This window comes from Pseudomonas sp. (genome assembly GCF_017744435.1).
Classification (GTDB): domain Bacteria; phylum Pseudomonadota; class Gammaproteobacteria; order Pseudomonadales; family Pseudomonadaceae; genus Aquipseudomonas.
This window is the reverse complement of record NZ_JAGIBG010000013.1, coordinates 56,969-109,266: the sequence shown is the minus strand read 5'-3', so window position 1 is coordinate 109,266 and position 52,298 is coordinate 56,969. Positions and strand designations below refer to the sequence as shown.

The following is a 52,298-nucleotide window of genomic DNA, read 5'->3' as shown; positions in this document are numbered from 1 at the left end:
GGATTGGGGCGGATCAGCTTGTGATTTGACCTGTACCGGCCCCTTCGCGGGCACGCCCGCTCCCACAGGATCACCACAATCCTAAAGACTTGTGGTGATCCTGTGGGAGCGGGCGTGCCCGCGAAGGGGCCGGTACAGGTCAAATCACAAGCTGATCCGCCCCAATCCACCCGCCATCGAACTCATCCATGGCATCCAGCAAAGCCTCCTGGAAATACGCCAGCGACGCCCGGTCTAACAGCAGCTGCAACGCCGGCAACTCATCGCGTCCGACATTCACCACGATCACATTGATCCGCGCCGCCGACGTCTGCGCCACGGCACCGTGCGGAAACGCTTGCGCCCGCAGATCGACCCCGCACAACTTGGCCATCACCGCACTGCAATGCTCCCCCGACAATTGCAGCCAGGCATGGCTGTCCTGACGCGGCAGCAGATAGTTGCGCCGGGCATCCTGCACCCACGCTGCCTCTTCAGCGGCTACCCGTGCACCCTGGTCGGCAACGCTGCCCAGCAACAGGTACTCGCTGGCCGACAGGCGCGCGACCCAGCCCCCGTCATCCTGGCGCAAGGCCTGGTTGGGCAGCGCTGGCAAACGGTAGCCACGTTCCTCCAGATACGCCGCACTGTCACTGCCGCGAAACCCGACCCGCGCCAGTCCGGTCAGGTCGGTCAACCCACAGCTGTGCAACAGTTCGGCCCGCGGGCTGCATGGAATGAAGGCTTCAGCTTTGGTCATGGTTCAGAGTTCCTGGCGCAGGTTGTCGGGATCGTGGAAGGGCAGTTGCACCACCTTGGCATTGACCGTCACGCCGCCCTCCACGCGGATCGGGATGTGCATGCCAGGCGTCGCCTGATGGGCGCCGGCGTAGGCCAGGCCGATGATCTGCCCCAGGGTCTGCGAATACTCGCAGGAGGTGACGTTGCCGCTGATGTCCGGGCCGTCCAGCACCAGGTGGCCTTCCAACGGCTGCGGGCTGCCCTTGGGCAGGGTGAAACCGACCAGCTTGCGCTTGAGCGGCTGCGCTTCGAGGATCTCGATCGAGCGCTTGCCGATGAAGAACGGCTTCTTGCGGCCAATCGCCCATTGCATGTCGATCTCCGCCGGGTGGGTCATGCCGTCGGTGTCCTGGCTGATGATCACGTGGCCCTTTTCCAGGCGCAGCAGGCGCTGGGTCTCGACGCCGAACGGGCGGATGCCCAGCCCGGCACCGGCCTGCATCAGCGCGTCCCACAGGCGCTCGGCATGGCGCGCCGGCACGTGCATTTCATAACCCAGCTCGCCGACGAAGCCGACCCGCAGGATGCGCGCCGGAATGCCAGCCACCGTGCCCAGGCGCACACCCAGATAAGGGAAGGCGTCGGCCGACAGCTCGACATCGTCACACACCTTGGCCAGCACCTGGCGCGACAGCGGCCCGGCCAGGTTGACCGCGGCCAGGGCGGCGGTGACATTGGTGATGTCCACGTCCAGCCGCCACTGCGCGTTCCACTTGAGCATCTGCTGGTAGATGCGGTCGACGCCGCTGGTGGTGGCGGTGACGTAGAAGTGCTGCTCGGCCAGGCGCGCGCAGACACCGTCGTCGATCACCACGCCGTGCTCGTTGGTCATCAGCGCATAGCGGGTGCGGCCGATGGCCAGCTTGGCGAAACCGAAGGTGTACAGGCGCTCCAGCAGTTCGGCGGCGTCGGGGCCGCGCACGTCCAGGCCACCCAGGGTGGAAACGTCGATCAGGCCGACTTTCTCGCGCACATGGCGGGCTTCTTCCTGCATGCAGCGTTCGCGTTGTTCCGGCTTGCCGTAAAAGGCCGGGCGCTGCCAGATGCCAGCCGGCATCATCTTCGCGCCGGCTTGCAGGTGGCGGCGGTGCATCGGCGTCTGCCGGTACGGGTCGAAGGCACGGCCGGCGACATGGGCCAACTTCTCCGCCTGGAACGGCGGGCGGGCGGTGGTCACGCCGGTTTCGCTGATGCTGCGACCAGTGGCCTGGGCCACCAGGCGTGCAGTGGGCAGTGCCGAGTGGCGGCCCTGGGACGGGCCCATGCCGACCGTGGAGAAGCGCTTGACCAACTGCACGTCGCGGTAGCCGCTGCGGGTGGCGTTGACGATATCGCGTACCTGCAGGTCTTCGTCGAAGTCGACGAAGTCCTTGCCCTTGGGGTGCGGGAAGATCGGCCAGGGGAAGTTGACCTTGGCTTCGGCAACGTAGGCTGCCGGCGTTGCTGCTGGCAGGCCCAGTGCCGCGAGGGCTTCGGCGGCGCCGCGGCTGGCGTCGGTGAGCACGTTGTCCAGGCGGTGCCGGCCATTCACCGAACCGGCGATGTCCAGGCCGGCGGGCAGGTGGCTGATGGCGAACTCGTCACGGTTGACGTCATAGGCCAGCTTGCCACCGGCCTGGCACAGCAACTGATACACCGGCATGTAACCGGCGGACATGCACAGCAGGTCGCAGGCCACGCGCAGGCCGTGGTCACCCACCTTGCCCTGGCCGGTGATCGGGCGAATGTCCACGCCTGAGACGTGGCGCATGCCCGCTGCGTGCAGGGCTTCATAGACGGTACTGCCCAGGTGCAGGGGAATGGCGCGACGCTTCAGCTCGCTGGCCAGCGCAGCATCGGCGGGCGCGGCGCGCATGTCGACCAGGGCGGCGACAGCCACGCCTTGCTCCTGCAGGTCGAGCGCGGCCAGGTAGCCGTCATCGTGGCCGGTGAGAATCACTGCGCGTTGCCCCGGCTTGACCGCATACAGCTTCATCAGCCGCTGTGCGGCGCTGGTCAGCATCACCCCGGGCAGGTCGTTGTTGCGGAACACCACTGGCTGGTCGAACGACCCGGCCGCCACCAGGCAGCGGGTGGCGCGTACCTTGTACAGGCGCTTGTGCCGGATCACCGGCAGGTAGTTGTCGGTGAACCAGCCGTTGCAGGTGGCCTCGCACAGCACCTGGATGTTCGGGTGGCCTTCGACAGCGGCCAGCAGTTCCTGGCGCAGGCTGGCGGCGCGGATGCCGGCGATGTCGAAGCGGGCGTAGGTCAGCGAGCCGCCGAGCACCGGCTGTTGCTCGATCAGCAGCACCTTGGCCCCGGCATTGGCGGCGTCCAGCGCGGCGCGCAGGCCGGCCGGGCCGGCACCGATCACGGCCAGGTCGACAAACAGATAGGCCTTGTCGTAGTACTGCGGCCTGAAGCCGAGGTCGAGCACGCCGAGGCCGGCCTTCTTGCGGATCAACGGCTCCCACACCTTCCACATGCCCTTGGGCTTGTAGAACGAGCGGTAGTAGAAGCCCACCGGCATGAAGCGTGAGAACTTGCCCAGGTAGGCGTCGCGGTCGTGTTCCAGGCTGCCGTTGAAGTTCTGCCCGGCGACCACCTGGCCGTCACGGGCGGCCTCCAGGTCGGCCAGCACGTTGGGCTCTTCGGGTAATTGCACCAAGGTGTTGGCATCCTGCCCGGCCATGCTCAGCGGGCCACGCGGGCGGTGGTACTTGAACGAGCGCGACAGCAGCCAGCGGCCGTTGCCAAGCAGGGCGCTGGCAATGGTGTCACCGGCAAAGCCCGGGCAGGCCTGGCCGTCGAATTCGAAACGCAGGGGCCGCTCGCGGTCGATCAACAGGCCCATGGGTGCGGGGAGGCGAGTGAGGCTGTTCATCCGGCGATCTCCGGGGTGGCGGCGGGGGTGAAGTCGACGCGGCGGTCGAACAACTCTTTCGGGTCGAAGGTGCGCAGCACCTGGTCGCTGACGGTGTGGCGCTCGGCCAAGAACCAGTAGCTCGAGGCGTTGTGCAGCCACCACTCGATGACCACGCCGGCCAGGTTGTCGCTGTTGAACACGTAGTCGGCCCACTCGGCGTCAGTGCAGCTGGCCGGGTCGGGCATGGGCTTGAACTCGCCGCCGTAGGTGAACTCGCTGATGTTGCACGGGCCGTTCAAGGGGCAGGTCAGGATCTTCATCGTCGTGTGCTCCTAGTGGCTGGCCGCGGTGGCGCCCATTTCGTTGACTTGCTGGAAGCGGCTGAAGCGCTCCAGGGCGAAGGGCGCGATCAGCTCCGGGACCTTGCCGCCGCTGGCCACCAGCTCGGCCATGGTCTTGCCGCAGATGGGCGTGGCCTTGAAACCCCAGGTGCCCCAGCCGGCGTCGAGGTAGTAGTTGCCGACCGGCGACAGGCCCATGATCGGGCTGTAGTCCGGGGTCATGTCGGTGATCCCGGCCCACTGGCGCATCAGCTTGGCGTTGGCCATGAACGGGAACATCTCGATGGCGTGGGCCAGCAGGCTTTCCTTGAGGTCGAGGGTGGAGCGGGTGTTGTACAGCGGGTATGGGTCTGAACCGCCACCGAAGACGATCTCGCCACGGCTGGTCTGCTGCACGTAGCAGTGCAGCGCCGAAGAACTCACCAGTGGGTCGAGGAACGGCTTGAACGGCTGGGTGACCATGGCCTGCAGCGGGTAAGTGTGGATCGGCGCACGGATCCCGGCCTTGGCCAACAGCTGCGAACTGGCCCCGGCCACCGCCTGCACCACGCAGCCGCATTGCACGGTGCCGCGGTTGGTCTTGACCGCTTCGATGCGGCCATTGCGGATCAGCAGGTCCTGCACTTCGGTGAGCTGATGGATTTCCACGCCGCGCTTGGCGGCCTGCTTGGCGTAGCCCCAGGCCACCGCGTCGTGGCGTGCGGTGGCACCGTCGATGTGCCAGAGGCCCGCCAGCACCGGCAGATGGCCGGGGTCGAGGTTCAGGCTCGGCACCAGCTCGCGGATCTGCCGGCGGTCGATCATTTCGCTGCGCCCGCCGAAGTGCGTGTTGACCTCGGCGCGCTGGCGGAAGGCGCGCACGGTGGCGTCGGTGTGCGCCAGGGTCAGCTGGCCACGCTCGGAATACATGATGTTGAAGTCGAACTCGTTGGACAGGTTCTGGAACATCCGCACCGATTCTGCGTAGAAGCGCACACCCTCGGAGGTGAGGTAGTTGGAGCGGATCACGGCGGTGTTGCGCGCGGTGTTGCCACCGCCCAGGTAGGCCTTTTCCAGCACGGCGACATTGGTCACGCCGTGGTACTTGGCCAGGTAGTAGGCGATGGCCAGGCCGTGGCCGCCGCCGCCGATGATCACCACGTCATAGCGCGGCTTGAGTTCGCACGGTGGCGGCAGGTCGACCTCCACCGGGTAGTCGGCGCTCAGGCCGTATTTCAGCAGGGCGAAAGGCATGGGGTGCGCTCCGGGTGGGCGGCCTGTTGCTGCAGGTCGAGGGCGAGCAGGGTGTTCTTCAGCAGGTAGGCGATGGTCATCGGGCCGACGCCGCCAGGCACCGGGGTGATGGCGGCGACCTGGGGCAGGGCGGCAGCGAAGTCGACATCGCCGACCAGGCGGCTGTGGCCGCCTTCCTCGATGCGGTTGATGCCGACATCGATCACCACCGCGCCGGGCTTGAGCCACTCGGCGCCGATCAGCTTCGGCTTGCCGACCGCCGCGACGACGATGTCGGCCTGGCGGCACAGCGCCGGCAAGTCGCGACTTTGTGAATGCACCATGGTTACCGTGCAGTCAGCCTGCAGCAGCAGCGCGGCCATGGGTTTGCCGACGATGTTCGAGCGGCCGACCACCACCGCATGCTTGCCGCGCAGCTCGCCGCAGGCATCGCGCAGCAGGCGCATGCAGCCGCTGGGGGTGCAGGGCGTGAGCACGTCGCGCCCCTGGGCCAGGCCGCCGACGTTTTCGCTGTGGAAACCGTCCACGTCCTTCAGCGGGCTGATCGCCTGGAGAATGCAGTGCTCGTCGACATGCTGGGGCAGCGGCAACTGCACGAGGATGCCGTTGACCTCGCTGTCTCGGTTGAGCCGGTCGATCAGGGTCAGCAGCTGCGCCTGGGTGGTGTCGGCCGGCAGGCGATGTTCCAGCGAGCGAATGCCCACTTCCTCGGCGCGCAGTACCTTGTTGCGCACATACACCTGGCTGGCCGCATCGGCCCCGACCAATACCACCGCCAGGCCCGGCTGCACGCCGCCTTGGCGCAAGGTCTGTACCTGCTCGCGAACCTCGGCCAGCACCCGCGCCGCGGTGGCCTTGCCGTCGATCAGCTTGAGGCTGGGGAAGGCGTTCATTTGAAGATCACCGTGCGGTCGTGGTTGAGGAACACCCGGTGTTCGAGGTGGTATTTGACGGCGCGGGAGAGGGCGATGGTCTCGGTGTCGCGGCCGATCGCCACCAGGTCGTCGGGGGCGTAGGCGTGGTCCACGCGCTGCACTTCCTGTTCGATGATCGGGCCTTCGTCGAGGTCGCGGGTGACGTAGTGGGCAGTGGCGCCGATCAGCTTGACCCCGCGCTGGTAGGCCTGGTGATAAGGCTTGGCCCCCTTGAAGCCGGGCAGGAACGAATGGTGGATGTTGATCGCCCGGCCCGACAGCTGGCGGCACAGGTCGTCGGAGAGGATCTGCATGTAGCGCGCCAGCACCACCAGCTCGGTGCCGGTGTCCTCGACGATGCGCATCAGTGCGGCTTCCTGCTCGGCCTTGGTCTCCTTGGTCACCGGCAGGTAGACGAAGCGGATGCCCTGGCGCTCGGCCATTGGCCGCAGGTCGAGGTGGTTGGAGACCACTGCGGTGATCTGCATGTCCAGTTCGCCCTTGGCGTGGCGGTAGAGCAGGTCGGCCAGGCAGTGGTCGAACTTGCTGACCATCAGCAGCACGCGCAGTGGCCGGGCGCTGCTGTGCAGGCTCCAGTCCATGTCGAAACGCTGGGCGACATCGGCGAAGCCTGCTTCCAGCTGCGGCGTGTCACCATTCACGCCGGTGTTGTAGCGGAATACCGCACGCATGAAGAAGCGGCCATTGTCCTCGTCGTCGAACTGCGCCATCTCGCTGATGTAGCAACCGTGCTCGGCCAGGTAGGTGGTCACCGCCGCGACGATGCCGGACACGGCCGGGCAACTGACGCGCAGGATGAAGTGATCGGGAGCGGGGTGCATGTCGGATAGGCCTCGTGATGGAGTGGGGCAGGTCTGGCACAAGGGCAAAAGAGGTTTCGCGGCGGGCGAAGTGATGTTTCTTGATGGGAATATAAATTTCCCTTGGGCGATTTATAGGCGAAGCGAGGGCACGTGGTCCAGTGGTTTGTGAAATTTTTTATCCTGTCAGGAAAGTTTTTCTGAAGCGTTTACTGAGAGCGGGCCGGTGAAGCTATGCTTGCTCCATGAGCACCCCACCCCCTCTTCGCCAACCGTGCCCCCCTGGTGCCTGTGACTGCGGCCGCGAACACCTGGCCGAGCACCCGCCAGCGGCCCAGCGCATCCTCCTGCTCACCCGCCAGGAAGAAAAGCGCCTGCTCGAACGCCTGGAAAACCTCAAGGACCTGGAAGACCTGCAGCGCCTGCAGCTGAGGCTGTACGAAAACCTCGGCATCCGCGTGCACATCAGCCCCGGCTTCAACGAAGTGCGCACCATGCGCGGCATCGTCATCGAACTCGACGACCAGCCCGGCCTGTGCCGCAAGACCCGCCAGTCGATCCCGGCCGCGATCCGCCGGGGCCTGGAGCGTAATCCGCAGGTGGCGTTCCGCTTGCTGGATACGCATGACCTCTTGCGTGACACCTGAGGAACATGCCGGCGCGTTTTTTGTAGGAGCGGCCTTGTGTCGCGAAAGGGCTGCGAAGCAGCCCCCAGCAATATCTGCGGCGAAGCTGAAATCTGGGGCCGCTTCGCGACCCTTTCGCGACACGAGGCCGCTCCTACAGGGATTCTCGGCAGAGCCGTTAATTTTTCCGCAGCGCCCTACGTCTACCTGAGAACTTCCCTGCGCCAGGCGCGCAGTGGCATCCATCACTCAAGGAGACAGGCAATGACTTCCGTATTCGACCGCGACGATATCCAGTTCCAGGTAGTGGTCAACCACGAAGAGCAATATTCCATCTGGCCAGACTACAAGGCCATTCCCGAAGGCTGGCGCGCCGTGGGCAAGAGCGGCCTGAAGAAGGACTGCCTGGCCTACATCGACGATGTCTGGACCGACATGCGCCCCTTGAGCCTGCGCCAGCAGATGGCCGCAGCTGCCGCCCAGTGACCGCAATCAACCTGCTGTGCCTGCCGTATTCCGGGGCCAGTGCCATGGTCTACAGCCGCTGGCGGCGCAAGCTGCCGGCCTGGCTGCAGGTGCGCCCGGTCGAATTGCCCGGGCGCGGCGCGCGCATGGGCGAGCCGCTGCAGACCGACATGCAGGCACTGGCCCGGCAACTGGCCAACGAGCAACGCCTGGCCGCCAACGCGCCTTATGCCTTGCTCGGCCATAGCCTGGGCGCACTGCTGGCCTTCGAACTGGCCCACGAACTGCGCGCGCTGGGCTGCCCGCCGCCGCTGGCGCTGTTCGCCTGCGGCACGGCAGCGCCCACCCGGCGCGAGGATTACGACGGCAACAACTGGCGCGACCCCAAGACCGATGAGCAGCTCAAGTCCGAGCTGCGCGAGCTCAATGGCACGCCGGAGGAGGTGCTGGCCAATGCCGAGCTGATGAGCCTGACCTTGCCGACCTTGCGCGCCGACTTCCTGCTCTGTGGCCGTTACCTTTACCGTCAACGGCCGGCCTTGCAGTGCCCGCTGTACGTGCTCGGTGGCGAAGCGGACCGGGCCAGCGCAGAGCAACTGCAGGCCTGGCGCCAGGAAACCCTCGGTGATTTCTCGCTGCAGATGTTCCCCGGCGGCCACTTCTTCATCCACGAGCATGAGGACCGGGTGCTCGGTACGCTGACGCAGGCCCTTGAAGCGCATCGGCTTTCTGCCTGATTGACGGCGCCGCCTGCCTGGGGGAGGCTAGGCCTTTTCCCAGGCAAGGGGCAGACAATGCTGATCGAACATCACAAGGCCACGCTGCTGGTCGTCGACATCCAGGAAAAACTCATCGGTGCCATGAGCGACCCACAGGGTACCCGCGCCCGAGCGCGCTGGTTGCTTGCGGCCTGCAATGACCTGGAACTGCCGATCGTGATCTCCGAGCAATATCCCAAAGGCCTGGGCCACACCTTGGCGGAGCTTACAGCAGTCGCCCCGGCAGCCGAGGTGGTGGAAAAGACCCATTTCTCCTGTGTGGCCGCCAAGTGCCTGCCGGCCAGCCTGATGGCCCGTGAGCAGGTGATCGTCTGCGGCATGGAAACCCACATCTGCGTGCTGCAGACCGTGCTCGGCCTGCTGGGCCTGGGCAAGCAGGTGTTCGTGGTCGAGGATGCCTGCGACAGCCGCACCCCGGCCAACAAAGCCGCAGGCCTTGCGCGCATGCGCCAGGCCGGGGCGCAGGTGGTGACCCGGGAAATGGTGCTATTCGAGCTCATGGGCAGCGCCAGCCACCCGCAATTCCGCCATATCAGCAAAACCTACATGGTCGGTGAGCAGCCCTGAACGGCCGGCTGTTGGCGGCAGGACTGATGGCCCTGGCGCTGCTGCAAGGGTGCGCGGGGCGCCGCGAGGAAGAACCCGAGGCCGACCCGGCCAAGGTGCGCGCCCAGCTGCTGCGCCTGCTGCCGGCCCAGGCCAAGGACCGCGAAGGCTGGGCCAAGGATATCCAGGTGGCGTTCGAGGCCCAGCGCATCGCACCGAGCAAGCGCAACCTGTGCGCGGTGCTGGCGGTGACCGAGCAGGAGTCGACCTTCAACGCCGACCCGCAGGTGCCCAACCTGGGGCGTATCGCCCGTGAGGAAATCGACCGCCGAGCGGCGCGCCTGCACATTCCCGGGCTGCTGGTCGACGGCGCCCTGAAGACCCCGTCCGGCAATGGCCAGAGTTATCAGCAGCGCCTGCTGGCGGTACGCAGCGAGAAGCAGCTCAGCGCGCTGTACGACGAGTTCATCGCGCGCCTGCCGTTGGGCAAGACGTTGCTCGGCGGGTTGAACCCGGTGCACACCGGTGGGCCGATGCAGGTCAGTATCGAGTTCGCGGAAAAGCACGCCAAGGATTATCCCTACACCTATGACGGCACCATTCGCCAGGAAGTCTTCAGCCGCCGTGGGGGCATGTACTTCGGTATTGCCCATTTGCTCGGCTACCCCGCGCATTACGAGCGCCAGCTGTACCGCTTCGCCGATTTCAACGCGGGTTGGTACGCCAGCCGCAATGCTGCGTTCCAGGCGGCGTTGAGCAAGGTCACGGGGGCGGACCTGGCGCTGGATGGCGACTTGATCGCCCCAGGTTCGATCATGCCCGGCAGCACCGAGCAGGCGGCGCGCAAGCTCGGGGCCAAGCTGGGGCTGCGTAACCCACAGATCCGCAGCCAGCTGGAGCTGGGCGACAGCCTGGCGTTCGAGGACAGCAAGCTGTACAGCGGGGTGTTTGCCCTGGCCGATGCGGCAGCAGGCAAGCCACTGCCGCGGGCGGTACTGCCGGGGATCGAGCTCAAAAGCCCGAAGATTACCCGCAAGCTGACCACCGCGTGGTTTGCCGGGCGGGTGGATGAGCGCTATGAGCGGTGCATGAACCGGTAGACCTCACTGGCTTCTTCGCGGGCATGCCCGCTCCCACAGGATCTCCACAGGCCTGAGGCTTGCACAAGACCTGTGGGAGCGGGTTTACCCGCGAAGAGGCCGGTACAGGCGACATCACCCTTCGCTGAGTGCCCCGACCACCTGCTCGACACTGACCTTGAGCCCAGCCACCGCATCCTCCGGATCACTCTCCACCACCAGCAACTTCGCCCCGGCCGCCTCGATCACCTTGGCCACTGCCGGCTCCGGCTGCCGATGGTCCAGCACCAGCGCCACATCCTGCCCCTTGAGGTTCTCAACCAGGGCCTTCAGCGCCGCCTCATCCCACTTGCCATCCGCCGGCAACGGCTGCTCCACCACATCCAGGTTCAAGCCGCTGGCCAGATACCCCAGGCGTTCGGACAGGCTGACCACACTCAGGTTGTCGACCTTGGCCAGCTGCGTCTGGCTGCTGGCGGTCAGCTCCAGCAGCTGGCGCTTGAGCCCCGCCAGGTTGCCCTGGATCCGGGCCTTGTCGGCGGGTGCCAGGCGCTCAAGGTCATTGGCCAGCACATCGGCCATGCGCCCCAGGTTGGTCGGGTTCAGCCAGGGGTAGGCGCCATAGGCGTCATCGCCACTCACGGCGATGCCCGGCAGTGCGCCGTCCACCGGCCGCGCGGCGTCGATCTCGACGATGCGAATGTTGCTGCGCCGCGCCATCGGGTACAGCGGGTCGTCACGCCAGATCGAGCGCACGCCGATCACCGCGTCGGCCTGCTGCGCGGCCTTGGCCAATGCAGCGCCACCACGGCTGCTGAAGTACGCCGGCTGGCGACTGGCCGGCAGGTTGGCCGGTGCGGCGCGCATAAGCTGCACGGCGGTGCCATCGAGAAGGGCGCTGGCCAGGCTGTGGGTCACCGGCAGGGTGGCCAGCACTTGCGTGGCCGAGGCGAGTGCGGGCAGGCCGGCGAGGGCGACGGCCAGGGTCAGGTGTTTCAGGTTCATGCCGGGTTTCCTTGCAAGCGAGGGACGAGGGCGCGGGCCAGCGCGGCGAGGGCGAAGCAGATGCCGGCGACCAGAATGATCGCCGCACCTGAGGGCACCGGCAGATCGAGGACGATCGGCAGCAGGATGCCGAGCAGTGTGCTCAGGGTGGCGATCAGCACCGAGACGAAGAAAAACCCCTTCAGCGACTGGCTGACCAGGCGCGCTGCCGCCGCCGGGATCACCAGCAGGGCACCGACCAGTATCGCCCCGATCACCTTCACCGAGGCCACCGTGACCAGGGTCACCAGCACCACGAACAGATAGTCCAGGGTCTTCACCGCCACCCCGCGCACGGCAGCCAGTTGCGGGTTGAAGCTGGCCAGCATGATGCGGTTGTACAGCGGCAGGGCCAGGGCCAGCACCAGCACCGCGACGATGCCCAGTACCACCAGGTCCTGGGCACTGACGGTCAGTACCGAACCGAACAGCACGTTCTCGAGGATATGCACGTTGATCTTGCCGGCCAGCATCAGCAGCAAGCTGGCGCCGAGGGCCAGCGACACCGAAAGGAACACGCCGATCAGCGTGTCCGGCGACAGCCCGGTGCGGTTGCGCAGGAAGTTGAGCAGGATGCCGAACAGCAGGCAGTAGCCGAACAGGCTGCCATAGGGGCCGGTATACGGTTCGCCGAGCAGGATGCCAATGGCGACACCGGTCAGCGCGGCATGGCCGACCGCTTCGGAGAAGAAGGCAAAGCGCTTGACCACCACCAAGGTGCCGAGGCCGCCCAGTACCGGGCCGATCATCAGGCCGGCCAGCAAGGCATTGATCACGAAACCGTAGGCCAGCGCCTCCGGCAGGTAGCCAGCGCCGGCCCATTCCTGGACCAACTGGCGGAATGCTTCGAAGCTCATCAGGCAGGGCTCTCGCTGCGGGGGTGGACGGAGAACAGGCTAAGCAGGCGCTCCGGTGTCAGCGCCAGGGCGGGTGGGGCGTCGAACAGCACCTGGCGGCTCAGGCCGGTGACCCGGTCGGCCAGGCGCAGCACCGCTTCCAGGTCATGTTCGATCCACAGCACCGTGGTGCCGGCCTGGCGCCAGCCCTGCAATAGCTGTTCGAATACCTGGATACCCGCTTCGTCGAGCGCCGACATCGGCTCGTCGAGCACCAACAGTTGCGGTTCTGGAATCAACCCCTGGGCCAGCAGCACGCGCTGGCGTTCGCCGCCGGACAGCGCGCCCATGCGCCGCTTGCGTTTGTCGAGCATGCCGACCCGCGCCAGCGCCGCATCGATCGCCGGCTGCACCCGGCGCGACAGACCGAGGAATGCCGGGCGCCGCTGGCACATGGCAGCCATGAAGTCGTCCACGGTCATCGGCAGCCCGCGGTCGAATTCCAAGGCCTGCGGCACATAACCGATCACCTGCTGCGCGCCTGGCCAGTGCAGGCTCAACTGGCCCTGATGCGGCATCTGCCCGAGCAGGGTCTTGATCAGCGAGCTCTTGCCGCCGCCATTGGGGCCGACAATGGCATGCACGCTGCCCGCGGCAACGCTGAACTGCACCTGCTCGAGAATGCGCGTGCGGCCCAGGGTCAGGTCGATGCCAGCAAATTCGATACGTGGTCCGCCGGGCGCCGTGAGGTTGGCGGCGGCGGTCATGCGCGGTTCTCCTGGATGGCGCGGACCACGGTGTCGAGGTTGCGCTTCATCTCCACTTCGTATTTGTCCTTGGTGTATTCGCCGTAGGAAATGTGCGTCAGCGGATACAGGCGCACGCCGGATTCGCGCTGGATGGTTTCGACATAGGCCGAAGGGAAGTCCATCTCCGAGAAAATCACCTTCACGTCCAGCGCCTTGAGCTGGTCGATGGTCTTTTTCAGCTGCGCCGGGCTCGGTTCGATGCCATGAGCGGGCTCGACCACCGCGGTCACTTCCAGGCCGAAATCACGCACCAGATAGTCGTAGGCAGCATGGATGGTGGCCACGCGGAAGGTGGCGCCGGGCGCCTCGGTCACCTTGGCCAACGCCTCGGCACGCAAGGCGCGCAGGCGCTTGGCGTAGGCGCGGGCGTTCTGCGTGTAGAACTTGGCGTTGTCCGGGTCGAGCTTGCCCAGCTCGCGGGCGATGTTGTTGACCTGGGCGATGGTGGTACTGATCGACAGGAAGGTATGCGGGTTGACCACCTTGCCGGCGCCACGTGCGGCGATGCCGGTGGCCGCCAGCAACGGTACGTTCTGGTTGGCTTCGATGGTCTTGATGGCGGGCTTTTCGCTGGCGGCGATCATGCGGTCGGCGAAGTCGTCATGGCCGACGCCATTGAGCACCACCACGTCCAGCGTGCCGATGCGCTTGATGTCCTCGGCGCGGGGCTCGTACGCATGGGGGTTGAAGCCTGCCGGAATCAGCGGCACCACTTCGGCCTTGTCGCCGACGATATTGCTCACGTAGCTGTAGTAAGGGTGCAGGGTGATGCCGATGCGCAGGGGCTTGCCGGTGTCGGCCAGGGCCAGCGCCGGAAGGGCGCAGGCCAGGAGCAGGGCGAGGGTTTTGCGGAACATGGGGAGTCCTTGGGTTCAATGGCGGTGTTCGCGGGTGACCCCGGCGTCGTAGTGGCTGACTACCTGCTGCCAGCTGGCGGCGATCAGCGCGGCCTGGCCGAGGTCGTCGGGGCGCACGGCGGCGTTGTCGCGGCGCAGCCAGATGTCGACCTCGGCGCTGTCAGCCGCAGGCAGAATCATCAGGAAGCTGCCTGCCACGTGCGGCGCCTGGCTGCGGCCCAGATAGGCACCGGCCGGCAGCCATTGCCACTGGTGGTTGCCACGGCTCTGGCTTCCCGCGTCTGCCACGAACGGTGGCAGGCCTTCCTCGGCCAGGGCCTCGACGCTGGGCGTGGCGGCGCTTTCCTCACGCAGCAGCTGAATTTCGTCGAACGCCACGCGCAGGTCGGTATAGATGCCTTGTTCGGCAGCGCTCAGGTCGCGGCGGGCGTCGATCTGGTGGCTGGCAATTGCCTGCTCATCGTCGCGTTCGCCGCGCAACAGGACCACGCTGGCGGCGAGGGCGACGATCAACAGGCTGACCAGCAGCACGTAGAGGGTTTCGTGCCCCGCACCGGCCGGGCGCACCACCTGGGTATGGCTCATGGCTGGGCTGCTCATGGCTGCGCGATGTCGGCATGGTCGACTTCCACGACATGGCCCGGGCCTGCGTCAAACAGCACGTAGAACTCGCCGTCAGGGCGTTTGAAGGTCAGGCTCGAGTCGTCACCGAGCTTGCCGCCGACCAGCACCTGCTCGTCATAGCCGATCACGTCGAGGGTCACTCCTGGCGCGCCGCTGCCGTCGGAAAAGCCACCGGTGCATTTCACCTGGCCACCCGCCACTTCCTCGCACTCGCACATCGGGTTGTGGGCCAGGGCCGGGCCTGCGGCCAGTACCAGCAAGGGCAGGGCGAGCCTGCGCATCAGGTGTTTCATGGTTTGCCTCCTTGTTTTTCGAGCCAGGCCACGGTGGCTGGCGAAGCCTTGGCCAGGGGCACGGATGCCTGGTGGAGGCTGCCGTCCCAGCCTTCGAGGGTGATCCAGATCTGCGCATCGGCGGGGGTGCGCGGTGGTATGGGCAGGTTGGTGATCATGCGGTACGGCGCACCAAAGAAAATGGTGCCGGCGGTGCGCAGGCTGCGCGGCTTGCCGATGCGCAGGTAGACCGCCTTGACCTCATTCACGCAGGCCTTGCACAGCGCTGCGTTGAACAGCTTGAAATGGCCGGCGGGGCCATCGGCGCGCGGGGCCTCGTTGCGCAGTTCGGCGAGGTCGAGGCGGTAGGGACCGACCTGAATGTCGCTAATCGGGTTGGCACCGAGCCCGGCGTCGCCACGGAACAGCCTGACGTCGGCGAAGTACTTGGGCATGAAGCCCAGGGGGATGAGGATCAGCAAGATGTTCAGGTGGAAGCGCCACTTCAGCCACCATTGCTTGAGTGGGCGTGTGGGCAGGGCGTGGGCCTGGCTCATGGGCGGGCCTCCAGGGTGGTTTCGCGGCTTGCGTTGCGCGGTGCGCGCTCACTGCGCTTGAGCGCCGCGGCGGTGGCCTGGGCGGTGCGTTTGGTCCAGATCAGCAGGCCGCTGAACACCATCAGGGTCAGGACCAGGCCGAAGAAGAACCACACCAGCTTGATCGGCAGGCCACCGAAGTCGCCGGTGTGCAGCGGGCGCATGGACTCGGTGACGAACTCCAGGGCCGAGCGGTCGCTGAGCAGGAACTGGCTGTCGACCTGGCGGGTATAGGGGTTGACCGAGGCGCTCTGGAACATCAGCGGGTACCAGCCACGCCCGCCCATCTCGATGTGGCTGTAGGCGTTGGCCGGCAGCGAGACGGAGGTGATGTCCAGGCTCGGGATGGCCAAGCCGGCGATACGTGCGGCCTCGTCCAGGTCGATGCGCGGCGCGGGGCTGCCATCGACGGTCTGCGGCACCTGCTCGCGGGCGATCACCGGCACGATCGGCTCGCTGGAAATGGTGATGTGGTTGTCGGACAGGAGCGCCCGGATCAGGAACCAGATGCTGGTGATGGCAATGACCGCGATGAACCAGATCGACCAGACCCCGGCCAGGCGGTGCAGGTCACCCCAGAATATGCGCGCGCCATGGCCGGTGCGTACCGGTTTGAAGAAGCCTTTCCAGAACTTCTTGTACACCACCAGGCCGGTGACCAGCGATGCCAGCATCGGTAGGCCGAGCAGCGACACCATGTACCAGCCCCAGCTGAAGCCATGGGTGAACGGCACCAGCCACCAGCCATGCAGGGCGCGGGTGAAGGCTTCGAAGTTGAAGTCCGGCATCTTGCCCTGGATGGTCCCGGTATACGGGTTGACGTAGAGCATGGGGCTGGCGCCATCGGCGTAGGTGACCCGTGCCGTGAGTGCGAAGTGCGAGCCGTCCGGCTGGCTGAGCGAGTTGACGGCCATGTCTGGTTCGGCCTTGTGCAGGGCATCGAGCACTTGCTGGAAGCTCAGGCGTTCGGCGTTGTCGTCGGGCTTGCTGGCACGCACGTCGGGGTTGGCCAGCCAGACGATCTCCTGGCTGACCACGGCCAGCATGCCGGTGAAGCAGACGATCAGCACGAAGAACCAGATCGGCAGGGCGAGCCAGCTGTGGACCAGGAACCACAGCTTGGACTTGGATTTTTTCGGGGATTTGGCCATCGGTCCGTCTTCTGAAAAGGTGGGCGAGCACAGGCCCAACCAAAGGGGGCTGCTCTAGAAAGGACGAATGAGAATGAAAATCCTGCTGGATTAAGTGCAAGCAAATGTTTCAGAGGGCATAAATGCCGACAGGGCGCTCATGGCGCCCTGTCGGTGGGTGTGCAGCGTGAATCAGGCGCTGGTCAGGGCCACGGCGGGGTGTGTCATGCCCTGCTGGCGAGCCAGGTCGTGGTACAGCGCCTGGCCGATCTCTGCGGCACGGGAGGGCAGTACCGACAACAAGGTGTCGCTGAGGCCGTGGCTGTTCTCGCAGAAGCCTTGCAGGTAGACCGAAGCCTGCAGGTCGGGGCTTGCCAGTACCCGGTAGTTGCGGTCGACGCTGAAGTCTTCCACGTAGTTGGCCAGCGGTGCCAGCAGGTCGCGGTGCGAGCGGCGTTCGTAGCCAGTGGCGAGGATCACCGCGTCGTAGCGGTGGGTCTGCTGCTGGCCGGTGGCCAGGTCGCGCAGGGTCAGTTCGATGCCGTCGCGGGTGGCCACCACCGCTTCCACCTGGCGGCGGCACAGCACGTTGTGGCGGAACTGGTGGGCGACCTTCTGCCGGTAGAGGATGCCGTAGATGCGCTCGATCAGGTCGAGGTCGACCACCGAGTAGTTGGTGTTGTGGTACTCACCGAGCAACTTGGCGCGTTGGTCGGCCGGTTCGTTATAGACCAGGTCGGTGTAGTCAGGGGAGAAGATCTCGTTGACGAACGGGCTGTCATCGGCCGGCTTGAGGGCGGAACCGCGCAGCACCATGTCGACCTTGACCGACGGGTAGCTGTCGTTGAGGTCGATGAAGGCCTCGGCGGCGCTCTGGCCCGAGCCGATCACGGCAATGCGCATCGGCTTGCCGGCCGTGCACGGCAGTTTGTTCAGGCTGCTCAGGTACTGGGAATGGTGGAAGACCCGTGGATCATCCTTGAACGCACCGAATTTTTCCGGAATCTTCGGGGTACCGCCGCTGCCGACCACCACTGAGCGCGTTCGCCGGCTGAATTCCCGGCCCTGCCCATCGCGCGAGACCAGGCGCAGGTGCTCGACGCGGCCGGCCTTCACTTCAGGCTCGATGCGCAGCACTTCTTCGCCGTACACCGCCTGGGTGGCGAAATGCTCGGCGGCCCAGCGCAGGTAGTCGTTGTACTCCAGGCGGCAAGGGTAGAAGGTGCCGAGGTTGATGAAGTCGGCCAGGCGCTGCTTCTGGTGCAGGTAGTTGACGAAGCTGTACGGGCTGGTCGGGTTGCGCAGCGAGACCAGGTCCTTGAGGAACGAGATCTGCAGTTCGCTCTGGGTGGCCAGGGTTTCGCCGTGCCAGCGGTATTCCTTCTGCTTGTCGATGAACAGTGCATCGAGGGCGTGGCCCTGGCTCTGGGCGAGTTCTTCCAGGGCGATGGCCAGGGCCAGGTTGGACGGGCCGAAGCCCACGCCGATCAGGTCCTTGATAGTTTCCGGGTGTGCAGACTGGCTCATGGCTGCGATTCCATAATGGGTCGAATGTGGGCGCATGCCGGGGCTCCGGCGCCTGCGCTTGTACATTGGGTGGAACGAGCCAGGGACAGGGGAATTTACTGCGTGGCAGGGGGGGCTGCCCAGTGGGGCTAAAGGTCTGCCACTGTCGGCCGATATGCAGGTCAACTCAAGGACCCATTGCAACGCAGGGAGAAAGACATGGTAGGTATCGCAGCAGTCAGCATCAGCAACGCTTCGGCCCAGGCGGCCAGCACCCTTCAGGCCAACGACAGCGAAAAGACCGCAGCTGTCGTTTCGACACTGCAGGTCGACACCTCGAAGGTTCGCGGTGACAAGCAGGCCCAGGCGACGGGCGGGGCGCAGGGCAGCAGCGAAAGTGAAAGCAGTGAGCCGGCGCACATCAAGCAGCTGCGCGAGATGATCAGGAAGCTGCAGCAGCAGATGGCGGAGGAGCAGAAGCAACTGGCCAGCCTGATGGCGCAGAAGGGCGATGACCCCGCCAAGATGATAGCAATCACTGCCAAGCAGGCCAGCATCGCCACCCTCAGTGGCCAGATCATGACGGCGAACGCGCAGCTGCTCAAAGCGCTGCAAGAAGCTGGTGGCAGCAGTGCCGGCAGCGTGGTCGACACCCAGGCCTGAACCCGACTGCGCCGACCTGTGGGTGCGGGAAAGCCCGCTCCCACAGGTGATCTACTGGCCTCAGGTTACTCCGACGCCAGGCGCCCCTTGCTGTGTTTGTCCGACTTGTACTGCATGGCCACGGCCGGCGCCGGCTTGGTCGCGCCGGTCTCCAGCCATTGACGCATGCGGGTGGCGTCGGCGAAGTGGGTGTACTTGCCGAACGCGTCGAGAATCACCATGGCCACTGGGCGGTTGTCCATCTTGGTCAACAGCACCAGGCAGTGGCCGGCATCGTTGGTGAAACCGGTTTTGGTCAGCGTGATGTCCCAGTTGCTCTTGTTCACCAGGTGGTCGGTGTTACGGAAGCCCAGGCTGTAGTTTGGCTTGCGGAAGGCCACGGTCTTTTCGCGGGTGGTCGACAGCTCGCTCAGCATCGGGTACTTGCGCGATGCCATCAGCAACTTGGCGAGGTCATGGGCGGTGGAGACGTTCTGCGTCGACAGGCCGGTCGGCTCAACATAGCGGGTGTGCGCCATGCCCAGGCTGCGGGCCTTGGCGTTCATCGCCTTGATGAAGGCCGGGTAGCCGCCCGGATAATGGTTGGCCAGGGTGGTGGCGGCGCGGTTCTCCGATGACATCAGGGTGATCAGCAGGGTTTCCCGGCGGTTAAGCTCGCTCCCCAGGCGCACACGCGAATACACGCCTTTCATGTCCGGGTTGTTGGCGATGGTCATGGTGAGCATCTCATCCATGGGCAGCTTGGCATCCAGCACCACCATCGCCGTCATCAGTTTGGTCACCGAGGCAATGGGCACCACACGGTCGGCGTGGTTCGAATACAGTTCCTGGTTGGTGTTCAGGTCGATCAGCAGGGCGCTGCCAGACGCCAGGTGCAGCTTGGACGGGTCGCGTTGGACCTGGGTCGGGGGTTGTGCAGCAGCGGTCGACGGAAGGGTCGCAGTACCTGTGAGCAACAGCAGCAGGCTGAGGATGGACAGGGATGTTTTCACGTTGAGGCTCACTAAAGGTTGGTATGTCGTTGGCTGTGCAAGGGTTTTCCCCCAAAAAACCGATGCATTGTGGAGTATGGCCGAAGTGCTGTCGATTGCTCGTTGAGCCGCCCCCACGAAATGAAAAAAGCTTCATGCTGTATCGGTTTTTCTGGCTCCGTTCGTCGGTTCGCCCAGGCAAAAAAAGACCCGCCAACGGGCGGGTCAGAAGAGGCGTAGGGAGCAACGCACAACAAATTCGGTCAAGCGATCAGGCAATTGGCCTGCAACTGTTCAGCCAGGGCCTGGGCCGAGGCGCGGGTAACCAGCGGGCCGCTGAGGGCCTCGCCATTGCTCACCAGGTACCAGCAGGCCAGCAGGCCTTGCTCGCGCAGGGTGGCGGGGACGGCAGTGCCGACGACTGACATGATCTGAATAGTGGCCATGGGGACCTCCTGTGAAACATGGCCCTACCTTACGCAGCAGCCGACAACGTTTGAAATCAACACGCTCAATAGTGCTCATCAGTTTTATCAACGGTCACCAGCGTGGCGGGCCGTAATACACCGGTGGCGGGCCATAGTAGGGGCGGTACACCGGTGGCGGCGGTGCCGGCACGTAGTACGGTTGGTAGTACACCGGCTGCGGCGGAGCCTGCACGTACACCGGCGGTGGCCCATAGTAGGCGGGTTGGCGTTCGACATAGACCGTGCGGTCGCGGCCGCCATATACCGTCGCCCCGACCACGGCCCCGACCACGGCGGCGCCGAGCAGTGGGCCGGGACCATACCAGCCATGGCCGCCGCCATCATGGGCTGAGGCTTGCCCGCTGATGGCCAGGGCACCGACCAGCAGGGCGATTCCGGGGAGATGACGGTTCATGAGACTTCCTCGCAAGGTAACCCCACGCTTGGGGCCTTATTACTATGACTCCGGTCTCTGTAAACCGAGCACAGGGAAACGGTAAAGGTTGTGTAAGGGACGACCAGTGGTTGCGTCTGGTACGCTGCACAAACGTTTCAGTTATGAAAAAGGAGCAGGTTATGGCGACAACTCCCAGCAGAGACACCGTGTTGTGCATTTCCCTGGCCGGGCGGCCTGGCACCTTCGGCGTGCGTTTTCATAATCACCTCTACCAGCAGCTCGGGCTGGACTACTACTACAAGGCCATGACCACCGACGACCTGCCGGCAGCAGTCGCCGGCATCCGTGCCCTGGGCATTCGCGGTTGTGGCGTGTCGATGCCGTACAAGGAAGCCTGCATGGCGCTGGTCGATGAAATCGACCCGTCGGCGGCGGTGATCGAGTCGGTCAATACCCTGGTCAACGATGCTGGCCATCTGAAGGCCTACAACACCGATTACCTGGCTGTGCGGCAACTGCTCGCGCAGCACCAGGTCGACCCTGCCACCGCGTTTGCCCTGCGCGGCAGTGGCGGCATGGCCAAGGCGGTGGCCAGTGCCCTGCGCGATGCCGGGTTCGGCGAAGGCCTCATCGTCGCCCGCAACGAGCAGGCCGGGCGGCAGCTGGCAGATGTTTGCGGGTATCGCTGGGTGGCCGAACTGGGCGACCTGTGCCCGCCGATGCTGGTGAACGTGACGCCTATCGGCATGGCTGGCGGGCCGGAGGCCGATGAGCTGGCGTTCAGCGAGAATGCCATTGCGGCGGCCGAACGGGTATTCGACGTGGTGGCGATGCCGGCGCGCACGCCGCTGATCCAGCGGGCCGAGGCGCTGGGCAAGCCGGTGATTACCGGGCTGGAAGTGATCGCACTGCAGGCCCTGGAGCAGTTCGTGCTGTACACCGGGGTGCGGCCAACCCGTGAGCAGGTTGAAGCGGCGGTAGCCTATGCGCACGCCGCTCCTGCAGCAAAATGACCTTACCGGTCAGAAGGCTTTGTGCCCCTTGTCCAACTGTTCATCCACCAATGCCCGGCCATGGGCCAGCGACACATGCTGTGCATTCTCAAGGTCCGAGAAGAACTTCATCGGCATCGACAGCCGCTTGCTGGTGTGCCCCTGTGGATCGGTGATCAGGCAACCGGCGGCATAGGGCAGGGGGGAGTCGGGGTGGGGCATCACACTGGCGGTGATGGTGTGGTCGCGGTATTCACAGTGAAGAGATTGCATCGTCCTTACCTCGCTGTGGCATGTGAAGCAGTTACCTTCATATACCACAGCAAGGGGCCGGGAGTTCCCGGCCCGACGAGCGCGAGCTGACGGCGATCAGCCCTTCAGTTCGGTCGGCTGGATCACTTCCACCCAGTAACCGTCCGGGTCCTTGACGAAGGCCAGGTGGTTCATGCGGCCATCTTGCAGGCGCTTCTGGAAGGGGACGTCGAGGGCTTCGAAACGGGCGCAGGCCTCGCGCACGTCTGGCACCGAAATGCAGATGTGGCCAAAGCCGCGCGGGTCGGTGTTGCCGTTGTGGTAGGCGAACTCCGGGTCGTTCTCGGTGCCGTGGTTGTGGGTCAGTTCCAGTACGCCCGGGATCGACTTCATCCACTGGTGGCGCGCGGTGTCGTCGGCAGGGATCTGCGCCGGGTCGACCAAGGCCAGGAAGTACAGGCTGAAGGCCGCTTCAGGGAAGTCACGCTTGTCGACCAGGCGGAAGCCCAGCACGCGGGTGTAGAAGTCCAGCGATTTCTCGATGTCCTTGACCCGCAGCATGGTGTGGTTGAAGACGAACTGGGCAGTGGCGGCGTCTGGCTGCGCGGTGACGCCAGGCAGGGTTTGCAGATCGTGCAGGCTCATGGGTACTCCAGAGACGGGGCTGGCAACCAGGTGCCAGCGAAACAGACAGGGGGCCATGATACGGCAGTGAAGCGTTTGCGCAAATGAAAGCGCCCTGCTCGGGGGAGCAGGGCGCCGGAATTAGAGGCCCGCATGTGCGGGCGCGTGATGGGGTCGCTAGTCCTTTAGCTGTCTCGATACTGCTGCAGCGGTTGTGAAAAAAGTGTGAAGTGGGTGTTGACGTTTCATCAGCGAACCCAGCTCTCCACAGTAGCGGCCCCATACTGTTCTTTCCACGCCTTGAGGCCGCGGTGGTTGCCGCCTTTGGTTTCGATCAGCTCGCCGGTATGCGGGTTTTCGTAGACTTTCACCACGCGCGGGCGGCGCTGCTGTTTCGGTGCACTGGCAGCGCCACGGGTAACCGCCTTCGGGTCGAGGATAGCGATGATATCGCGCAGACTTTTGTCATAGCTTTTCATCAGGCCGACTAGTTTCTGCTCGAATTCGATTTCGCGTTTGAGGCCGGCATCCTTTTTCAGCGCCTCCAGTTGCGCCATCTGTTCCTGGAGCGCTTTTTCGGCAGCACGAAACTCTGCAAGTCTGGACACTGTAATCACTCCTGTACGTCTTCCGTGGCAGGGCGTGACGAACATTGATAAGGACTAAACGCCAGCCACGCGGGTGGGCAAAACTGTTCGCTGACATCGAGTGTAGACACTTGCAGGACTTCGGTAAACCGCAAACTTTTTATAAGTAATCGGGAACTTTCCAAGTTTTCCGGGCGGTAATTCAGGCGAATTTTCGATGCGTCTTCGAAGGGATCTAGACCATGGTCCAATAGCCTGTGGCAGAGCGGTTGGGCGATGATTTCAGATGATGGTCGACGCATGTTCGGCCGCGACGCATTAGCGTGGCGCAGCTGCGTCACGATTCGTTTTTTTCGCCTTTCTTGTGGATGTTCCCTCGCATGTTTTCCCCCCTTCCTCTCGCCCCCGGGCGCCGTGTTGCCGGCCTGTTCCTCATGTGTGCCGGTGCGCAGGCTCAGGCCGCCGGTTTTCTTGAAGACGCTAGTGCCAAGGTCGAAGCACGCAATGTCTATTTCAACCGGGATTTTCGTGACGGCCACAGCAGTTCCAGCCAGGGTGCGTCAAAACGTGAAGAGTGGGCGCAAGGCTTCATTCTGAATGTGCAGTCGGGTTATACCCAGGGGCCGGTCGGTTTTGGCGTGGATGCACTGGGCATGTTAGGGATCAAGCTCGATTCCAGCCCGGCCGACAGTAACAGTGGTTTGCTGCCATCTTCCGGCCACGACCCACGGCACTCCGCCGACCAATACGCGAAGATGGGCCTGGCGGCCAAGGTCAAGGTGTCCAACACGGTGCTGAAGTACGGTTCGATGATGCCGGACGTACCGCTGTTGAAATACAACGATGGTCGCCTGCTGCCTACCATGTTCCACGGCGCGATGCTGACCTCCGAAGAAGTGCGCGACCTGAAGTTCACCCTGGCCCGCCTGAACCAGTACACCGCGCGTGATTCCACCGACCGCCAGGATATTCGCGTGCACTGCAAGAACAAGCGCTATGCCTGCGATATCGAAGCCGACCACTTTGACCTGGCCGGCCTGGACTACCGTTTCAATGACCGTTTCAGTGCCCAGTATCAGGTCGCCAAACTGGAAAACATCTACCGCCAGCATTTCCTTGGGCTGGTCGCCAGCCAGCCGCTCGCCGTCGGTAGCCTGTCGGCAGACCTGCGGTTGATCAAGAGTGATGACATCGGCAACGCCCGCGCCGGTGAGATCGACCACCGTGCCTTCAGTGGCATGCTCGGCTACAGCCTGGGTGGGCACAAGATCAGTGCCGGCTGGCAGCGCATGTACGGCGAAAGTGCCATGCCGTACCTCGATGGCAGCAACCCGTACCTGGTCAACTACGCCCAGGTCAACGACTTCGCCGCCGCCCAGGAGCGCTCCTGGCAGCTGCGTTACGACTACGACTTCAAGGCCCTTGGCGTGCCCGGCCTGAGCTTCTTCACCCGTTACATCAACGGCGACCACATCAAGGTGCCGGGCAGCAATGCCGAAGGCAAGGAATGGGAACGCGACACCGAGCTCAAGTACCAGGTGCAGAGCGGCACCTTCAAGGATGTCAGCGTGCGCCTGCGTAACTCCACCTACCGCAGCAACTACGAGAAGTGGGCGCGGGACATGGATGAGACGCGGGTCATCGTCAGCTATAACTTCTCTATCTTCTAAGTTGAGGTACCGGGCGGTGCCATGAAAGACGTTCTGTTGATCGGCATCGGCCCGGGCGACCCGCGGCAGATCACCGTCGAGGCGGTCGAGGCTCTGCGTCGCGCCAGCGTGTTCTTCGTGCTCGACAAAGGCGCCGGCAAGGATGAGCTGGTGCGCTTGCGCAAGGCGATCCTCGAGCGATACCGGCCCGAGGGTGGCTACCGCCTGGTGCAGGTGGCAGACCCGCAGCGTGACGCCGAGGCGGTCGACTACGCAAGTGCGGTGCACGACTGGCACCGCCAGCGCGCCGCGCTGTATGCCCGGTTGATCAGCGAAGAGATGGGCGCCGAGGATATCGGCGCCTTTTTGCTATGGGGCGAGCCGAGCCTCTACGACAGCACCTTGCGCATACTTGACCTGGTCCGCGAACGCGGTGTGGCGCTGCGCCTGCAGGTGATCCCCGGCATCAGCAGTGTGCAGGCCCTGGCGGCACGGCATCAGATCCCCCTCAATCGCGTTGGCGAGCCACTGACCGTGCTGCCAGGGCGGCGCCTGGCCGAGCAAGGGCAGGTGGACAATGTGGTGGTGATGCTCGATGGGCAGTGCGCGTTTGCCACGCTGGAGGATCCGGCGCTGGTGATCTACTGGGGGGCTTACCTGGGCACCGAGGATGAAGTGCTGATCGCCGGGCCATTGCAGGCGGTGAAGGCGCAGATTCTGGAGGTGCGCGAGCGGGAGCGGGTGCGCATGGGGTGGATCATGGATACCTACCTGCTGCGGCGGGAGCTGTGAGGTGGGTTGCCTGTACCGGCCTCTTCGCGGCTGAAGCCGCTCCCACAGCTACAGTGCAAGACTCGAGGCCTATGATATCCCTGTGGGAGCGGCTTTAGCCGCGAAGCAGGCGCCGCCGACCTCAAGGCGTACCCAGAATCTCCACCACCTTGTCGCGCAACTGGTCGATGCTGAACGGCTTGCCGATCATGTGCATGCCCTCCGGCACATCGAAACTCTCGGCATAACCACTGGCAAACAGTACCGGCAGCAACGGCCGCAACGCACGGGCCTTGGCTGCCAGCGCTTCACCGCGCATGTCTGGCAGGCCCACGTCGGTCACCAGCAGGGCCAGTGGCTGGCTGGCGTCCTCGATCACCCGCAGCGCTGCCGTGGCATTTTCTGCCTCGAGGGTGCTGTAGCCCAATTCGTCGAGCACTTCGACCATCAGCATACGTACGATGTCGTCGTCTTCGACTACCAGAAGGTGCATGGTGGGTTTCCTGTTGAAAAAGACATGTTTCTACTCTGTGCGCCAGGCAGTGACAGAAGTTCCCGAGGATACCGACTGCGCCATGTCGATGGAACGATTCTCACATGCAGCCTTCAAATACTGGCTAAATGCCCTGCCGAAGCCGCCCAAGCGGGTTAGACTCGTTTGTTGACCGGTGAGCGCAGCGGCAGAGGACAACAGGCTTCAGCCGCCACTCTTTATCAATGGACCTTTTTTGCGCGGGCGTTTTCAGATGATTCAAGCAGCCTCGATGGACCAGCAAAGCTTCCGCAAGCTGTTGAGCCGAAATGTCGGCCTGCCCCTGGCAGTGGGCCTGCTCGGCGCCGTGGCCTTCGTCGCGGTGATCAACTACCTGCTTTCGGCCATGCAGTGGGTCGAGCACACCGATCGGGTGATCGGCAATGCCAACGAAACGCTCAAGTTATCGATCGACATGGAAACCGGCATGCGCGGTTTTCTGATCACCGGTGATGAACGCTTCCTCGACCCCTACGAGGTGGCCAAGCCGCGCATCCTGGGCAGCCTGCAGAGCCTGCGCGGCCTGGTCGACGACAACCCGCAGCAGGTTGACCGTATCGACCGGCTGATTGCCTTGCAGAATACCTGGAACGCCTTCGGCGGCGAGATGATCAACCAGCGTCGCAGTGGTGGCGATTACCGCGCTTCAGTCGGCAATGGCCGCGGCAAGCGCCTCACTGACGAAATACGCAAGGAGTTCGAGGGTTTTATCGGCACCGAGCAACAGTTGCGCGTGGGCCGTAACGAGAAGGTCAGTACGGTCACCGTCACGGCCATTTCCGCCTTCGTGCTTTTCATCGTCGGCCTCAGCGCCTTGCTCGCCTACCTTGGCCGTCGCGATCTGCTGGCCTTGTCTGGCAGCTACACGGAAAACCTGCAGGCTCAGCAGCGCGCCGCCGAGCGCCTGGAGCATCAGGCCTGGTTGCGCAATGGCCAGACCCAGCTGGCTGAACAGGTGCTGGGCCAGCTGACCTTGCCGATGCTCGGCGACAACATCCTGCGCTTCTTCGCCAGCTATCTGGGCAGCGTGGTCGGTGCGCTCTACGTGCGCGACGAGCATGGCCGCCTGATACGCGTGGCCAGCTACGGCCTGGCAGCCGAGGAGCAGGCTCGCCAGCAGGTACTGGGTGACCACGACGGCCTGCTGGCCCAGGCCGTGCGCGAGGGGCGCCTGCTGCGCCTGGACGACCTGCCAGAGGATTACTACCACCTCAGCTCGGGCCTGGGCAGCGGCCTCCCGCGCAGTGCACTGCTGATGCCGGCCCGTGATGACGGCCAGATCAACGGGGTTATCGAACTGGGCTTCCTGCGGCCGCTGCAGGCGCGCGACGACGAACTGATGCAACGGGTCGGCGAGAACCTCGGCATTTCCATCGAAAGCGCCCGTTACCGCCAGCGCTTGCAGGAAGTGCTGGCCGAGACCCAGCAGCTCAACGAAGAACTGCAGGTGCAGCAGGAAGAACTCAAGACCGCCAACGAAGAGCTTGAAGAGCAATCGCGGGTGCTCAAGGAGTCCCAGGCCCACCTGGAAACCCAGCAGGCCGAGCTTGAGCAGACCAATGAGCAGCTGTCCGAGCGTACCGAGGCGCTGGACCGCAAGAACGACGAGCTCAGCCAGGCCCAGGAAGAGCTGCAGGCCCGCGCCGACGACCTGCAGCGATCGAGCAAGTACAAGTCCGAGTTTCTCGCCAACATGTCCCACGAGCTGCGCACGCCGCTCAACAGCTCGCTGATCCTGGCCAAGCTGCTGGCCGAGAACGGCGAAGGCAACCTCAGCGCCGAGCAGGTCAAGTTCGCCGAGTCCATCTACTCCGCCGGCAACGACCTGCTGAACCTGATCAACGACATCCTCGACATCGCCAAGGTCGAGGCCGGCAAGCTCGAAGTGCGCCCCGAAAGCACGCAGCTCGAGCGCCTGGTCGAAGGCTTGCGTGGCATGTTCCTGCCATTGGCCGAGCACAAGGGGCTGGGCTTCGAGGTCGCGGTCGAAGCGCAGGTACCGGCCACCTTGTTCACCGACCGCCAGCGCCTGGAGCAGATCCTCAAGAACCTGCTGTCCAACGCCATCAAGTTCACCGAGCGTGGCCAGGTCAGCCTGAACATCGGCTACCAGGCGGGCAGTGGCATCATCTTCTCGGTGCGCGACAGCGGCATCGGCATCGCCGCCGACCAGCAGCAGGCGATCTTCGGCGCCTTCCATCAGGTCGACGGCACCAGTAACCGCCGCTACGGCGGCACCGGCCTGGGGCTGTCGATCTCGCGCGACCTGGCGCATCTGCTGGGCGGGCAGATCAGCGTCGACAGCAGCCCCGGCAAAGGCAGCGTATTCAGCCTGAGCCTGCCCGAGCGCTATGAGGCACAAGGCGAAGAAATCGAAGCCCTGAGCCTGCGCCCGACCGTCGACAGCCTGCCACCGGCACCCAAGGTCGTCGCACCGGCCGTGGTCAAGCGCCCGGTGCCGGCGTTCGCCGACGACCGCGAGCGGGCGCCGTTCGGCAACCGTTGCATCCTGGTGATCGAGGACGAACCGAACTTCGCCCGCATCCTCTTCGACCTGGCCCACGAGCTGGGCTACAGCTGCCTGGTGGCCCAGGGGGCCGACGAGGGCTTCGAACTGGCCGTGCAGTACGTACCCGACGCGATCCTGCTGGACATGCGCCTGCCCGACCACTCCGGCCTGACCGTGCTGCAGCGCCTCAAGGAGCAGGCCAGCACCCGGCACATCCCGGTGCACATCATCTCGGTGGAAGACCGCGTCGAGGCGGCGATGCACATGGGCGCGGTGGGCTACGCGGTCAAGCCGACCAGCCGCGAAGAACTCAAGGACGTCTTCGCCCGCCTGGAAGCCAAGCTGACCCAGAAGCTCAAGCACATCCTGCTGGTGGAGGACGACGACCTGCAGCGCGAGAGCATCGCCCGCCTGATTGGCGACGACGATGTCGAGATCACCGCCGTGGCCATGGCCCAGGATGCCCTGGCGCTGCTGCGCGAGAACATCTACGACTGCATGATCATCGACCTCAAGCTGCCCGACATGCTCGGCAACGAGCTGCTCAAGCGCATGACGGCCGAGGATATCCGTTCGTTCCCGCCGGTGATCGTCTACACCGGGCGCAACCTCACCCGTGAAGAAGAGGCCGACCTGCTCAAGTATTCACGCTCGATCATCATCAAGGGTGCGCGTTCGCCGGAGCGCCTGCTCGATGAGGTGACGCTGTTCCTGCACAAAGTCGAATCGCAGCTGTCCCATGAACGCCAACGCATGCTCAAGACCGCGCGCAGCCGCGACAAGGTGTTCGAAGGGCGCAAGGTGCTGCTGGTGGACGATGATGTGCGCAACATCTTTGCCCTCACCAGCGCCCTGGAGCACAAAGGCGCCATCGTCGAGATCGGCCGCAACGGGCGCGAAGCCATCGAGCGCCTGGAGCAGCACGATGACATCGACCTGGTGCTGATGGACGTGATGATGCCGGAGATGGACGGCTTCGAGGCCACTCGCCTGATCCGCCAGCAGCCGCGCTGGCGCAAGTTGCCGATCATCGCCGTCACCGCCAAGGCGATGAAGGATGACCAGCAGCGTTGCCTGCAGGCCGGCGCCAATGATTACCTGGCCAAACCGATCGACCTGGACCGCCTGTTCTCGTTGATCCGCGTGTGGCTGCCGCAACTGGAGCGAATTTGACTAGCGAGCGCAATACCGACATCGAGATCCGGCTGCTGATCGAGGCGATCTACCTCAAGTACAGCTACGATTTTCGCAACTACTCCGGCGCTTCGATCAAGCGCCGGATCCTCCATGCCCTGCGCCAGTTCGACTGCCTCACGGTGTCGGCACTGCAGGAGCGGGTGCTGCACGACCCCGGCATGTTCATGCAGTTGCTGCAGTACCTGACGATCCCGGTCAGCGAGATGTTCCGCGACCCCGGCCACTTCCTCGCTCTGCGCCAGGAAGTGGTGCCGCTGCTGCGCACCTGGCCATCGATCAAGGTGTGGATTGCCGGCTGCAGCACCGGTGAAGAGGTGTATTCGATGGCCATCCTGCTGCGCGAAGAGGGCCTGCTGGAACGCACCATCATCTACGCCACCGACATCAACCCGCATTCGCTGGACCGCGCCAAGCAGGGCATCTACTCGATGCAGAGCATGCGCGAGTACGAAGAAAACTACCGCCTGGCGGGCGGGCGCCGCGACTTTGCCGAGTACTACACCGCGGCCTATGGCAACGCCATCATGGACAACAGCCTGCGTGACAACGTGACCTTCGCCGACCACAGCCTGGCCACCGACAGCGTGTTTTCCGAAACCCAGCTGGTGTCGTGCCGCAACGTGCTGATCTACTTCAACAAGGACCTGCAGGACCGCGCCCTCGGGCTGTTCCACGAGTCCTTGTGCCACCGTGGTTTCCTGGTACTGGGCAGCAAGGAGTCGGTGGACTTCTCGGCCTACAGCGAGTGCTTCGAGCCGCTGGTCAAGCCCGAACGGATCTACCGCAAATCATGAACGGCGTACGCGCGGTGGTCATCGGTGCCTCGGCGGGCGGCGTCACGGCACTGTTCACGGTGCTCGGTGCGCTGCCGGCCAGTTTTGCCATTCCGGTACTGTGCGTGCTGCACCTGCCGGACGACCGCCACAGCCAGCTGGCCGAGGTGCTGCAACGGCGCTTGCAGCGGCCGGTGCGCCAGGCGTGTGACAAGGAAACCATTGCCCCGGGGCAGATCTATGTGGCCGGGCCGGGTTATCACCTGTCGGTGGAAGCCGATTTCAGCCTGTCGCTCAGCCAGGAAGAACCGGTGCATTTCTCGCGCCCGGCCATCGATTACCTCTTTACCTCGGCGGCCGATGCCTATGGCCCCGGGTTGCTCGGCGTGCTGCTCACCGGGGCCAACGAAGATGGCGCCGAAGGCCTTGCCTACATCAAGAACAGCGGCGGCCGGACCGTGGTCCAGGACCCCCGCGACGCACAGGTGGCGTTGATGCCGGAGGCCGCCCTGGCCCGGCACGACCCCGACCTTATCCTTTCTCTGAGTGGTATCGGGCAGTTGCTCGCGACCCTGGAACCCAGCGCATGCTAAGCCACACCCCTGCCAAACTGCTGATCGTCGATGACCTGCCGGAAAACCTGCTGGCCCTGGCCGCCCTGATCCAGAGTGAAGACCGCGAGGTGCACCAGGCGCAATCGGCAGAAGCGGCCTTGTCGCTGTTGCTCGAGCACGAGTTCGCCCTGGCCATTCTCGACGTGCAGATGCCGGGCATGAACGGCTTCGAGCTGGCCGAACTGATGCGCGGCACGGAAAAGACCCGCAACATCCCGATCGTCTTCGTCACCGCTGCCGGGCGTGAAATGAACTATGCCTTCAAGGGCTACGAGAGTGGTGCGGTGGACTTTCTGCACAAGCCCCTCGACACCCTGGCGGTGAAGAGCAAGGTGTCGGTGTTCGTCGACCTGTACCGCCAGCGCAAGGTGCTCGACCGGCAGCTTCAGGCGCTTGAACGCAGCCGTCAGGAACAGGAGCTGCTGCTGGCTCAATTGCAGGTGGCGCGTGGTGAGCTTGAGCATGCGGTGCGCATGCGCGACGACTTCATGTCGATCGTTGCCCACGAGGTGCGCACGCCGCTCAACGGCCTGATCCTGGAAACCCAGTTGCGCAAGATGCACCTGGCCCGCGGCAACCTCGACGCGTTCAGCGCCGACAAGCTGCAGGCCATGGTCGAGCGTGACGAGCGCCAGATCAACAGCCTCATCCACCTGATCGAGGACATGCTCGACGTGTCGCGCATTCGCACCGGCAAACTGTCGCTGCGGCCCAGGGCATTCGACCTGAGCCAGCTGGTGCGTGGCCTGGTGGAGCGCTTCGCGGCCCAGGCCACGGCGTTGGAGACGCACATCGAGCTGCAGCGCTGCGATCCCTTGCAGGGCGTATGGGACGAGTTCCGCATCGAGCAGGTGCTGGTCAACCTGTTGTCCAATGCCTTGCGCTATGGCGAACGCCAGCCGGTGCAGGTGCGGGTGTTCGAGCAGGATGGCCTGGCCTGGGTGCAGGTGCAGGACGGCGGGATCGGCATCAGCGCCGCCAACCAGCAGCGGATCTTCCAGCAGTTCGAGCGCGTGGCCACCCAGCAGGCCAGCGGTGGCTTGGGGTTGGGCTTGTATATCTCCGAGCAGATCGTCCAGGCCCACGGCGGGTGCATCCAGGTGCAAAGCGAGGAGGGCAAGGGTGCCACCTTCAGCCTGCAGCTGCCGCTGGCAGGTGCAACCGAACAAAACGACCAGCTGCGGGCAACCTCCGCCTAAGCCTGGGGTCAGATGGCAAACTGTATGAATTTCAAGGCGTTGTCATGAGTGAAGATGCACAAGATGTGGTGCTGGTGGTCGAGGATGAACCGGCGATCCGGATGATCCTGCGCGACTACCTGGCGGGTGAGGGCTACCACGTGCTGGTGGCCGAGGACGGTGAGCAGGCTTTTGCGATTCTGGCGAGCAAGCCGCACCTGGACCTGATGGTGACCGACTTCCGCCTGCCCGGTGGCATTTCCGGGGTGGAGATCGCCGAGCCTGCGGTGAAGCTGCGGCCGGACCTGAAGGTGATCTTCATCAGCGGCTACCCGGCGGAGATCCTCGAGTCCGGCAGCCCGATCGCGCGCAAGGCGCCGATCCTGGCCAAGCCGTTCGACCTCGATACCCTGCACGAACAGATCCAGGCCCTGCTGCGCTAGCCTGCACCGGCCTCTTCGCGGGCACGCCCGCTCCCACAGGTACTGCACAGTTTTCAGAATCTGCGCGGTCCCTGTGGAAGCGGGCGTGCCCGCGAAGAGGCCGGAACAGGTTAGCCCAAGGTCCGTTCAATCCCACCGACCAGCAGGCTTTCCATCAACCCCAGCCCCTGCTCCTCGGGCAAGCCCTTGAGCATCCCCGGCAGCTGGTTCAGCAATGTCGCCACCACATGCGCAGTCGCCACCAACGCCTCGCCCTGCAACGTTGCCCGTGGCGCGATCAGGCGCAGCAACCCCGCCTCATAGCGCTTGCGCAGCAACCCCAGGCGCGCCTGCTGTTCCTCGCTCAGGCAGCACAGGTCGCGCTCGGCCAGGCGAAACTGCATGGGCCGTTCGGTATGTAACTGCCAGTGCGCGGCAATCAGGCAGCCCATTGCCGAAGCCCCTCGGGCCATGGCCCGGCGACCTTGCTCCAAGGTAGCCTGCAGTTCCTCGTACAGCTCCTCGATCAGGTCGAACAGTAGGTCCTGCTTGCTGGGAAAATGGTGATACAGGGAACCGGCGGTCAGGCCCACATGCGCTGCCAGCTCGCGCATGCTGACCTGGCCAAAACCCTTTTCGGCGAACAGTGCCATGGCCCGGTCGCGTCGCTCTTCGAAGTTGGTACAGCGCATGGCGGCATTGACCGGGGGCATGGCGTGCGCTCCTCAGTAGGTGAAGAAGCCACGGCCGCTCTTGCGGCCCAGCCAGCCGGCCGCGACCATTTCCTTGAGCAGCGGGGCAGGGCGGTACTTGCTGTCGTTGAAGCCCTCGTGGAAGGCCTCCATGATCGCCAGCAGGGTATCCAGGCCGATCAGGTCGGCCAGGGCCAGCGGGCCGATCGGCTGGTTGCAGCCCAGGCGCATACCGGTGTCGATGTCTTCGGCACTGGCCAGGCCTTCCTGGCGCACGAAGATCGCTTCGTTGATCATCGGTACCAGGATGCGGTTGACCACGAAGCCCGGGCGGTTGCCGGCGGTGATGGGCGTCTTGCCAAGCTTCTCGGTGACCACCAGTGCCTGGGCATAGGTGCTGTCGCTGGTCTGCAGGCCGCGGATGATCTCGACCAGGGCCATCATCGGCACCGGGTTGAAGAAGTGCACGCCGATGAAGCGCTCAGGGTGCTCGATGCTGGCGGCCAGCTGGGTCACCGACAGCGACGAGGTGTTGGTGGCGATCAGGCAGTCGGCGGCCACGTTGGCTGCCACCTGCTGCAGGATGCGCTGCTTGAGCTGCAGGTTCTCGGTGGCCGCCTCGATCACCAGTTGCGCACTGCTCAGCTGGGCGTAGTCGGTGCTGGTGCGGATGCGGGTTTTCGCCGCCTCGGCGCGCTCGGCGTCGAGCGTACCCTTGCTCACCTGGCGTTCCAGGTTCTTGCTCAAGGTGGCCACGCCACGCTCCAGCGCGGCGTCGGAAACATCCAGCAGCAGGACCTGGTAGCCGGCCACCGCGCACACCTGGGCGATACCGTTGCCCATGGTGCCGGCGCCGATCACGGCAATCTGTTCAATGGTCATGGTTCAGTTCCCTCAGACGCGCTCGAAGACCACGGCAATGCCCTGGCCGCCGCCGATGCACATGGTGGCCAGCGCGTAGCGGCCTTGAATGCGTTGCAGTTCGTGGATGGCCTTGGTGGCGATGATCGCGCCGGTGGCGCCGACCGGGTGGCCGAGGGAAATGCCCGAGCCGTTCGGGTTGACCTTCTCCGGGTCGAAGCCGAGCTCGCGGGCCACGGCGCAGGCCTGGGCGGCGAAGGCTTCGTTGGACTCGATCACGTCCAGGTCGCTGACGTTCAGGCCAGCCTTTTCCAGCACCTTGCGGGTCGCCGGGATCGGGCCCAGGCCCATCAGCTCCGGCTCGACGCCAGCGTGGGCGTAAGCCACCAAGCGCGCCAGCGGCTTCAGGCCCAGGCGGCGCACGGCGTCACCGGTGGCCAGCACCAGGCCGGCGGCGCCATCGTTGATGCCGCTGGCGTTGCCGGCGGTGACGGTGCCGTCCTTCTTGAACACGGTCTTCATGCCGGCCAGTTGTTCGGCAGTCACATCGGCGCGCACATGCTCGTCGACGGCGAACTGCACGGTGCCTTTACGGGTTTTCAGCTCCAGCGGCACGATCTGGCTGTCGAAGCGGCCTTCGGCCTGGGCGCGGGCGGCGCGGCGCTGGCTGGTGAGGGCCAGTTCGTCCTGCATCTCGCGGCTGATGCCGTGTTTGGCCGCGACGTTTTCCGCCGTGATGCCCATGTGGAAATGTTCGAACGGGTCCTGCAATACGCCGACGGTGTAGTCGATGCCTTGCAGATCGCCCATGCGTGCGCCCCAGCGTGCCTGCGGCAGCAGGTACGGGCCACGGCTCATGGACTCGGCACCGGCGGCCAGGGCCACGTCGGCGTCACCCAGCAGCAGGCACTGGGCGGCCGAGACGATGGCCTGCAGGCCCGAACCGCACAGGCGGTTGACGTTGAAGGCCGGGGTTTCCTTGGGAATGCCGGCGTTCATCGCCGCTACCCGCGACAGGTAGGCATCGCGTGGCTCGGTAGGGATGACTGTGGCCATCACCATGTGGCCGATCTGCTCGGCGGGCACGCCCGAGCGCTCGATGGCGGCGCGGGTCACGGCGGTGGCCAGGTCGGCCAGTGGCAGGTCCTTGAGGGAACCACCGAAACCACCGATGGCGGTACGGACGGCACTGACGACGTAGATTTCTGCGCTGCTCATAGAGGCTCCGATTGCGAAGGCATGGCGGGAACGGGCCAGGCTCTGCGAGAATGGCCGGCGATCCCGAGGTGGGTTCGAGTCTAGGCAAAGGCTCTGTTGCAGCCTATGCCGGATCTGTTCAGTCAACCTGGCATTTTTTGCCACTCAGCATAGACAGCGAATGCCGCCATGCGCGATAGCGATTCGGTCGCGGTGTACTTTCTCAATGCCATGCTGCATGCCTTGCGCGACCAGCCTGAAGTGCTGGAGGCCCGGCTGCGTGGGGTGGGCATCGACCCGGCCGTGATCGGCCAACCCCAGGCACGGGTGCCGGCCAAGGCCTTCGCCCGCTTGTGGCTGGAGCTGATCGCGTTGCTGGACGACGAGTTCTTCCGCCTCGACAGCCATGGCATGCCGCTGGGCAGCTTTGCCCTGATCTGCCGTGGCTTGATTCAGGAACCCAACCTGGAGAAGGCCCTGCGCCAGTGCATGGGCAGTTTCGCTCTGTTCCTGCGCGACCTGCGCGGCAGCCTCACGATACGCGGCGGGCGCGCGGTGATCAGCGTGCAGTCGGCGATCGCCGACCCGCTGACCCGGGTATACGCCGAGGAAACCTACCTGGTGCTGATGATCGGCCTGCTGTGCTGGCTGGCCGGCCGGCGCATCGCCATCGACCGCACGGAGCTGGCGGTGGCGCGCCCGGCCCAGGACGACGACCCGCTGCTGTGGGGGCCGGACCTGCGCCTGGGCAGCGGGCGCACCGAGGTCGAGTTCGACAGTGCCTGGCTGCGCCTGCCGGTGGTACAGGACCTGGCGGGCCTGAAGACCTTCCTGCGCAGCGCGCCGCAGGGCCTGGTGATCCGTTTCCGCAATCAGAACGGGTTGGTGGCCGAGGTCTATCGGCATTTGCGCGCACGCCACTATGGGCAATGGCCGACGCTTGCGGCCATGGCCGAGCAGCAGGGCATCAGTGCCAGCACCTTCCGCCGCCAGCTGGAGCGCGAAGGGCGTTCGTACCAGCAGATCAAGGATGAAGTACGCCGGGCGATGGCCTTCGAGCACTTGCGCGAAGGCACCTTGAGCATCGCCGAAATTGCCGAACAAGCAGGCTTTCAGGAGCCCAGTGCGTTTCACCGGGCGTTCAAGAAATGGACCGGGCAGAGTCCGGGCAGCTATCGGGCCAAACTGGCCGGGCTTGCAAACCTCAGTCCTGCAGGTCGGCAGCCAGAGCCTTGACCCGCTTCAGGTCACCTTCCGCAATTCTTGTAACCCTCGTCCCGTAATCGGCATCGGCTTTGTACAGGAACGACAGGATGATGTGCTTGCTCTGCTCATCGGCGACAGCCAGCGACTGACCAAAGCTGTTGACCAGGTCGCGCTGCTCGTTTTTCGAGTAGGCGCGGTAAAGGTCACCGGCCTGCTTGAAGTTCTGTTCCCGGGTGATGCCCCGTTGCTGGGTGGTGCCACTCAAGGCCAGTTCACTGTAGCGGGCCGAGTCGCTGGTGCTGCGCGGCTGCAGGCGGCTGGGCTGGTAGTTGACCATGTCACGGGTGCGGTTGGGGTTGAGTGCACCATCCTGGTTGCCATTGTTGACCGCCGCCCGCGGCTGGTTGATCGGCAGGCTGCCGGCGTTGGCGCCGACCCGGTACATCTGTGTGTCGGCGTAGGAGAACAGTCGGCCCTGCAGCAAGCGGTCTTCGGAGGGCTCTATTCCCTTGATCAGGTTGGACGGTGCCAGGGCAACCTGTTCGGTTTCCTGGAAGAAGTTGCCGACATTGCGCTTGAGCACCATCTGCCCGACCCGGCGCTCGGGCACATCCGGCCAGACCTTGGTGGCGTCCAGCGGGTCGAAGTCGAAGGCTGCCAGCTGCTCAGGGCGCAGTGTCTGGATATAGAGGTCCCACTTGGGATAGTCGCCACGGGCAATGGCAGCGACCAGGTCCTCGGTCATGTGGCTGAAGCTTTTGCCCTGGATCTGCTCGACAGCCTTGGGGTCGAGGTTTTCCTGCCCTTGCAGGCTTTTCCAGCGGAATTTGACGTAGGTGGGTTCACCGCTGGCATTGACGAACTTGTAGGCATGCACGCTGTTGCCATCCATGTGTCGATAGCTCTTTGGCGTGCCTTCGTTGGAGTACAGCAGGGTCAGGGTGCGGGTAGCCTCCGGCATGTGCGAGAACAGGTCGAAGCGCCGGGCGTCGTTGCCCAGGTTGGTGCGCGGGTCGGGCTTGAAGGCGTGGACCATGTCCGGGAACTTGATGGCGTCGCGGATGAAGAACGTCGGGAAGTTGTTGCCGACCAGGTCCCAATTGCCTGCCGTGGTGTAGAACCGGGTGGCGAAGCCTCGCGGGTCGCGCAGGGTTTCCGGCGAGTGCAGGCCATGCACAACCGACGAGAAACGCACGAATACCGGGGTTTTTTCGCCTGGCGTGAACAGCGGCGCCGAAGTCAGCGCGGACAGGTCTTCGGACGCGGTGAACTCGCCATGGGCGCCGGTGCCGCGGGCGTGCACCACGCGTTCGGGGATGCGTTCGCGGTCGAAGCGCTGCAGCTTCTGGATCAGTTGAACGTCCTGCAGCAAGATCGGGCCAGTGGCACCGGCAGTCTGGGAGTGCTGGTTGTCGCCGACCGCCGCACCGTTGTCGCGGGTCAGGGGCATGGCGAGCAGCGTGGGGCTCGCAAGAATGGATACACACAGCAGCGTCAATGCAGAGCGATTGGAGCGGGTCGAAAGCATGGTCGTGGCACTCGCTAGTTCAAGGGAGTGCCGATGCTAGTAATCCTGAAGGAGCCTCACAGTAAGGCGGCTCATCTCATGTTGTAGGACATGTCGAGTAGAGAGCTACTGGATTGATCTGTGGCAGCGTCAATAGCCATCGTCGTTCAACGCCAGGCTCTGGCGCAGCTGTTCGACCATCGACACCCGCAGTGTTTCCGGCGCCCTGACCCGGATCGAGCCGGCCTGGGACAGCAGCCAGCCCATCAGCGCACGGCTGTCTTCGACCGTGGCGGCGAGCATCGCGCCGCCTTTGTCGTGTGGGGCCAGGCGCATGTCCTTGGACAGCGGCTGGTCTTCCAGGCGCCGCGCCAGGCCATCGTCGACCCAGGCCCGCAGTTCGATCTGTTGCGAGGGGGTGAGTAGATCCGGTTGCAGTTGCTGGGCCTCATCCAGGCTCAGGCCCGGCTGCCAGTACCAGCCGTAGGGCATGCCCTTGCTGTTGCAGTGCAGCGGGAACAGCGTCGTCAGTTCGTTGAGGTCGCGCTCGACCGTGCGCTTGCTGGTCTTGTGGCCAGCCTTGGCCAGTGCGGCCTGCAGCTGCGTGGAACTCATCCCGGGGTGGCGGTCTGGCAGGAGTTTCAGTAACTGCCATTGTCGGGCGATGGTGTGGCGGGTCGGGTGGCTGGGCACGGCGGCTTCGTCCTTGAAGGTCAGGCGTGGGGTGTGCCTGAGTAATGGCATATAGCTATTGCGATAGCATACTCCTACGATGGATGGGATCCAAGTTAAGCGGGATCGGCGGCTGAAGCGCTCAAGACAGGCACCCCTGCAAGGCCCCGATAAACACCTCTTCAGCCCGGCTCAACCGCTGTTCCCTGTTCCATAGCAAGTGAATATCCACATCGGCAATCCCTTCCGCAGGCGGCAGCTTCCACAGCAACCCCGCCGCTACATCCGGCGCCACCACATGCTCGGGCAGGCAGCCGATGCCGAACCCGGCGATCACCAGCCGGCGCACTTCTTCAAGGCTGGGCGACGACGCCACGATCCGCCCGGAAAACCCCTGCTGGTCGCGGAAAATGGTCAGCGGCGACAACATGCCGCCAATCTGGTCGCTGGTGAAGCTGACGAAATTCTCCCGCTGCAGATCGCCCTCGGCCTGGCCGAACAGGGCATGGTGCTTGCCGCAGAAAAACGCATAGCGCTGGCGCAGGAACAGGCGCTGCTCCAGCCGTGGCTGGGGCCGGCGGTTGAGGCTCAGGCCCGCGGTGGCGGTCTTTTCCTGCAAGGCGGCGACGATGTCCGAGCTGCGCATCACGTCGATTTCCAGGTCCACCCGTGGGTGCTGGCGGTGGAAGTCCGCCAGCAGATCATCGAACCGCTCGCTGACGATTCGACTGATCATCAGCAAGCGCACCTTGCCCACCAGTTCGTCCGCCGGCTGTTCCAGCAAGCCGCCGATTTGCGACATCTGCCCGTACACCTCACCGGCCAGCTGGAACAGCTGCTCGCCCATGTCGGTGAGCACGAAGCGTGGCCCGCGGCGGGCGATCAACTGGCGCCCAAGCTGTTCCTCCAGGCGTTTGAGCGCCTGGCTCACGGCCGGTTGGGTCAGGTGCAGGCGCGCGGCGGCGCGGCTGATGGACAACTCCTGGCCGATCACCCGGAAGGTGCGCAGCAGGTTCCAGTCGAGGCGGTCGTTGAGCAGGCGGTCGGACATGGCAGGCTCGATGATAAGCAGGGCTAATAGTGCGAATAATAAATAGAAAATTGACTAATCATAGCCCCGGGACGATAAATCGCAGTCATTGAGGCTTGTTGCATCGGTGCTGGCTCCTTCGCGGGCTTGCCCGCTCCCACAGGTACTGCAGCGTTTGCGGACCTTGTGCAATCCCTGTGGGAGCGGGCGAGCCCGCGAAGAAGCCAACACCGATCAAAAGGCCATGCGCCACCAGAGCGCCGTCGTGACCCTTAACTCCTGCCAGAAAAACAAGCAAAGGAGCCCCCATGAAGCCCATCGCTTCGCCCCAGCCGCGCCGTGCCGCCGCCGCCGCGTTCATCGGCACCATGATCGAGTGGTACGACTTCTACATCTACGCCACCGCCGCCGCCCTGGTGTTCGGTGCCTTGTTCTTCCCCTCCGACGACAGCCTGTTCAGCACCATGGCCGCCTTCGGCACCTTCGCCGTGGGCTTCTTTGCGCGGCCGCTGGGCGGCATCGTGTTCGGCCATGTGGGTGACCGTATCGGCCGCAAGAAGTCGCTGGTCATCACCCTGTTGATGATGGGCATTGTCACCGTGTGCATCGGCCTGCTGCCGACCTACGCGCAGATCGGCGCCGCCGCGCCGGTGCTGCTGATCATCCTGCGGGTGGTCCAAGGCATTGCCGTGGGTGGCGAGTGGGGCGGTGCCGTGCTCATGGCCGGCGAACATGCGCCCAAGGGCCGACGCAACTTCTTCGCCTCGTTCGCCCAGTTGGGCAGCCCGGCGGGCCTGATCCTGTCGCTGCTGGCCTTTGGCGCGGTGACCCGCCTGCCGGAGGAAGACCTGATGAGCTGGGGCTGGCGTGTGCCGTTCCTGGCCAGCGCGCTGTTGCTGCTGGTGGGGCTGGCAATTCGCCTGGGGGTCAACGAGTCACCCGAATTCATTGCCAGCCGCGAGCAGGCGGCCAAGGCCCAGCGCAAGGAGCAGGCACCGGTACTGGAAGTGCTGCGTACGGCCTGGCGACCGCTGCTGCTGTGCATCGGTGCCAACACCCTGGGCATTGCCGGGGTCTATTTCACCAACACCTTCATGATCAGCTACACCACCCAGCAGCTGCACCTGGAGCGCTCGCTGATCCTCGAATGCCTGTTCTTCGTGGCGATTATCCAGTTCTGCGTGCAGCCGCTGGCCGCGTGGCTCTCGGAGAAGCTCGGCGCCACCCGCTTCCTGGCCCTGGTCGCACTGCTGGCGATGGCCTCGCCGTACCCGATGTTCGTGCTGGTCAGCAGCGGCGAAGGCCCGCTGATCGTGCTCGGCATTGCCCTGGCGGCGGCCTGCATGGCCTCGTTCTACGCGGTGATCGCTGGCTACGTCAGCGGCATGTTCGAAACCCGCGTGCGCTACACCGCGATTTCCATGGCCTACCAGGTGTGTGGCGCCATCGCTGGCGGCCTCACACCGCTGATCGGCACCTGGCTGGCCCACAGCTTCACCGGCCTTTGGTGGCCGATGGCAGTGTTCTACACCTTGATCGCCACCATTTCGCTGGTCTGCGTGCTCGCCCTGGCGCGCCAGTACGCCCGTAGCCAGCGCCTGGAACTGGCCTGATCGATCCACTTGATTCTGGAGTACCCGCACATGTTGAAAAGCAATGGCGAACGCCTGTGGGCGAGCCTGATGGCCATGGCCGAAATCGGCGCCACCGCCCGCGGCGGCAGTTGCCGCCTGGCCCTGAGCGACGAGGACAAGGCTGGCCGCGAACTGTTCAGCCACTGGAGCCGCGAGGCCGGCCTGACGCTGAGCGTGGATGCCATCGGCAACCTGTTCGCCCGCCGTGCCGGCAGCGACCCGGCGGCTGCCCCGGTGATGATGGGCAGCCACCTCGACACCCAGCCTGAGGGCGGCCGTTTCGATGGCGTCTATGGTGTGCTGGCGGGCCTTGAGGTGGTGCGCCGCCTCAACGACCTGAACATCCAGACCCGCAAACCGCTGGAAATCGCGGTGTGGACCAACGAGGAGGGCGCCCGCTTCACCCCGGCCATGTTCGGTTCGGCGGTGTTCACCGGCACCCTGGCGCTGGACCAGGCCCTGGCCATCCGCGATGCCGACGGCATCAGCGTCGCCGACGAACTGCAGCGCACGGGTTACGCCGGCCAACGCCCGTTGGGCGGCCAGGTCGATGCCTACTTCGAGGCGCATATCGAGCAAGGCCCGATCCTTGAAGACAACGCCAAGGCCATTGGCGTGGTCAGCGGTGGCCAGGCGATTCGCTGGCTGGACGTGACCGTCGAAGGCATGGCCGCCCATGCCGGTACCACGCCGATGCCGCTGCGCAAGGACGCCCTGTACGGCGCCGCGCGGATGATCCAGGTGGTCGAGCAACTGGCGGCTGATTTTGCGCCAGAAGGGCTGACCACCGTGGGCGAACTGTCGATCGCCAAGTCCTCGCGCAACACCATCCCCGGCGTGCTGCGCTTCACCGTCGACCTGCGCCATCACCGCGACGAAGCCATCGAGGCCATGGAGCGCGACCTGACCCTGAAGCTGCAGGCCATCGCCCACCAGCGCGGCCTGCAGGTGCGCATCGAGCGCCACTGGGTCAGCCCGGCCACGCCGTTCGATACCGACTGCGTGGCCGCCGTGCAGCAGGCGGTGGACGGCCTGGGTTATGCGCAACAGTCCATCGTCAGCGGCGCCGGCCACGACGCCATCCTGCTGGCCCGCTACTGCCCGACGGCGATGGTGTTCATCCCCTGCGTCGGCGGCCTGAGCCACAACGAAGCCGAAGACGTGCTGCCCGAGGATGCCCGCCAGGGCGTCGACGTACTGCTCAATGCCGTGCTGGCCCGCGCCGGCCAAGCCGAACAAGGAGAGGCCTGATGCGTTGCTACTTCCACCCCGAACAGCTGCTGCACCATCCACGCAGCTACTACTCGCGCGGCGCCATGCGCACCCCGCAGGAAGTCCCCGAACGCGCCCAGCGCCTGCTGCAGGCCGCCAAGGACCTGGGCTTCGACATCCGCCAGCCTGCCGATGCCGGCCTCGCGCCGCTCAAGGCGGTGCATGGCGAGGCCTACCTGGCGTTCCTCGAAGAGGCCCATGCGCGCTGGAAGGAAGTGCCCGAGGACTGGGGCGACGAGGTGATGTCGAACATCTTCGTGCGCGAGCCCAACGCCCTGCGCGGCATCCTCGCGCAAGCTGGCCGCTACCTGGCCGATGGCAGCTGCCCGGTGGGTGAGCACACTTGGCGTTCGGCTTACTGGTCGGCGCAGAGCGCGGTGGCCGCGGCCCAGGCCATTCTCGATGGTGAGCCCGCAGCCTATGCGCTGTGCCGGCCGCCTGGGCACCATGCACGGTTCGATGCAGCGGGTGGGTTTTGCTACATCAACAATGCCGCCGTGGCGGCCCAGGCCCTGCGCAGCCGTTACAGCCGGGTGGCGATTCTCGATACCGACATGCACCACGGGCAGGGGATTCAGGAGATCTTCTACGAGCGTAGCGACGTGCTTTACGTGTCGACCCATGGTGATCCGACCAACTTCTACCCGGGTGTGGCGGGGTTCGAGGACGAGCGCGGCAGTGGTGCGGGGGAGGGATACAACCTGAACCTGCCGATGGCCCATGGGGCCAGCGAGGCGGACTTCATGGGGCAGCTTGAAATTGCGCTGGCTGCGGTGCAGGACTTTGGTGCCGAGGTGCTGGTGTTGTCGCTGGGGTTCGATATCTACGAGCTGGATCCGCAGAGCAAGGTGGCGGTGACGACTGAAGGGTTTGCGGCGCTGGGGGAGCGGATTCGGGCGTTGCGGTTGCCTTGCGTGATTGTTCAGGAAGGGGGGTATCACCTGGAGAGTCTGGAGGCCAATGCGCAGGCATTTTTTGCGGACAAGGCTGACTGGCGGTAACAGTCAGTAGCTGTTGGGTGGCTGCTGGCCTCTTCGCGGGCTCGTCGGATCGCCGCACCGCCGCTCCCACAGAGACCGCGCGGGCTTGATGCCTGTGGTGATCCTGTGGGAGCGGGCAAGCCCGCGAAGAACCCGACACCGGCCTAGGGGTGGAACGTCCGCCCCAGGGCATCCAGCCGGGTAGCGATCGGCGGCAAGCGCCGGCTACTGGACGCCAGCGTCTCCATATCCTGCGCCGTCCCCTGGGCAATCCCCTGCACCGACTGCAACCGCCCGACAATCTCCTGGCTCACCGCCGACTGTTCACGCGTGGTCGTCACGATCTGCCCATTCAGCGCATCGATCTGCGCAATATCACTGCTCACCGCCTGTAACATCGCCGCTGCCAGCTGGCTGTCCTCCACACACCGCTCAACCCCTTCACGGCTATGGTGCATGGCCTCGACCGCCTGCCGGCTGCCTTGCTGCAGAGCTTCGATGATGGTCCTGATTTCCTGGGTCGACACTGCTGTGCGCTTGGCCAGGCTGCGCACCTCGTCGGCGACCACGGCAAAGCCGCGGCCCTGATCGCCTGCGCGGGCGGCTTCGATGGCAGCGTTCAGGGCCAGCAGGTTGGTCTGGTCGGCGATGCTGCTGATCACCTCCAGCACGGTGCCGATCTGCTGCGCCTGGCCGGCGAGGGCCTCGACGGTGTCGTTGGTGCCTTGCAGGCGTGAAGCCAGCTGGACGATTTCCTGCTGGGCGCGGTTCACGCTTTGCTGGCCACGACTGACCTGCGTGCTGGCCTGGCCGGTATGTTCGGCGGCGTGCTCGACGTGGACGGCGATATACCCCATGGCATCGCCCATCTGCTGCATGCAACCGGTCACCTGAGCGATCTCGTTCAGCTGGTGCTGGGCGCCTTTTTCCAGGGTGGTGCTGGTCTTGGCCAGTTCCTGGCCCAGCTCACCCAGGCCTTGGGAGTCGCGTACCACGCCGTCAACCAGGTCGGTGATCTGGGTGAGGAAGCGGTCGAACCGCTGGGCCAGCGAGACATGCGCGGTGCCGTCGTTGCTGGCGTCGGCGGTGAACTGCGAGGTGGTGAGCAGCATCTTGTCCAGCATGTCCTGGCTTTCTTCGGCATCCAGGCGGCTGTGCACGGCCAGGTAGAGCAGGGCGACGGTTTCCATCACCACGTAGAAGGCATGCACGAAGATCATCGTCCAACCGCCGTGATGGGCCATGACAAACACGGGGTAGCCCTGATGCTGCAGCACATGAAAGACCACGTGGTGCAGCGCGATGGTCACGGCCGCAACCAGGATCGGCAGCCAGTCACGGTAGAAGGTCAATACCGCGAGCAGGGCGAAGATGCCGAAGTGCGATTCGATGATGCCCTCGGCCTGGTTGATGTGCAGGGCTGCCATCACCATCAGGCCGAAGGCCAGGCCGCAGCGCATCAGGCGTGTGCCACTGATGACGCGGTACAGCGCGGTGAGTGCCAGGCAGGTGCCGCCGCCGATTGCGATGGCCTGGAGGAAGGTGTCGTGCCAGAAGGCCAGGGCCAGGGAGAAGAGGAACATCAGCCAGAGCAGGCCCAGCATGATCCGGTCGGCTTTGCGGTAGTGCTCGAAGAAGCGGGGGGCTGGGGGCATGCGCTGGGCTCCTTGGGGACAGGGAGAGCGTAGCCGTTTGCCATCATTGTTCCAAAAGAGTACTCGAATGGGTGTTATAGGGTGGCTTCAGATGTTTTCTACAAAATAGGGGTGGAAGTCCCTGGGGAGCAGGCGGATGTGCTTGCTTTGGCTCTGGAGCGTAAGGGGCTGGTGAGGTAGGGGAGGAATCGTGTCAGGGTTGGCAAGTGCTTGTCACAACCCTTTGACGAGGCTCTTCGGATACGGGTAGGCGGGATCGCCTACCCGTAAAATTTCATGTTAGATAGCTTTGAAGCCTGGCTTGCCATTCTCCGCTCGCCAAGATTTCACTTCGATAACGATTGCCTCTGGGCTTTCCTTGCCGGCTTCGGGGAAAGCAAACAAATCAGATTTTGATGGATGCTCTGTGATCCTTTCGAAAGCGAGCATGGCATTGATGTGTTCTTGATCGCTAGGGTAGTCGCCCGAGTATATTTTTTTTACGAAGATAAGGAATTCTGCTTCAGTGTAATCACAAATTGAATTTTTCATCGCTTCATCCCTTTGTGGATTTGGATGTGAAGTTTTGGAGTGGTAATTGAAAGATTGTCAAGGTCAAAGACTTCCCCGCCTTTTGAGATGAAAACTTTGTGATGAATCTCTAAAACAGCTCGGCCCCCAATTCGTTCAGCTTGTGGAACAAATGGTGAGCGCCCTTTTTTCATTCGTTCTATGTTGAAGGGGCTAAATTGAATGGACAGTGTCGCATCATTGCCAATTGCCCTCCATAGCGTCTCTCTGAAATGGCGCCAGTCTCTAAATTCTTGACCTCGCAGCAAATCTGCCACTTGATTAGGGATAGAAGCGCCCTTGCCTAATGAAACACCGGCTGCCCATGAACCGTCAACCTCGATACCGACCCCCGTAGCAGTCCCCGGGTCACCCCTTCGATCCCGAAACATTGTGTAGATCGGCGATAATCCGGAGTCCGCAGGAAAAACGATGACATAGTCATCCCAGCTCGCATCAGCAACGCCAGGGTAGCTGTCGACTCTTACCTCAACGGGTTCAAGTGCTGCTCCAGCGAAGATTGGTGGTTCCGGCTGTTCGATGGGCAAACTGGTCGACGCGTCTGCCTTTGTAACGATGGGTGTCCAAGTCAGAATGCGCGGGGGAATGTCTGCTGTGGTAGCGGTGTACACGTTGCGCTGGTTGTCGTATGAGGCGGCGAGCACTGGTACCTGCATAGGTACAGTTTCTCCATCTGTTTTAACGACGAAAATTTCCGAATTACCTTCTGAGTTGACCTGAGAGCTGAAACGGTACGGAAGATTAATGCTCGTATTTGTAGTTGAAGAGGTTGTTAACTTACTGTCAGCTGAAGGGGCCAGATCGGATAGCGGCGTTTGCAGTGAAAAACGACGAGGAAGCTCTCCATTGCCAAGGCTGGATGAGTAAAAGAGAGCGGAAACACCTGCAACAAATCCTGCGCCGACGCTCGCAGCGAGGCCAGTAAGTGCATCCACTGAAGCCCCTATTGCCGCTCGTAGGGAAAAACTTGCGGCGGTCGAGGCGACGGTGCCGGCAGCAGTAATAACTATCGAGCTAATTAAAGATTTCGAGCCTGACGCGGAGTAAGTGTTTGCAACTCGAATGAATTCGGCTTCGGCGGCGATGCGTTCTGCTACGGCTTTTGCGGCGGCTTCGGCGGCGATGCGTTCTGCTACGGCTTTTGCGGTGGCTTCGGCGACGATGCGTTCTGCTACGGCTTTTGCGGTGGCTTCGGCGGCGATGCGTTCTGCTACGGCTTTTGCGGCGGCTTCAGCGGCGAAGCGTTCTGCTACGGCTTTTGCGGTGGCTTCGGCGGCGGTGCGTTCTGCTACGGCTTTTGCGGCGGCTTCAGCGGCGATGCGTTCTGCTACGGCTTTTTTCAGGTCTGCAGAGTTCAGCGTTGTATAGGTGGATGATGTGAGTTCTCTTTCGATGGTGGCTTCGATATCCGCAGCGATCTGTCGAATTTCCTTTTTGTTTTCATTCCGGATTCTTCCTTCTATAGCCATCACCCGACTCACCGGAGTGACGGATCCAGGAGTATTCGGTGAAGAGGGGGGGATAGCTGGAGTCAATGCTCCAGGAGGATGTGGCCGATTTGGTAAGTTGAAGGGGAACATCGGGGGTAGCGGGAGCGGCAGTACTTGATCTGGGTAGACAAATGGCGGGGGAAACTCTACAGGATCTTGCATGTTCACTTCCTTATGCCGCCGCGGGATGCTGGCGGACGTAAGGAGCATGGAGTTGCTCAACTGCACTGAGCAGAGAGAAGGTATTCCAGTTGTGGTTAAATAAATCTGAAGAACTGTATGGTCTTAAGGTTTCTCAAACAACATCGGTGATGGGGCTTCTCTTGAGGTAAAATTCACCTGGCTTGAATTTTCTGCGTTCAGTAGATCAGGCGTGCATGATTCAAATTAGTTTCGGGATTGATAAGTGCTTGCTTCCGCAAGTCTGTTCTGTATCAGTTGGACTGCCGCCTTGGTGCATGAATGAAGGCCATGAAAACAGTTACGCCTACTTCAATGTCGAAAGTAACAAACAAGAGAGACAATCATGGCCTCACAGGCATGGCCAGGTTGCAACAAACGTAGGAGCGGATTTATCCGCGATGCGCCGCGCGGGCGGCGCTCGATTTCACAGGCGCTGAAAATGCCGTGGCGAACAACCCCGGCCACACCGCAAACCTACAGCCCACCCCGCCGCACATGCTTCACCAGCACCTTCTCCAGCAACTCCCACATCGCCGGGTCGGTACTGAACGCCACATTGAAGCGCATCCACCCGGTCGCTTTGGCATCGACCATGAACAACTGCCCAGGCCCGAGCATGATGCCTTTCTCCAGCGCATCATCGAGCAACGCCGCGCTGTCGGGAATCGCCGGGTGGCGGGTCCAGATGTACATCCCCTCATCCGACTCGATGAACAGTTCAAAGCCCAATCGATGCAGATGCCGGCCAACTTCCTGATGCGCCTCGGCCAGGCGCTGGCGCAGGCGCTTGAGGTGCTTGCGCCAGCGCCCGTCGATGATCGCGGCGTACACCACCCGCTCCATCACCTGCGAGGTGGTCAGCCCCGAGCGCATCTTCAGGTGCAGCAGCTTCTGCATCAGCTCCGGGTTGGCCAGCAGGTAGCCGACCCGCACGTTGGGCGAGATGCTCTTCGAGTAGCTGCCCACGTACACCACCTGCTGCAGGTGGTCGAGGCTGGCCAGGCACGGCTGCGGTTCGGCGACCATGTCGGCGTACAGGTTGTTTTCCACCAGCCGGAAGCCGTGCTGGCTGGCCAGCTGCAGCAGGCGGTGCAGCTGCGGCAGCGGGGTGCGTGAGCAGGTCGGGCTGTGCAGGTGCGGCTGGGTGAAGAAGGCGGTCGGGCGGTGGTGCGCCAGCAACTGCTCCAAGTGATTGAGGTCATAACCGTTCGGCGTGCGCGGTACGCCGATCAGCGTTGCACCCTGGGTGCGCAGGATGCTCATCAGGTTGGGGTAACCCGGGTCGTCCACCAGCACCACGTCACCGGGGCGTACCAAGGTACGCACGGCCAGGTCCAGTGCCTGGCTGGCGCCGTGGGTCAGCATCAGCTGCGCCGGGTTGCAGACGATCGACAGCTCCTGCTGCAGGTTCTGCGCGGTCAGCGCGCGCAGCTCCGGCAGGCCCATCGGGTCGCCGTAGCCAGACAGCTCCAGCGGGCTGCCAGCCACCTGGCGCAGGCCACGGCGCAGGCCTTCTTCGTACATCCAGTCGTTGGGCAGCCAGCCACAGCCGGGCTTGTACGGCAGTTGGCGGGTTTCGAAGATCTGCTGCAGGTACCACTCGGAGTTGAACGTCGGGCGGCCGCTTTCGGCCTCGCTGTGCTGGCTTTCCAGCAGCTCGTTCGCCGCACGATTGACGAAGAACCCCGCATTGCCCTTGCTCACCAGCAGCCCCTGGGCGACCAGGCGGTCGTACGCCTCGACCACCGTGAAGGTGCTCACCGAATAGCTTGCCGCGAAGGCGCGGATCGACGGCACCTTGGCGCCCGGCTTGAGGGTCTGGTTGTCGATCAGCTCGCGCAGGCCGTCGATGATCTGGTTGACCAACGGCGTGGAAGAGTCTGGATGTAATTCGAACATTCGGGGCCTTCAAGAGTGCGGAACGCCAGGCGCAGCGGGGTGTATTGCATCGGCGGCCTGTACAGTGCAGTGCGAGATTCATGCCACTGTGCATGGCTCTCTACGTCGGACATTTTTACATTAGGTGTCAGATATCGCCACATAAAGCATGTTCAGTTCGCCCGAGGTGCCAACCCTGGGGCGCGTCAGCAGGCCGCCACGGAAGGCCTGCGTGTGTTTGCGCACACCATCCTGCCCGCATTAGCACTGATGTACAGGTGAAACCGAGAGCCATCGGGGTTTCACAGTTTTCCTTGGATAAAAAGAAGCACGGGGTACACAACTGATGGACGCAACATCCACAACCACCACCGCGAAAAGCGGGCACGAGAGCAAGCTCAGTGCCTCGCTCAAGTCGCGCCACCTGACGATGATGTCGATCGCCGGGGTTATCGGCGGCGCCTTGTTCGTCGGTTCCGGCAGCGTGATTCACAGCGCCGGCCCGGCCGCAGTGCTGGCCTACCTGGCCGGCGGCATCCTGGTGGTGCTGATCATGCGCATGCTCGGTGAAATGGCGACTTCCTCGCCGGACACCGGCTCGTTCTCTACCTACGCCGACCGCGCGATCGGCCGCTGGGCCGGTTTCACCATCGGCTGGCTGTACTGGTGGTACTGGGTCATCCTGATGGCCTGGGAAGCTTATGTGGCGGGCAAGATCCTGCACGGTTTCTTCCCCGACGTGAGCGTCAACGTGTTCGTGCTGGCCACGACCCTGCTGCTGATCACCGTCAACTTCTTTAACGTCAAGCACTACGGTGAGTTCGAATTCTGGTTCGCGCTGATCAAGGTGGTGGCGATCGTCTGCTTCCTGGTGGTGTGTGCCGCCGCCGTGATGAACATCTGGCAGTTCGGTGAAGTGCGTGGCATGACCCACCTGACCGCCGAAGGCTTCATGCCCAACGGTATCACCACGGTCATTGGTGCGTTGCTTGGGGTGATGTTCGCCTTCCTCGGCGCCGAAATCGTCACCATCGCCGCTTCCGAAGCCAAGGACCCGGCCACCCAGATCGTCAAGGCCACCAACTCGGTGGTATGGCGTGTGTGCCTGTTCTACGTCGGCTCGATCTTCCTGATCGTCTGCCTGGTCCCGTGGAACGACCCGCAACTGGGCGTTTCCGGCTATGGCGCCTACCGCCGTACCTTGGAACTGCTGGGCGTGCCGCACGCCGAGCTGCTGATGAACTTCGTGGTACTGACCTCGGTGAGCAGCTGCCTGATCTCGGGTCACTACACCGCTTCGCGCATGCTGTTCTCCCTGGCTCAGCGTGGCGACGCGCCGTCGTTCTTCAAGATCACCCGCGCCGGCACCGGCGTACCGGTGTACGCGATCATCGGCTCCTGCGCCGTGGCCGTGGTCTGCGCGCTGATCAACTTCAGCGAGACCCTGCGCCCGAAAGACGTGCTGGAAACCCTGATGAACACCACCGGCATGATCGCCCTGCTGGTGTATCTGGTGATCGCCTTCTCGCAGCTGCGCATGCGCCGCAAGCTGATTGCCGAAGGCAAGGAAGTGCGCCTGCAGATGTGGCTGTTCCCGTGGCTGACCTACCTGGTGATCGGCTTCATCATCGCCGCCCTGGTGACCATGGCCTTCATGCCTGACTACCAGATCCTGGTGATCTCCACCGGCATCGCCGCGGCTGTCGTGGTGGCCATGGGCGTGGTCCACCAGATCCGCTCTGGCAAGCAGCAGCACTAAGCGTCATTCGCTGTTGGAAACGGCCGGCTCCCTTAGGGACCCGGCCGTTTCGCGTTGTTGGGGCGGGTGTTTTTCCTCGGGCATGTGAAACCGCTGGTTCATCCACGGCGAACCCAGCAGGGCGGCGGCGGCGATCAGGGCCAGGATGGCAAGGGCCAGGGATAGCTTCATCGGCATGCGCATGTAGGGACTGACCTGAAGCATAGGCTGACAGTTCAGGTTCATGGGAAACGGTACATGGCTTATGCTCAAGCCACTGCCCGCCAGAAAGGAGCCTTCCATGGCCTGGTCCGCCACCCAGTATTCCCTCTTCGAAGATGAACGCACCCGCGCCGTGCGCGACTTGCTGGCCGCCGTGCCACCGCGGCCGGTGCGCCATGCCACCGACCTGGGCTGTGGCCCCGGCAACTCGACTGAAGTGCTGCTGCAGCGTTGCCCGGATGCCCAGGTGACGGCGCTGGACAGCGACAAGGACATGATCGACAAGGCCCGCGAACGCAAGCGCCTGCACATTCCGCGGGTACGCTGCGAAATCGCTGACATCAGCGACTGGTCGGCGCCCGAGCCGCAGGACCTGATCCTGGCCAATGCCTCGCTGCAATGGGTGCCCGACCACGGCTCGCTGTATCCGCACCTGGTGCGCCAGCTGAGCGAAGGAGGCAGCCTGGCCGTGCAGACCCCGGACAATCTCGACGAGCCGGCCCATCGGCAGTTGCGCGAAATCGCCAGCCAGGGCCCGTGGGCGGACAAGTTTGCCGACTTCCACCTGCCGCCACGGCACAATGCGGCGTTCTACTACGACCTGCTCACGCCGTTGTGCGCGCGGGTGGATGTGTGGCGCACCACCTATCACCACCCCTTGGCGGGCGGTGCCGAGGCGGTGGTGGAGTGGTTCAAGGGCTCGGCGCTACGGCCTTATCTGGCCAGGCTGGACGAGCAGGAGCAGGCGGACTTCCTGCAGATGTATCTGCAGGCCATGCAGCGTGACTACCCGCCAGCTACAGACGG

General features: G+C 64.0%; 53 protein-coding genes (1 of these 53 cut by a window edge). 20 read left to right on the top strand and 33 right to left on the bottom strand.

Annotated elements, in window-relative coordinates:
• Positions 1 to 139: 139 nt before the first annotated feature.
• From J7573_RS11550 to purU, 6 genes are read right to left on the bottom strand one after another with little or no spacing between them, the layout of a single operon-like run.
• On the bottom strand, positions 140 to 739 hold the full coding sequence (locus tag J7573_RS11550) for a sarcosine oxidase (protein WP_294334774.1): 600 nt from the start codon (positions 737 to 739) through the stop codon (positions 140 to 142).
• Between the two features lie 3 nt (positions 740 to 742).
• Positions 743 to 3,646 (bottom strand): 2Fe-2S iron-sulfur cluster-binding protein, encoded by a 2,904-nt coding sequence (locus tag J7573_RS11545; protein WP_294334772.1) that lies wholly within the window; start codon positions 3,644 to 3,646, stop codon positions 743 to 745.
• Positions 3,643 to 3,948 carry a sarcosine oxidase subunit delta gene (locus J7573_RS11540; RefSeq protein ID WP_294334770.1) on the bottom strand — a complete coding sequence of 102 codons (306 nt, stop codon included), beginning with the start codon at positions 3,946 to 3,948 and terminating at the stop codon, positions 3,643 to 3,645. Before J7573_RS11540 ends, J7573_RS11545 begins: the two co-directional genes overlap by 4 nt.
• 12 nt (positions 3,949 to 3,960) lie before the next feature.
• Positions 3,961 to 5,202: an FAD-dependent oxidoreductase gene (locus tag J7573_RS11535; RefSeq protein WP_294334769.1), complete on the bottom strand. Its 1,242-nt coding sequence runs from the start codon at positions 5,200 to 5,202 to the stop codon at positions 3,961 to 3,963.
• Positions 5,184 to 6,095 carry a bifunctional methylenetetrahydrofolate dehydrogenase/methenyltetrahydrofolate cyclohydrolase FolD gene (folD, locus tag J7573_RS11530; RefSeq protein ID WP_294334767.1) on the bottom strand — a complete coding sequence of 304 codons (912 nt, stop codon included), beginning with the start codon at positions 6,093 to 6,095 and terminating at the stop codon, positions 5,184 to 5,186. Before folD ends, J7573_RS11535 begins: the two co-directional genes overlap by 19 nt.
• Positions 6,092 to 6,958: a formyltetrahydrofolate deformylase gene (purU, locus tag J7573_RS11525; protein WP_294334766.1), complete on the bottom strand. Its 867-nt coding sequence runs from the start codon at positions 6,956 to 6,958 to the stop codon at positions 6,092 to 6,094. Before purU ends, folD begins: the two co-directional genes overlap by 4 nt.
• Positions 6,959 to 7,182: 224 nt before the next feature.
• Here purU and J7573_RS11520 point away from each other — a divergent pair, with 224 nt between their 5' ends.
• The 5 genes from J7573_RS11520 (at position 7,183) to J7573_RS11500 (ending at position 10,453) form a co-directional block, all read left to right on the top strand.
• Positions 7,183 to 7,584 carry a hypothetical protein gene (locus J7573_RS11520; protein WP_294334764.1) on the top strand — a complete coding sequence of 134 codons (402 nt, stop codon included), beginning with the start codon at positions 7,183 to 7,185 and terminating at the stop codon, positions 7,582 to 7,584.
• Between the two features lie 243 nt (positions 7,585 to 7,827).
• A complete protein-coding gene (locus J7573_RS11515; RefSeq protein ID WP_294334763.1) occupies positions 7,828 to 8,049 on the top strand; it encodes an MbtH family protein in 222 nt (73 codons plus the stop codon).
• Positions 8,046 to 8,765 carry an alpha/beta fold hydrolase gene (locus J7573_RS11510; protein ID WP_294334762.1) on the top strand — a complete coding sequence of 240 codons (720 nt, stop codon included), beginning with the start codon at positions 8,046 to 8,048 and terminating at the stop codon, positions 8,763 to 8,765. Before J7573_RS11515 ends, J7573_RS11510 begins: the two co-directional genes overlap by 4 nt.
• 57 nt (positions 8,766 to 8,822) lie before the next feature.
• Positions 8,823 to 9,374, top strand: a complete 552-nt coding sequence (locus J7573_RS11505; RefSeq protein WP_294334761.1) for a hydrolase — start codon at positions 8,823 to 8,825, stop codon at positions 9,372 to 9,374.
• 26 nt (positions 9,375 to 9,400) lie between these two features.
• Positions 9,401 to 10,453, top strand: a complete 1,053-nt coding sequence (locus J7573_RS11500; protein ID WP_294334760.1) for a DUF1615 domain-containing protein — start codon at positions 9,401 to 9,403, stop codon at positions 10,451 to 10,453.
• 114 nt (positions 10,454 to 10,567) lie between these two features.
• Here the strand turns inward: J7573_RS11500 and J7573_RS11495 are convergent, their stop codons facing one another.
• The 9 genes from J7573_RS11495 to J7573_RS11455 form a co-directional block, all read right to left on the bottom strand.
• Complete coding sequence (locus J7573_RS11495; protein WP_294334759.1) at positions 10,568 to 11,437, bottom strand: zinc ABC transporter substrate-binding protein; 870 nt, start codon at positions 11,435 to 11,437, stop codon at positions 10,568 to 10,570.
• Positions 11,434 to 12,333: a metal ABC transporter permease gene (locus J7573_RS11490; protein ID WP_294334758.1), complete on the bottom strand. Its 900-nt coding sequence runs from the start codon at positions 12,331 to 12,333 to the stop codon at positions 11,434 to 11,436. Before J7573_RS11490 ends, J7573_RS11495 begins: the two co-directional genes overlap by 4 nt.
• Positions 12,333 to 13,079, bottom strand: coding sequence for a metal ABC transporter ATP-binding protein (locus J7573_RS11485; protein ID WP_294334756.1), 747 nt, complete (start codon positions 13,077 to 13,079; stop codon positions 12,333 to 12,335). The genes J7573_RS11490 and J7573_RS11485 overlap by 1 nt, the downstream gene beginning before the upstream one ends.
• Positions 13,076 to 13,978 (bottom strand): metal ABC transporter substrate-binding protein, encoded by a 903-nt coding sequence (locus tag J7573_RS11480; protein ID WP_294334754.1) that lies wholly within the window; start codon positions 13,976 to 13,978, stop codon positions 13,076 to 13,078. The genes J7573_RS11485 and J7573_RS11480 overlap by 4 nt, the downstream gene beginning before the upstream one ends.
• 15 nt (positions 13,979 to 13,993) lie before the next feature.
• Positions 13,994 to 14,563, bottom strand: a complete 570-nt coding sequence (locus J7573_RS11475; protein ID WP_294334752.1) for a DUF6162 family protein — start codon at positions 14,561 to 14,563, stop codon at positions 13,994 to 13,996.
• Between the two features lie 11 nt (positions 14,564 to 14,574).
• On the bottom strand, positions 14,575 to 14,895 hold the full coding sequence (locus J7573_RS11470) for a hypothetical protein (protein WP_079227566.1): 321 nt from the start codon (positions 14,893 to 14,895) through the stop codon (positions 14,575 to 14,577).
• Positions 14,892 to 15,431, bottom strand: coding sequence for a thiamine pyrophosphate-binding protein (locus J7573_RS11465; protein ID WP_294334750.1), 540 nt, complete (start codon positions 15,429 to 15,431; stop codon positions 14,892 to 14,894). The genes J7573_RS11470 and J7573_RS11465 overlap by 4 nt, the downstream gene beginning before the upstream one ends.
• Positions 15,428 to 16,621, bottom strand: a complete 1,194-nt coding sequence (locus J7573_RS11460) for a PepSY domain-containing protein (protein WP_294334749.1) — start codon at positions 16,619 to 16,621, stop codon at positions 15,428 to 15,430. Before J7573_RS11460 ends, J7573_RS11465 begins: the two co-directional genes overlap by 4 nt.
• Before the next feature lie 171 nt (positions 16,622 to 16,792).
• The gene (locus tag J7573_RS11455) at positions 16,793 to 18,127 is read right to left on the bottom strand and encodes a SidA/IucD/PvdA family monooxygenase (RefSeq protein WP_294334747.1); all 1,335 of its coding nucleotides are present in this window, start codon (positions 18,125 to 18,127) and stop codon (positions 16,793 to 16,795) included.
• A 198-nt stretch (positions 18,128 to 18,325) separates the two neighbouring features.
• Between J7573_RS11455 and J7573_RS11450 the strand changes: the two genes are divergently transcribed.
• Positions 18,326 to 18,769 (top strand): hypothetical protein, encoded by a 444-nt coding sequence (locus tag J7573_RS11450; protein WP_294334746.1) that lies wholly within the window; start codon positions 18,326 to 18,328, stop codon positions 18,767 to 18,769.
• A 65-nt stretch (positions 18,770 to 18,834) separates the two neighbouring features.
• On the opposite strand, the gene pbpG is transcribed toward J7573_RS11450, so the two are convergent.
• From pbpG to J7573_RS11435, 3 genes are all read right to left on the bottom strand, one after another.
• Entirely contained in the window at positions 18,835 to 19,761 is a 927-nt protein-coding gene (pbpG, locus tag J7573_RS11445) for a D-alanyl-D-alanine endopeptidase (RefSeq protein ID WP_294334743.1), read from the bottom strand.
• Between the two features lie 242 nt (positions 19,762 to 20,003).
• On the bottom strand, positions 20,004 to 20,186 hold the full coding sequence (locus J7573_RS11440; protein ID WP_294334741.1) for a hypothetical protein: 183 nt from the start codon (positions 20,184 to 20,186) through the stop codon (positions 20,004 to 20,006).
• A 94-nt stretch (positions 20,187 to 20,280) separates the two neighbouring features.
• The gene (locus J7573_RS11435) at positions 20,281 to 20,622 is read right to left on the bottom strand and encodes a hypothetical protein (protein WP_294334739.1); all 342 of its coding nucleotides are present in this window, start codon (positions 20,620 to 20,622) and stop codon (positions 20,281 to 20,283) included.
• A gap of 161 nt (positions 20,623 to 20,783) precedes the next feature.
• Between J7573_RS11435 and J7573_RS11430 the strand changes: the two genes are divergently transcribed.
• Entirely contained in the window at positions 20,784 to 21,617 is an 834-nt protein-coding gene (locus J7573_RS11430) for a shikimate 5-dehydrogenase (protein WP_294334738.1), read from the top strand.
• 9 nt (positions 21,618 to 21,626) lie between these two features.
• On the opposite strand, the gene J7573_RS11425 is transcribed toward J7573_RS11430, so the two are convergent.
• From J7573_RS11425 to J7573_RS11415, 3 genes are all read right to left on the bottom strand, one after another.
• Positions 21,627 to 21,869 (bottom strand): hypothetical protein, encoded by a 243-nt coding sequence (locus J7573_RS11425; protein WP_060513305.1) that lies wholly within the window; start codon positions 21,867 to 21,869, stop codon positions 21,627 to 21,629.
• Positions 21,870 to 21,965: 96 nt separating this feature from the next.
• Positions 21,966 to 22,493 (bottom strand): lactoylglutathione lyase, encoded by a 528-nt coding sequence (gene gloA, locus J7573_RS11420; RefSeq protein WP_054883228.1) that lies wholly within the window; start codon positions 22,491 to 22,493, stop codon positions 21,966 to 21,968.
• A gap of 227 nt (positions 22,494 to 22,720) precedes the next feature.
• Positions 22,721 to 23,080 (bottom strand): histone-like nucleoid-structuring protein, MvaT/MvaU family, encoded by a 360-nt coding sequence (locus J7573_RS11415; RefSeq protein WP_103447938.1) that lies wholly within the window; start codon positions 23,078 to 23,080, stop codon positions 22,721 to 22,723.
• Between the two features lie 359 nt (positions 23,081 to 23,439).
• Between J7573_RS11415 and J7573_RS11410 the strand changes: the two genes are divergently transcribed.
• Together J7573_RS11410 and cobF are read left to right on the top strand one after the other, a co-directional pair.
• Positions 23,440 to 24,729, top strand: a complete 1,290-nt coding sequence (locus J7573_RS11410) for an OprD family porin (RefSeq protein WP_294334734.1) — start codon at positions 23,440 to 23,442, stop codon at positions 24,727 to 24,729.
• A gap of 21 nt (positions 24,730 to 24,750) precedes the next feature.
• A complete protein-coding gene (gene cobF, locus J7573_RS11405; RefSeq protein ID WP_294334733.1) occupies positions 24,751 to 25,500 on the top strand; it encodes a precorrin-6A synthase (deacetylating) in 750 nt (249 codons plus the stop codon).
• Between the two features lie 121 nt (positions 25,501 to 25,621).
• On the opposite strand, the gene J7573_RS11400 is transcribed toward cobF, so the two are convergent.
• Positions 25,622 to 25,972, bottom strand: coding sequence for a response regulator (locus tag J7573_RS11400; RefSeq protein WP_294334732.1), 351 nt, complete (start codon positions 25,970 to 25,972; stop codon positions 25,622 to 25,624).
• Between the two features lie 253 nt (positions 25,973 to 26,225).
• On the opposite strand from J7573_RS11400, the gene J7573_RS11395 reads away from it, so the two are divergent.
• The 5 genes from J7573_RS11395 to J7573_RS11375 are packed head-to-tail and all read left to right on the top strand — an operon-like array spanning position 26,226 to position 32,725.
• The gene (locus J7573_RS11395) at positions 26,226 to 29,693 is read left to right on the top strand and encodes a response regulator (RefSeq protein WP_294334731.1); all 3,468 of its coding nucleotides are present in this window, start codon (positions 26,226 to 26,228) and stop codon (positions 29,691 to 29,693) included.
• Positions 29,690 to 30,511 carry a protein-glutamate O-methyltransferase CheR gene (locus J7573_RS11390; RefSeq protein WP_294334729.1) on the top strand — a complete coding sequence of 274 codons (822 nt, stop codon included), beginning with the start codon at positions 29,690 to 29,692 and terminating at the stop codon, positions 30,509 to 30,511. The genes J7573_RS11395 and J7573_RS11390 overlap by 4 nt, the downstream gene beginning before the upstream one ends.
• Positions 30,508 to 31,083: a chemotaxis protein CheB gene (locus J7573_RS11385; RefSeq protein ID WP_294334727.1), complete on the top strand. Its 576-nt coding sequence runs from the start codon at positions 30,508 to 30,510 to the stop codon at positions 31,081 to 31,083. Before J7573_RS11390 ends, J7573_RS11385 begins: the two co-directional genes overlap by 4 nt.
• Positions 31,077 to 32,303 (top strand): hybrid sensor histidine kinase/response regulator, encoded by a 1,227-nt coding sequence (locus tag J7573_RS11380; RefSeq protein WP_294334726.1) that lies wholly within the window; start codon positions 31,077 to 31,079, stop codon positions 32,301 to 32,303. The genes J7573_RS11385 and J7573_RS11380 overlap by 7 nt, the downstream gene beginning before the upstream one ends.
• Positions 32,304 to 32,347: 44 nt before the next feature.
• On the top strand, positions 32,348 to 32,725 hold the full coding sequence (locus tag J7573_RS11375) for a response regulator (protein WP_023629509.1): 378 nt from the start codon (positions 32,348 to 32,350) through the stop codon (positions 32,723 to 32,725).
• Between the two features lie 110 nt (positions 32,726 to 32,835).
• Here J7573_RS11375 and J7573_RS11370 read toward each other — a convergent pair whose 3' ends face one another.
• The 3 genes from J7573_RS11370 to J7573_RS11360 are packed head-to-tail and all read right to left on the bottom strand — an operon-like array spanning position 32,836 to position 35,475.
• The gene (locus tag J7573_RS11370; protein WP_294334714.1) at positions 32,836 to 33,417 is read right to left on the bottom strand and encodes a TetR/AcrR family transcriptional regulator; all 582 of its coding nucleotides are present in this window, start codon (positions 33,415 to 33,417) and stop codon (positions 32,836 to 32,838) included.
• A 12-nt stretch (positions 33,418 to 33,429) separates the two neighbouring features.
• Positions 33,430 to 34,278, bottom strand: coding sequence for a 3-hydroxybutyryl-CoA dehydrogenase (locus J7573_RS11365; RefSeq protein WP_294334712.1), 849 nt, complete (start codon positions 34,276 to 34,278; stop codon positions 33,430 to 33,432).
• Between the two features lie 12 nt (positions 34,279 to 34,290).
• Positions 34,291 to 35,475, bottom strand: a complete 1,185-nt coding sequence (locus J7573_RS11360; RefSeq protein ID WP_103447928.1) for an acetyl-CoA C-acyltransferase family protein — start codon at positions 35,473 to 35,475, stop codon at positions 34,291 to 34,293.
• A gap of 168 nt (positions 35,476 to 35,643) precedes the next feature.
• Here J7573_RS11360 and J7573_RS11355 point away from each other — a divergent pair, with 168 nt between their 5' ends.
• Positions 35,644 to 36,690, top strand: a complete 1,047-nt coding sequence (locus tag J7573_RS11355; protein WP_294334709.1) for an AraC family transcriptional regulator — start codon at positions 35,644 to 35,646, stop codon at positions 36,688 to 36,690.
• On the opposite strand, the gene J7573_RS11350 is transcribed toward J7573_RS11355, so the two are convergent.
• The 3 genes from J7573_RS11350 to J7573_RS11340 all read right to left on the bottom strand — a co-directional run bounded on the left by J7573_RS11350 (position 36,659) and on the right by J7573_RS11340 (position 39,890).
• Positions 36,659 to 38,110 (bottom strand): catalase, encoded by a 1,452-nt coding sequence (locus tag J7573_RS11350; RefSeq protein WP_294334707.1) that lies wholly within the window; start codon positions 38,108 to 38,110, stop codon positions 36,659 to 36,661. The two genes, J7573_RS11355 and J7573_RS11350, sit on opposite strands and share 32 nt — an antisense overlap.
• Before the next feature lie 207 nt (positions 38,111 to 38,317).
• Positions 38,318 to 38,860, bottom strand: a complete 543-nt coding sequence (locus J7573_RS11345) for a WYL domain-containing protein (protein WP_294334777.1) — start codon at positions 38,858 to 38,860, stop codon at positions 38,318 to 38,320.
• A gap of 121 nt (positions 38,861 to 38,981) precedes the next feature.
• A complete protein-coding gene (locus J7573_RS11340) occupies positions 38,982 to 39,890 on the bottom strand; it encodes a LysR family transcriptional regulator (protein WP_294334706.1) in 909 nt (302 codons plus the stop codon).
• A 287-nt stretch (positions 39,891 to 40,177) separates the two neighbouring features.
• Here J7573_RS11340 and J7573_RS11335 point away from each other — a divergent pair, with 287 nt between their 5' ends.
• The 3 genes from J7573_RS11335 to J7573_RS11325 are packed head-to-tail and all read left to right on the top strand — an operon-like array spanning position 40,178 to position 43,776.
• Positions 40,178 to 41,482, top strand: coding sequence for an MFS transporter (locus J7573_RS11335; protein ID WP_294334704.1), 1,305 nt, complete (start codon positions 40,178 to 40,180; stop codon positions 41,480 to 41,482).
• A gap of 30 nt (positions 41,483 to 41,512) precedes the next feature.
• Positions 41,513 to 42,754, top strand: a complete 1,242-nt coding sequence (locus J7573_RS11330; protein ID WP_294334702.1) for a Zn-dependent hydrolase — start codon at positions 41,513 to 41,515, stop codon at positions 42,752 to 42,754.
• On the top strand, positions 42,754 to 43,776 hold the full coding sequence (locus tag J7573_RS11325) for a histone deacetylase family protein (protein ID WP_294334700.1): 1,023 nt from the start codon (positions 42,754 to 42,756) through the stop codon (positions 43,774 to 43,776). The genes J7573_RS11330 and J7573_RS11325 overlap by 1 nt, the downstream gene beginning before the upstream one ends.
• Before the next feature lie 143 nt (positions 43,777 to 43,919).
• On the opposite strand, the gene J7573_RS11320 is transcribed toward J7573_RS11325, so the two are convergent.
• The 4 genes from J7573_RS11320 to J7573_RS11305 form a co-directional block, all read right to left on the bottom strand.
• Entirely contained in the window at positions 43,920 to 45,410 is a 1,491-nt protein-coding gene (locus tag J7573_RS11320; RefSeq protein ID WP_294334699.1) for a methyl-accepting chemotaxis protein, read from the bottom strand.
• Between the two features lie 279 nt (positions 45,411 to 45,689).
• Positions 45,690 to 45,941 carry a bacteriocin immunity protein gene (locus J7573_RS11315; protein WP_294334697.1) on the bottom strand — a complete coding sequence of 84 codons (252 nt, stop codon included), beginning with the start codon at positions 45,939 to 45,941 and terminating at the stop codon, positions 45,690 to 45,692.
• The gene (locus J7573_RS11310) at positions 45,938 to 47,632 is read right to left on the bottom strand and encodes an S-type pyocin domain-containing protein (protein ID WP_294334696.1); all 1,695 of its coding nucleotides are present in this window, start codon (positions 47,630 to 47,632) and stop codon (positions 45,938 to 45,940) included. Before J7573_RS11310 ends, J7573_RS11315 begins: the two co-directional genes overlap by 4 nt.
• 495 nt (positions 47,633 to 48,127) lie before the next feature.
• Positions 48,128 to 49,552 (bottom strand): PLP-dependent aminotransferase family protein, encoded by a 1,425-nt coding sequence (locus tag J7573_RS11305; RefSeq protein ID WP_294334694.1) that lies wholly within the window; start codon positions 49,550 to 49,552, stop codon positions 48,128 to 48,130.
• Positions 49,553 to 49,877: 325 nt separating this feature from the next.
• Here J7573_RS11305 and J7573_RS11300 point away from each other — a divergent pair, with 325 nt between their 5' ends.
• A complete protein-coding gene (locus tag J7573_RS11300; RefSeq protein WP_294334692.1) occupies positions 49,878 to 51,290 on the top strand; it encodes an amino acid permease in 1,413 nt (470 codons plus the stop codon).
• A 3-nt stretch (positions 51,291 to 51,293) separates the two neighbouring features.
• Here J7573_RS11300 and J7573_RS11295 read toward each other — a convergent pair whose 3' ends face one another.
• A complete protein-coding gene (locus J7573_RS11295) occupies positions 51,294 to 51,473 on the bottom strand; it encodes a hypothetical protein (protein ID WP_294334775.1) in 180 nt (59 codons plus the stop codon).
• Positions 51,474 to 51,570: 97 nt separating this feature from the next.
• On the opposite strand from J7573_RS11295, the gene tam reads away from it, so the two are divergent.
• Positions 51,571 to 52,298, top strand: partial view of a trans-aconitate 2-methyltransferase gene (gene tam / locus J7573_RS11290; protein WP_294334689.1) — the 5' portion only. 49 nt of this gene lie beyond the right edge of the window; only the first 728 of its 777 coding nucleotides appear in the window; it begins with the start codon at positions 51,571 to 51,573; its stop codon lies off the right edge, out of view.

Bases quoted from the DNA above. Each gene is read 5' to 3' on its own strand.
- J7573_RS11550 (WP_294334774.1), bottom strand. From the start codon at position 739: ATGACCAAAGCTGAAGCCTTCATTCCATGCAGCCCGCGGGCCGAACTG.
- J7573_RS11545 (WP_294334772.1), bottom strand. From the start codon at position 3,646: ATGAACAGCCTCACTCGCCTCCCCGCACCCATGGGCCTGTTGATCGAC.
- J7573_RS11540 (WP_294334770.1), bottom strand. From the start codon at position 3,948: ATGAAGATCCTGACCTGCCCCTTGAACGGCCCGTGCAACATCAGCGAG.
- J7573_RS11535 (WP_294334769.1), bottom strand. From the start codon at position 5,202: ATGCCTTTCGCCCTGCTGAAATACGGCCTGAGCGCCGACTACCCGGTG.
- folD (WP_294334767.1), bottom strand. From the start codon at position 6,095: ATGAACGCCTTCCCCAGCCTCAAGCTGATCGACGGCAAGGCCACCGCG.
- purU (WP_294334766.1), bottom strand. From the start codon at position 6,958: ATGCACCCCGCTCCCGATCACTTCATCCTGCGCGTCAGTTGCCCGGCC.
- J7573_RS11520 (WP_294334764.1), top strand. From the start codon at position 7,183: ATGAGCACCCCACCCCCTCTTCGCCAACCGTGCCCCCCTGGTGCCTGT.
- J7573_RS11515 (WP_294334763.1), top strand. From the start codon at position 7,828: ATGACTTCCGTATTCGACCGCGACGATATCCAGTTCCAGGTAGTGGTC.
- J7573_RS11505 (WP_294334761.1), top strand. From the start codon at position 8,823: ATGCTGATCGAACATCACAAGGCCACGCTGCTGGTCGTCGACATCCAG.
- J7573_RS11500 (WP_294334760.1), top strand. From the start codon at position 9,401: ATGGCCCTGGCGCTGCTGCAAGGGTGCGCGGGGCGCCGCGAGGAAGAA.
- J7573_RS11495 (WP_294334759.1), bottom strand. From the start codon at position 11,437: ATGAACCTGAAACACCTGACCCTGGCCGTCGCCCTCGCCGGCCTGCCC.
- J7573_RS11490 (WP_294334758.1), bottom strand. From the start codon at position 12,333: ATGAGCTTCGAAGCATTCCGCCAGTTGGTCCAGGAATGGGCCGGCGCT.
- J7573_RS11485 (WP_294334756.1), bottom strand. From the start codon at position 13,079: ATGACCGCCGCCGCCAACCTCACGGCGCCCGGCGGACCACGTATCGAA.
- J7573_RS11480 (WP_294334754.1), bottom strand. From the start codon at position 13,978: ATGTTCCGCAAAACCCTCGCCCTGCTCCTGGCCTGCGCCCTTCCGGCG.
- J7573_RS11475 (WP_294334752.1), bottom strand. From the start codon at position 14,563: ATGAGCCATACCCAGGTGGTGCGCCCGGCCGGTGCGGGGCACGAAACC.
- J7573_RS11470 (WP_079227566.1), bottom strand. From the start codon at position 14,895: ATGAAACACCTGATGCGCAGGCTCGCCCTGCCCTTGCTGGTACTGGCC.
- J7573_RS11465 (WP_294334750.1), bottom strand. From the start codon at position 15,431: ATGAGCCAGGCCCACGCCCTGCCCACACGCCCACTCAAGCAATGGTGG.
- J7573_RS11460 (WP_294334749.1), bottom strand. From the start codon at position 16,621: ATGGCCAAATCCCCGAAAAAATCCAAGTCCAAGCTGTGGTTCCTGGTC.
- J7573_RS11455 (WP_294334747.1), bottom strand. From the start codon at position 18,127: ATGAGCCAGTCTGCACACCCGGAAACTATCAAGGACCTGATCGGCGTG.
- J7573_RS11450 (WP_294334746.1), top strand. From the start codon at position 18,326: ATGGTAGGTATCGCAGCAGTCAGCATCAGCAACGCTTCGGCCCAGGCG.
- J7573_RS11440 (WP_294334741.1), bottom strand. From the start codon at position 20,186: ATGGCCACTATTCAGATCATGTCAGTCGTCGGCACTGCCGTCCCCGCC.
- J7573_RS11435 (WP_294334739.1), bottom strand. From the start codon at position 20,622: ATGAACCGTCATCTCCCCGGAATCGCCCTGCTGGTCGGTGCCCTGGCC.
- J7573_RS11430 (WP_294334738.1), top strand. From the start codon at position 20,784: ATGGCGACAACTCCCAGCAGAGACACCGTGTTGTGCATTTCCCTGGCC.
- J7573_RS11425 (WP_060513305.1), bottom strand. From the start codon at position 21,869: ATGCAATCTCTTCACTGTGAATACCGCGACCACACCATCACCGCCAGT.
- gloA (WP_054883228.1), bottom strand. From the start codon at position 22,493: ATGAGCCTGCACGATCTGCAAACCCTGCCTGGCGTCACCGCGCAGCCA.
- J7573_RS11410 (WP_294334734.1), top strand. From the start codon at position 23,440: ATGTTTTCCCCCCTTCCTCTCGCCCCCGGGCGCCGTGTTGCCGGCCTG.
- cobF (WP_294334733.1), top strand. From the start codon at position 24,751: ATGAAAGACGTTCTGTTGATCGGCATCGGCCCGGGCGACCCGCGGCAG.
- J7573_RS11400 (WP_294334732.1), bottom strand. From the start codon at position 25,972: ATGCACCTTCTGGTAGTCGAAGACGACGACATCGTACGTATGCTGATG.
- J7573_RS11395 (WP_294334731.1), top strand. From the start codon at position 26,226: ATGATTCAAGCAGCCTCGATGGACCAGCAAAGCTTCCGCAAGCTGTTG.
- J7573_RS11385 (WP_294334727.1), top strand. From the start codon at position 30,508: ATGAACGGCGTACGCGCGGTGGTCATCGGTGCCTCGGCGGGCGGCGTC.
- J7573_RS11380 (WP_294334726.1), top strand. From the start codon at position 31,077: ATGCTAAGCCACACCCCTGCCAAACTGCTGATCGTCGATGACCTGCCG.
- J7573_RS11375 (WP_023629509.1), top strand. From the start codon at position 32,348: ATGAGTGAAGATGCACAAGATGTGGTGCTGGTGGTCGAGGATGAACCG.
- J7573_RS11370 (WP_294334714.1), bottom strand. From the start codon at position 33,417: ATGCCCCCGGTCAATGCCGCCATGCGCTGTACCAACTTCGAAGAGCGA.
- J7573_RS11365 (WP_294334712.1), bottom strand. From the start codon at position 34,278: ATGACCATTGAACAGATTGCCGTGATCGGCGCCGGCACCATGGGCAAC.
- J7573_RS11360 (WP_103447928.1), bottom strand. From the start codon at position 35,475: ATGAGCAGCGCAGAAATCTACGTCGTCAGTGCCGTCCGTACCGCCATC.
- J7573_RS11355 (WP_294334709.1), top strand. From the start codon at position 35,644: ATGCGCGATAGCGATTCGGTCGCGGTGTACTTTCTCAATGCCATGCTG.
- J7573_RS11350 (WP_294334707.1), bottom strand. From the start codon at position 38,110: ATGCCCCTGACCCGCGACAACGGTGCGGCGGTCGGCGACAACCAGCAC.
- J7573_RS11340 (WP_294334706.1), bottom strand. From the start codon at position 39,890: ATGTCCGACCGCCTGCTCAACGACCGCCTCGACTGGAACCTGCTGCGC.
- J7573_RS11335 (WP_294334704.1), top strand. From the start codon at position 40,178: ATGAAGCCCATCGCTTCGCCCCAGCCGCGCCGTGCCGCCGCCGCCGCG.
- J7573_RS11330 (WP_294334702.1), top strand. From the start codon at position 41,513: ATGTTGAAAAGCAATGGCGAACGCCTGTGGGCGAGCCTGATGGCCATG.
- J7573_RS11325 (WP_294334700.1), top strand. From the start codon at position 42,754: ATGCGTTGCTACTTCCACCCCGAACAGCTGCTGCACCATCCACGCAGC.
- J7573_RS11320 (WP_294334699.1), bottom strand. From the start codon at position 45,410: ATGCCCCCAGCCCCCCGCTTCTTCGAGCACTACCGCAAAGCCGACCGG.
- J7573_RS11315 (WP_294334697.1), bottom strand. From the start codon at position 45,941: ATGAAAAATTCAATTTGTGATTACACTGAAGCAGAATTCCTTATCTTC.
- J7573_RS11310 (WP_294334696.1), bottom strand. From the start codon at position 47,632: ATGCAAGATCCTGTAGAGTTTCCCCCGCCATTTGTCTACCCAGATCAA.
- J7573_RS11305 (WP_294334694.1), bottom strand. From the start codon at position 49,552: ATGTTCGAATTACATCCAGACTCTTCCACGCCGTTGGTCAACCAGATC.
- J7573_RS11300 (WP_294334692.1), top strand. From the start codon at position 49,878: ATGGACGCAACATCCACAACCACCACCGCGAAAAGCGGGCACGAGAGC.
- J7573_RS11295 (WP_294334775.1), bottom strand. From the start codon at position 51,473: ATGCGCATGCCGATGAAGCTATCCCTGGCCCTTGCCATCCTGGCCCTG.